The sequence below is a fragment of the Mycolicibacterium sp. TUM20985 genome, from assembly GCF_030295745.1.
In the GTDB taxonomy this organism is placed as follows: domain Bacteria; phylum Actinomycetota; class Actinomycetes; order Mycobacteriales; family Mycobacteriaceae; genus Mycobacterium.
In genome coordinates, this window is sequence record NZ_AP027291.1 from 3,637,000 (window position 1) to 3,694,670 (window position 57,671).

53 protein-coding genes (1 of these 53 running past the window's edge) are annotated in these 57,671 nt (G+C 67.9%); 15 read left to right on the plus strand and 38 right to left on the minus strand.

The genetic code is table 11. From position 1 onward, the window contains the following. Positions 1–10: 10 nt before the first annotated feature. A complete protein-coding gene (locus tag QUE68_RS17875; protein WP_284227457.1) occupies positions 11–577 on the plus strand; it encodes a DUF4334 domain-containing protein in 567 nt (188 codons plus the stop codon). Positions 578–586: 9 nt separating this feature from the next. Here the strand turns inward: QUE68_RS17875 and bla are convergent, their stop codons facing one another. The 6 genes from bla to QUE68_RS17905 form a co-directional block, all read right to left on the minus strand. Further along, positions 587–1,435: a class A beta-lactamase gene (gene bla, locus QUE68_RS17880; RefSeq protein WP_284231043.1), complete on the minus strand. Its 849-nt coding sequence runs from the start codon at positions 1,433–1,435 to the stop codon at positions 587–589. 53 nt (positions 1,436–1,488) lie between these two features. Beyond that, positions 1,489–2,790 (minus strand): M16 family metallopeptidase, encoded by a 1,302-nt coding sequence (locus tag QUE68_RS17885; protein ID WP_284231046.1) that lies wholly within the window; start codon positions 2,788–2,790, stop codon positions 1,489–1,491. Then, positions 2,768–5,089 (minus strand): polyribonucleotide nucleotidyltransferase, encoded by a 2,322-nt coding sequence (locus QUE68_RS17890; RefSeq protein WP_284227458.1) that lies wholly within the window; start codon positions 5,087–5,089, stop codon positions 2,768–2,770. Before QUE68_RS17890 ends, QUE68_RS17885 begins: the two co-directional genes overlap by 23 nt. A gap of 299 nt (positions 5,090–5,388) precedes the next feature. Beyond that, positions 5,389–5,841 (minus strand): LppU family putative lipoprotein, encoded by a 453-nt coding sequence (gene lppU, locus QUE68_RS17895; RefSeq protein ID WP_284227460.1) that lies wholly within the window; start codon positions 5,839–5,841, stop codon positions 5,389–5,391. A gap of 53 nt (positions 5,842–5,894) precedes the next feature. After that, on the minus strand, positions 5,895–6,164 hold the full coding sequence (rpsO, locus tag QUE68_RS17900; protein WP_284227461.1) for a 30S ribosomal protein S15: 270 nt from the start codon (positions 6,162–6,164) through the stop codon (positions 5,895–5,897). Between the two features lie 115 nt (positions 6,165–6,279). Continuing rightward, the gene (locus QUE68_RS17905) at positions 6,280–7,254 is read right to left on the minus strand and encodes a bifunctional riboflavin kinase/FAD synthetase (RefSeq protein ID WP_284227462.1); all 975 of its coding nucleotides are present in this window, start codon (positions 7,252–7,254) and stop codon (positions 6,280–6,282) included. A gap of 82 nt (positions 7,255–7,336) precedes the next feature. On the opposite strand from QUE68_RS17905, the gene mntR reads away from it, so the two are divergent. Further along, positions 7,337–8,035 (plus strand): manganese-binding transcriptional regulator MntR, encoded by a 699-nt coding sequence (gene mntR / locus QUE68_RS17910; RefSeq protein WP_284227463.1) that lies wholly within the window; start codon positions 7,337–7,339, stop codon positions 8,033–8,035. A 68-nt stretch (positions 8,036–8,103) separates the two neighbouring features. Here the strand turns inward: mntR and QUE68_RS17915 are convergent, their stop codons facing one another. After that, a complete protein-coding gene (locus QUE68_RS17915; RefSeq protein WP_284227466.1) occupies positions 8,104–8,961 on the minus strand; it encodes a bacteriorhodopsin-like in 858 nt (285 codons plus the stop codon). A 526-nt stretch (positions 8,962–9,487) separates the two neighbouring features. Here QUE68_RS17915 and QUE68_RS17920 point away from each other — a divergent pair. After that, complete coding sequence (locus QUE68_RS17920; protein WP_284235689.1) at positions 9,488–10,408, plus strand: Brp/Blh family beta-carotene 15,15'-dioxygenase; 921 nt, start codon at positions 9,488–9,490, stop codon at positions 10,406–10,408. On the opposite strand, the gene truB is transcribed toward QUE68_RS17920, so the two are convergent. Genes truB through QUE68_RS17935 form a run of 3 tightly spaced genes read right to left on the minus strand, consistent with a single transcriptional unit; the run spans position 10,389 to position 12,894 of the window. After that, complete coding sequence (truB, locus tag QUE68_RS17925) at positions 10,389–11,276, minus strand: tRNA pseudouridine(55) synthase TruB (RefSeq protein ID WP_284227469.1); 888 nt, start codon at positions 11,274–11,276, stop codon at positions 10,389–10,391. The two genes, QUE68_RS17920 and truB, sit on opposite strands and share 20 nt — an antisense overlap. Continuing rightward, positions 11,273–11,938, minus strand: coding sequence for a 4'-phosphopantetheinyl transferase PptT (pptT, locus tag QUE68_RS17930; protein WP_284227470.1), 666 nt, complete (start codon positions 11,936–11,938; stop codon positions 11,273–11,275). Before pptT ends, truB begins: the two co-directional genes overlap by 4 nt. Further along, a complete protein-coding gene (locus tag QUE68_RS17935) occupies positions 11,935–12,894 on the minus strand; it encodes a metallophosphoesterase family protein (protein ID WP_284227471.1) in 960 nt (319 codons plus the stop codon). Before QUE68_RS17935 ends, pptT begins: the two co-directional genes overlap by 4 nt. Before the next feature lie 132 nt (positions 12,895–13,026). Between QUE68_RS17935 and QUE68_RS17940 the strand changes: the two genes are divergently transcribed. Further along, positions 13,027–13,611: a DUF3558 domain-containing protein gene (locus QUE68_RS17940; protein WP_284231048.1), complete on the plus strand. Its 585-nt coding sequence runs from the start codon at positions 13,027–13,029 to the stop codon at positions 13,609–13,611. A 43-nt stretch (positions 13,612–13,654) separates the two neighbouring features. Then, complete coding sequence (locus QUE68_RS17945) at positions 13,655–15,295, plus strand: CocE/NonD family hydrolase (RefSeq protein WP_284231051.1); 1,641 nt, start codon at positions 13,655–13,657, stop codon at positions 15,293–15,295. Here the strand turns inward: QUE68_RS17945 and QUE68_RS17950 are convergent. Beyond that, complete coding sequence (locus QUE68_RS17950; protein WP_284227472.1) at positions 15,284–15,832, minus strand: DUF1802 family protein; 549 nt, start codon at positions 15,830–15,832, stop codon at positions 15,284–15,286. The two genes, QUE68_RS17945 and QUE68_RS17950, sit on opposite strands and share 12 nt — an antisense overlap. Beyond that, positions 15,829–16,095 (minus strand): DUF2277 domain-containing protein, encoded by a 267-nt coding sequence (locus QUE68_RS17955; protein ID WP_284227473.1) that lies wholly within the window; start codon positions 16,093–16,095, stop codon positions 15,829–15,831. The genes QUE68_RS17950 and QUE68_RS17955 overlap by 4 nt, the downstream gene beginning before the upstream one ends. A 30-nt stretch (positions 16,096–16,125) precedes the next feature. Here QUE68_RS17955 and QUE68_RS17960 point away from each other — a divergent pair, with 30 nt between their 5' ends. After that, positions 16,126–16,893, plus strand: a complete 768-nt coding sequence (locus QUE68_RS17960) for an enoyl-CoA hydratase (RefSeq protein WP_284227474.1) — start codon at positions 16,126–16,128, stop codon at positions 16,891–16,893. Between the two features lie 60 nt (positions 16,894–16,953). Further along, positions 16,954–17,664, plus strand: coding sequence for a hypothetical protein (locus QUE68_RS17965; protein ID WP_286274207.1), 711 nt, complete (start codon positions 16,954–16,956; stop codon positions 17,662–17,664). A 32-nt stretch (positions 17,665–17,696) separates the two neighbouring features. Here the strand turns inward: QUE68_RS17965 and QUE68_RS17970 are convergent, their stop codons facing one another. The 7 genes from QUE68_RS17970 to rimP all read right to left on the minus strand — a co-directional run bounded on the left by QUE68_RS17970 (position 17,697) and on the right by rimP (position 25,441). Continuing rightward, positions 17,697–19,022 carry an MATE family efflux transporter gene (locus tag QUE68_RS17970; protein WP_286274208.1) on the minus strand — a complete coding sequence of 442 codons (1,326 nt, stop codon included), beginning with the start codon at positions 19,020–19,022 and terminating at the stop codon, positions 17,697–17,699. A 17-nt stretch (positions 19,023–19,039) separates the two neighbouring features. Continuing rightward, positions 19,040–20,038 carry a DHH family phosphoesterase gene (locus tag QUE68_RS17975; RefSeq protein ID WP_284227478.1) on the minus strand — a complete coding sequence of 333 codons (999 nt, stop codon included), beginning with the start codon at positions 20,036–20,038 and terminating at the stop codon, positions 19,040–19,042. Further along, positions 20,013–20,528 carry a 30S ribosome-binding factor RbfA gene (rbfA, locus tag QUE68_RS17980; RefSeq protein ID WP_286274209.1) on the minus strand — a complete coding sequence of 172 codons (516 nt, stop codon included), beginning with the start codon at positions 20,526–20,528 and terminating at the stop codon, positions 20,013–20,015. The genes QUE68_RS17975 and rbfA overlap by 26 nt, the downstream gene beginning before the upstream one ends. A 30-nt stretch (positions 20,529–20,558) precedes the next feature. Further along, positions 20,559–23,357 carry a translation initiation factor IF-2 gene (infB, locus tag QUE68_RS17985; RefSeq protein WP_286274210.1) on the minus strand — a complete coding sequence of 933 codons (2,799 nt, stop codon included), beginning with the start codon at positions 23,355–23,357 and terminating at the stop codon, positions 20,559–20,561. A 74-nt stretch (positions 23,358–23,431) separates the two neighbouring features. Continuing rightward, positions 23,432–23,677 carry a YlxR family protein gene (locus tag QUE68_RS17990; RefSeq protein WP_286274211.1) on the minus strand — a complete coding sequence of 82 codons (246 nt, stop codon included), beginning with the start codon at positions 23,675–23,677 and terminating at the stop codon, positions 23,432–23,434. 169 nt (positions 23,678–23,846) lie between these two features. Further along, positions 23,847–24,890: a transcription termination factor NusA gene (gene nusA, locus QUE68_RS17995; RefSeq protein ID WP_284227484.1), complete on the minus strand. Its 1,044-nt coding sequence runs from the start codon at positions 24,888–24,890 to the stop codon at positions 23,847–23,849. Beyond that, positions 24,887–25,441: a ribosome maturation factor RimP gene (gene rimP / locus QUE68_RS18000; protein WP_286274212.1), complete on the minus strand. Its 555-nt coding sequence runs from the start codon at positions 25,439–25,441 to the stop codon at positions 24,887–24,889. The genes nusA and rimP overlap by 4 nt, the downstream gene beginning before the upstream one ends. A gap of 165 nt (positions 25,442–25,606) precedes the next feature. On the opposite strand from rimP, the gene QUE68_RS18005 reads away from it, so the two are divergent. Beyond that, a complete protein-coding gene (locus QUE68_RS18005) occupies positions 25,607–26,164 on the plus strand; it encodes a hypothetical protein (protein WP_286274213.1) in 558 nt (185 codons plus the stop codon). Then, positions 26,161–26,640, plus strand: coding sequence for a ferritin-like domain-containing protein (locus QUE68_RS18010; protein ID WP_284227488.1), 480 nt, complete (start codon positions 26,161–26,163; stop codon positions 26,638–26,640). Before QUE68_RS18005 ends, QUE68_RS18010 begins: the two co-directional genes overlap by 4 nt. Here the strand turns inward: QUE68_RS18010 and QUE68_RS18015 are convergent. The 10 genes from QUE68_RS18015 to mqo are packed head-to-tail and all read right to left on the minus strand — an operon-like array spanning position 26,637 to position 39,436. Continuing rightward, on the minus strand, positions 26,637–28,394 hold the full coding sequence (locus tag QUE68_RS18015) for a proline--tRNA ligase (RefSeq protein WP_284227489.1): 1,758 nt from the start codon (positions 28,392–28,394) through the stop codon (positions 26,637–26,639). The genes QUE68_RS18010 and QUE68_RS18015 overlap by 4 nt on opposite strands. A 27-nt stretch (positions 28,395–28,421) precedes the next feature. Continuing rightward, positions 28,422–29,123 (minus strand): VOC family protein, encoded by a 702-nt coding sequence (locus tag QUE68_RS18020; protein ID WP_286274214.1) that lies wholly within the window; start codon positions 29,121–29,123, stop codon positions 28,422–28,424. A gap of 38 nt (positions 29,124–29,161) precedes the next feature. After that, positions 29,162–30,667 carry an MFS transporter gene (locus tag QUE68_RS18025; protein WP_286274215.1) on the minus strand — a complete coding sequence of 502 codons (1,506 nt, stop codon included), beginning with the start codon at positions 30,665–30,667 and terminating at the stop codon, positions 29,162–29,164. A 45-nt stretch (positions 30,668–30,712) separates the two neighbouring features. Continuing rightward, positions 30,713–32,302, minus strand: a complete 1,590-nt coding sequence (locus tag QUE68_RS18030; RefSeq protein ID WP_284227492.1) for an MFS transporter — start codon at positions 32,300–32,302, stop codon at positions 30,713–30,715. A gap of 33 nt (positions 32,303–32,335) precedes the next feature. Next, positions 32,336–33,532 carry a uroporphyrinogen-III C-methyltransferase gene (gene cobA / locus QUE68_RS18035; RefSeq protein ID WP_284227494.1) on the minus strand — a complete coding sequence of 399 codons (1,197 nt, stop codon included), beginning with the start codon at positions 33,530–33,532 and terminating at the stop codon, positions 32,336–32,338. After that, entirely contained in the window at positions 33,529–34,926 is a 1,398-nt protein-coding gene (locus QUE68_RS18040; protein ID WP_286274216.1) for a cobyrinate a,c-diamide synthase, read from the minus strand. The genes cobA and QUE68_RS18040 overlap by 4 nt, the downstream gene beginning before the upstream one ends. Next, positions 34,923–35,537, minus strand: coding sequence for a cob(I)yrinic acid a,c-diamide adenosyltransferase (cobO, locus tag QUE68_RS18045; protein ID WP_284227496.1), 615 nt, complete (start codon positions 35,535–35,537; stop codon positions 34,923–34,925). Before cobO ends, QUE68_RS18040 begins: the two co-directional genes overlap by 4 nt. Positions 35,538–35,559: 22 nt before the next feature. Then, positions 35,560–37,446: a magnesium chelatase subunit D family protein gene (locus tag QUE68_RS18050; protein ID WP_286274217.1), complete on the minus strand. Its 1,887-nt coding sequence runs from the start codon at positions 37,444–37,446 to the stop codon at positions 35,560–35,562. Between the two features lie 6 nt (positions 37,447–37,452). Next, positions 37,453–37,920, minus strand: coding sequence for a GNAT family N-acetyltransferase (locus QUE68_RS18055; RefSeq protein ID WP_284227498.1), 468 nt, complete (start codon positions 37,918–37,920; stop codon positions 37,453–37,455). A 10-nt stretch (positions 37,921–37,930) separates the two neighbouring features. Further along, a complete protein-coding gene (gene mqo, locus QUE68_RS18060; RefSeq protein ID WP_284227500.1) occupies positions 37,931–39,436 on the minus strand; it encodes a malate dehydrogenase (quinone) in 1,506 nt (501 codons plus the stop codon). A gap of 125 nt (positions 39,437–39,561) precedes the next feature. Here mqo and QUE68_RS18065 point away from each other — a divergent pair, with 125 nt between their 5' ends. Both QUE68_RS18065 and mtr read left to right on the plus strand, forming a co-directional pair. Then, on the plus strand, positions 39,562–40,602 hold the full coding sequence (locus tag QUE68_RS18065) for an alpha/beta hydrolase (RefSeq protein WP_284227501.1): 1,041 nt from the start codon (positions 39,562–39,564) through the stop codon (positions 40,600–40,602). A 3-nt stretch (positions 40,603–40,605) separates the two neighbouring features. Beyond that, the gene (gene mtr, locus QUE68_RS18070; RefSeq protein ID WP_286274218.1) at positions 40,606–42,003 is read left to right on the plus strand and encodes a mycothione reductase; all 1,398 of its coding nucleotides are present in this window, start codon (positions 40,606–40,608) and stop codon (positions 42,001–42,003) included. A gap of 4 nt (positions 42,004–42,007) precedes the next feature. Here mtr and nicT read toward each other — a convergent pair whose 3' ends face one another. From nicT to QUE68_RS18085, 3 genes are all read right to left on the minus strand, one after another. Continuing rightward, positions 42,008–43,030, minus strand: a complete 1,023-nt coding sequence (gene nicT / locus QUE68_RS18075) for a Nickel transporter NicT (protein WP_349816670.1) — start codon at positions 43,028–43,030, stop codon at positions 42,008–42,010. A gap of 195 nt (positions 43,031–43,225) precedes the next feature. Further along, a complete protein-coding gene (locus QUE68_RS18080; RefSeq protein WP_284227504.1) occupies positions 43,226–43,567 on the minus strand; it encodes an ArsR/SmtB family transcription factor in 342 nt (113 codons plus the stop codon). A 52-nt stretch (positions 43,568–43,619) separates the two neighbouring features. Continuing rightward, positions 43,620–44,195: a hypothetical protein gene (locus tag QUE68_RS18085; RefSeq protein ID WP_286274219.1), complete on the minus strand. Its 576-nt coding sequence runs from the start codon at positions 44,193–44,195 to the stop codon at positions 43,620–43,622. A 164-nt stretch (positions 44,196–44,359) separates the two neighbouring features. Between QUE68_RS18085 and QUE68_RS18090 the strand changes: the two genes are divergently transcribed. From QUE68_RS18090 to QUE68_RS18100, 3 genes are all read left to right on the plus strand, one after another. Continuing rightward, positions 44,360–45,166 carry an adenylate/guanylate cyclase domain-containing protein gene (locus tag QUE68_RS18090; protein WP_286274220.1) on the plus strand — a complete coding sequence of 269 codons (807 nt, stop codon included), beginning with the start codon at positions 44,360–44,362 and terminating at the stop codon, positions 45,164–45,166. A gap of 64 nt (positions 45,167–45,230) precedes the next feature. After that, on the plus strand, positions 45,231–46,952 hold the full coding sequence (locus tag QUE68_RS18095) for an ABC transporter ATP-binding protein/permease (RefSeq protein ID WP_286274221.1): 1,722 nt from the start codon (positions 45,231–45,233) through the stop codon (positions 46,950–46,952). A 206-nt stretch (positions 46,953–47,158) separates the two neighbouring features. Then, entirely contained in the window at positions 47,159–48,646 is a 1,488-nt protein-coding gene (locus QUE68_RS18100; RefSeq protein WP_286275859.1) for an HD domain-containing phosphohydrolase, read from the plus strand. Positions 48,647–48,653: 7 nt separating this feature from the next. On the opposite strand, the gene QUE68_RS18105 is transcribed toward QUE68_RS18100, so the two are convergent. From QUE68_RS18105 to QUE68_RS18125, 5 genes are read right to left on the minus strand one after another with little or no spacing between them, the layout of a single operon-like run. Next, complete coding sequence (locus tag QUE68_RS18105) at positions 48,654–49,379, minus strand: FadR/GntR family transcriptional regulator (RefSeq protein WP_286274222.1); 726 nt, start codon at positions 49,377–49,379, stop codon at positions 48,654–48,656. 12 nt (positions 49,380–49,391) lie between these two features. Continuing rightward, entirely contained in the window at positions 49,392–50,165 is a 774-nt protein-coding gene (locus QUE68_RS18110) for a 3-oxoacyl-ACP reductase (RefSeq protein WP_284227506.1), read from the minus strand. After that, entirely contained in the window at positions 50,166–51,533 is a 1,368-nt protein-coding gene (locus QUE68_RS18115; RefSeq protein WP_284227507.1) for an aldehyde dehydrogenase family protein, read from the minus strand. It abuts the gene before it with no gap. Then, the gene (locus QUE68_RS18120; protein WP_284227509.1) at positions 51,530–52,315 is read right to left on the minus strand and encodes a gamma-glutamyl-gamma-aminobutyrate hydrolase family protein; all 786 of its coding nucleotides are present in this window, start codon (positions 52,313–52,315) and stop codon (positions 51,530–51,532) included. Before QUE68_RS18120 ends, QUE68_RS18115 begins: the two co-directional genes overlap by 4 nt. Further along, complete coding sequence (locus tag QUE68_RS18125) at positions 52,296–53,645, minus strand: glutamine synthetase family protein (protein ID WP_284231056.1); 1,350 nt, start codon at positions 53,643–53,645, stop codon at positions 52,296–52,298. Before QUE68_RS18125 ends, QUE68_RS18120 begins: the two co-directional genes overlap by 20 nt. A gap of 247 nt (positions 53,646–53,892) precedes the next feature. On the opposite strand from QUE68_RS18125, the gene QUE68_RS18130 reads away from it, so the two are divergent. Next, positions 53,893–55,455, plus strand: a complete 1,563-nt coding sequence (locus QUE68_RS18130; protein ID WP_284231058.1) for an amino acid permease — start codon at positions 53,893–53,895, stop codon at positions 55,453–55,455. 22 nt (positions 55,456–55,477) lie between these two features. Here the strand turns inward: QUE68_RS18130 and QUE68_RS18135 are convergent, their stop codons facing one another. Continuing rightward, a protein-coding gene (locus tag QUE68_RS18135) for a DEAD/DEAH box helicase (protein WP_284227512.1) crosses the window boundary here: on the minus strand, positions 55,478–57,671 show its 3' portion. The gene runs 1,151 nt beyond the window's last position; 2,194 of the gene's 3,345 nt are visible here — the last part of the coding sequence; its start codon lies beyond the right edge, outside the window — the gene reads right to left on this strand; it ends in the stop codon at positions 55,478–55,480.

Below are 57,671 nucleotides of genomic sequence, written 5' to 3' on the forward strand. Positions count from 1 at the left end.
TCGTGGACACATGCACCTGACCGACGTTCTCCCGGACGCCCCCTCGACCACCGACGACGCGCTGGCGTTGTTCGATGCCGCACCCGCCGTGACTCCCGATGAAATGCTGGGCACCTGGCGCGGCGCCGAGCTGCCCACCGGTCATCCGCTCGACGGACTGCTCGAGGCCAGCGGCTGGTGGGGCAAGCAGTTCCTGGGCGCGGAGACCGTCCACCCCCTGCTATTTCCGACGGCCGACGGCACCGCGCTGTGGGCGGTGAATCCCGCGCTGGTCTTCGGCGGGCTGGGCCTGGCGACCCGGCTGCCCGCGCTGCGTCGCGGCAACTACACCGGGCTGATCACGAAGCTGAAGCCGGTGCTACGGACCGCGGCGCCCAGGGCGCGGCTGCGGACCACCCGCTACCGCGGTGTCGACACCGCCACCATGGTGTACGACCAGCTTCCGGTGAACGACGTGTTCCGGCGGTTGGACGATGCCGCCGGATCCGATGCCGTCATCGGCGTCATGGATCTCCGCGGCTCCAAGCTGCCCTACTTCTTCGTGCTCCGGCGCGACGAGTCTCTGCCCGTTCGCTAGCCGGCCGTCCTACCCCTCGGCGGACAGGTACGGCAACACCAACGTCGTCACGTCACCGATGAGCGGGCGCAGAGTCTCGGCGTTCGGATCGGCGGCCTGGGACCTGGTCATGATCGCCAGCACGGCACGGCGACCGTCCGGGCCGTAGACCACTCCCACATCGTTGGTGCTGCCATAGTCACCGCCGCCCGTCTTGTCGGCACTGGTCCACCGTGGCGGCAGACCGGCCCGCAGGCTGGAGGTCTGGTTGCCCCGCATCCACTGTGCGAGCCGATCGCGCTGCGCTGGCGCAAGGGCGTCGCCGGTCAACAGCCGCTCGTACCCGGCCCCGAGGGCGCGGGGCGTGCTGGTGTCCCGCGGGTCACCGGGTATCGCCGAATTCAGTTCGGTCTCCCAACGGTCGAGCCGGGTGCGGTCGTCGCCGATCGTGCGGGCGAAGTCGGTCACCGCGGACGGCCCTCCGATGACGCGCAGCAGCCAGTTCCCCGCCGTGTTGTCACTGCGCTGGAGCGCCGCCTCGCAGAGCTCGGCCACCGTCATCGTCTGTCCCACCCGCGGCCCGGTGAGCGGCGAATTGGCCACGATGTCGACGGCCTCGATCGTCACCGCGTCGGTCAGCGCGATCTCCCCTAGCTGCGCCTTCTGCAGCACGCGGGCCGCCGCATACACCTTGAACGTCGAACACAGGGCGAACGGATCGTCGGCACGATGGGCGACGGAGCGGCGGGTGTCGACATCGGTGGCCGCCACTCCGATGAACGCGCCGTACCGCTTCTCGAGCGCCGCGAATCTCTCCGCGATCAGGGGCAGGGGCTCCGCCGGATCGGCCCGCGTGGGTTCGGCCGAACACGCCGCCATGACGAGCACCCCCGCGCCGACGACGAACCCGCGTCGCGAGAGGGCGTGGGACGTCACCCCGCGATGCTCCGAAGTGCTTGCGGCAGTGACTTCTTCGACCGATGCGGCCCCAGCACGGCAGCACCGTACGGACGGTTCAGCAGCCGCTTCGCCACCGCATTGACCTCGTCCAGGGTCACGGCATCGATCAGCGCAAGCGTCTCGTCGATGCTCCGGTGTTGACCAAAGTTCAGCTCGCTGCGCCCGATGCGGTGCATCCGCGAACCCGAGTCCTCCAGGCCGAGCACCAGCCCACCCCGCAACGAGCCCTTGGCGATTCGGCACTCCGCTTCGGTGATCCCGTCACGGGCCACCTCGGCCAACACATCCGCCGCAACCCGGCTGACTTCGTCGAACCGCTCCGGCAGGCACGCCGCATAGACCGACAGCGCGCCCGAGTCGGAGAAGGTGTCGACACTCGAGTAGACGGAGTAGGCGAGGCCACGCGTCTCGCGAATCTGTTGGAACAGACGCGAACTCAACCCGCCGCCAAGTGCGCCATTGAGCACCGACAGTGCCCACCGGTGATTCCAGTGCCTCCCCGGCGTCCGTACCCCGAGGAACACGTGCGTCTGCTCGCCGTCACGGTTGACGACCTCCACGCTGGGCCGACCGGGTACCCGACCGGTGCCCTTGCGGGGCGCGACGGGTTGGTTGCCCGCGACCAGTCGCGGCCCGAAGTGTTCCTTCACCAGGGCGACGACGTGATCGTGGTCGACGTTGCCCGCGACGGCGACCACCATGCGCTCGGGGGTGTACCGGCGGACGTGGAACGAATGCAGTTGCGTCCGAGTCATCGTGGAGATCGACTCGATGCTGCCGATCACCGGACGGCCCACCGGATGGTCACCAAACATCGCCGAGAGGAACACGTCGCCGAGGGTGTCCTCGGGGTCGTCGTCGCGCATGGCGATCTCCTCGAGCACGACGTCGCGTTCGACCTCCACGTCCTCGGTGGCACAGCGGCCCCGCAGCACGACGTCCGCGACGAGGTCGACGGCCAGTTCGAGATCGGTGTCGAGCACGTGCGCGTAGTAGCAGGTGTGCTCGCGGGCGGTGAACGCATTCAGTTCACCGCCCACCGCGTCGACCGCCTGAGCGATCTCCACCGCCGAGCGCGTCGGCGTCGACTTGAACAGGAGATGCTCGAGGAAGTGGGCGGCGCCGGCCACGCTCTGACCTTCGTCGCGTGACCCGACGCCCACCCACACTCCCACCGATGCCGAACGCACCGACGGGACGAACTCCGTGACGACGCGAAGCCCGCCGGGTAGCGAACTGCGTCGGACGTGCTTAGTTGCTGGCTGTCGCGGCATCGGCGGGTGCAGCACCCGACTCCGTCGAGACGTCCGAGGACTCCGTGGGGCTCGAAGGCGCCTCGGCTCCTTCGTCTTCGGCCACCAGGATCAGCGAGATCTTGCCGCGGTTGTCGATGTCGGCGATCTCGACGCGCAACTTGCTGCCGACCGACACCACGTCCTCGACCTTGTTGATGCGCTTGCCGCGCCCCAACTTGCTGATGTGCACCAGACCGTCACGGCCGGGCAGCAGCGAGACGAACGCGCCGAAGTCGGTGGTCTTGACCACGGTTCCGAGGAACCGCTCACCGATCTTGGGCAGCTGCGGGTTCGCGATGGCGTTGATCATGTCGATCGCCGCCTGCGCCGCGTCGCCATTACTGGCGCCCACGAACACCGTGCCGTCGTCCTCGATGGAGATCGAGGCGCCGGTCTGCTCGGTGATCGAGTTGATCATCTTGCCCTTGGGCCCGATGACCTCGCCGATCTTGTCGATCGGCACCTTGATCGTGGTGATCCGCGGTGCGTACGGGCTCATCTCGTCGGGCTCGTCGATGGCCTCGGCCATGACCTCCAGAATCGTGATGCGGGCGTCCTTGGCCTGCGCCAGGGCGCCGGCCAGCACCTGCGACGGAATGCCGTCGAGCTTGGTGTCCAACTGCAGTGCGGTGACGAAGTCCTTCGTGCCTGCGCACTTGAAGTCCATGTCGCCGAACGCATCCTCGGCGCCGAGGATGTCGGTCAGGGTGACGAAGCGGCGCTCCAAGGACTTAGTGCCATCTCCCGCCTCAACTTCAATGTCATCCGACACCAGCCCCATCGCGATACCGGCGACCGGAGCCTTCAGGGGCACACCGGCATTCAGTAGCGACAGCGTCGAGGCGCACACCGAGCCCATCGACGTCGAGCCGTTGGAGCTCAGCGCCTCCGACACCTGGCGGATGGCGTACGGGAACTCCTCGATGCTCGGCAGCACCGGCATCAGGGCACGCTCGGCGAGCGCTCCGTGGCCGATCTCGCGGCGCTTGGGCGATCCCACGCGGCCGGTCTCCCCGGTCGAGTACGGCGGGAAGTTGTAGTGGTGCATGTAGCGCTTGGACGTCTCCGGCCCCAGCGAGTCGATCTGCTGGGCCATCTTGACCATGTCGAGGGTGGTGACACCCATGATCTGGGTCTCGCCGCGTTCGAACAGGGCGCTGCCGTGGGCCCGCGGGATCACGGCGACCTCGGCGGACAGCGCACGGATGTCCGTGATGCCACGGCCGTCGATGCGGAAGTGGTCGGTCAGGATGCGCTGCCGGACGAGCTTCTTGGTCAGCGAGCGGTAGGCCGCGCCGAGCTCCTTCTCGCGACCGGCGTAGGTCTCGCCGAGACGGTCGAGCACCTCGCCCTTGATCTCGTTGGTGCGCTCGTCGCGCTCTTCCTTGCCCGCGATGGTCAGCGCCTTGGAGAGCTCGTCGGTGGCCACCGAGGACACCGCGTAGAAGACGTCGTCCTGGTAGTCGGGGAACACCGGGTAGTCGGCCGTCGGCTTGGCGGCGCTGTCCGCCAGCTCACGCTGGGCGTCGCACAGCGCGGCGATGAACGGCTTGGCGGCCTCGAGGCCCTCGGCCACGACGGACTCGGTCGGCGCACCCGCGCCGCCAGCGATGAGCTCGATGACGCGGTCGGTGGCCTCGGCCTCGACCATCATGATCGCGACATCATCGTCGGTCTTGCGGCCCGCGACGACCATGTCGAACACGGCGCCCTCGAGCTGCTCGACAGTGGGGAACGCGACCCACTGGCCTGCCTGGTTTTCAGGAGAGGGGATGAGGGCGACGCGCACGCCGCCGACGGGTCCGTTGAAGGGGATTCCGGAGATCTGCGTGGACGCGGACGCGGCGTTGATCGCCAGAACGTCGTACAGGTCCTTGGGATCGAGGCTCAGGATCGTGACGACGACCTGGATCTCGTTGCGCAGACCCGAGATGAAGGTCGGACGCAGCGGCCGGTCGATCAGGCGGCAGGTGAGGATCGCGTCGGTGGAGGGGCGGCCCTCGCGACGGAAGAACGAGCCGGGGATGCGGCCGGCGGCATACATCCGCTCTTCGACGTCGATCGTCAGCGGGAAGAAGTCGAAGTGGTCCTTGGGCGTCTTGCTGGCCGTGGTGGCCGACAGGAGCATGGTCTCGTCGTCGAGGTAGGCGACGACGGCGCCGGCGGCCTGCTTGGCCAGCCGTCCCGTTTCGAAGCGAATGGTGCGGGTGCCGAAGCTCCCGTTGTCGATCACGGCGGTCGATTCGAAGACGCCGTCTTCTATTTCAGTTGCAGACATACGTGTGTCAGGCCTCTTTGGTTCTCGTGTTCCTGCTGTTTCGCACGGCACACGCGACGGCCCGAGAGATACCGACGGCCGTCGATCGAAGCGGTCGGACGCCATCCCACTGTCGTGGAGGGTCCGGCAGCCACTACCGAAGACCGCCCATTGAAGACGGGCCTTCACGGTGACGCGCTGGAACGGTGGCACGCGGATGTGCGCGAACCGCACCGGATGTTCGAGCGCTCAGGCTCAAAACACGTTCATGTTACACCGCGGCGATCAGCGGTTACTCAGGGTGGTTCCGTCGGATGCCGTCACGACACGTCCTCGACGCACACCGTGAACTGGCGTTCGTCGTAGGCGTACCCGAGTCCGGTCGTGCACTGGTCGACGTTGGCCACCTTCTGAATGATCTGGGTGGCACGCTGCCGACCGGGCGCGGAGGGATCGTTGCATTCGACGCGAACGGGGTCTCGAGCGTTGTCCGGGTCGGTGCTCATGCAGCCGCCGACGACCCAGTCGACGTCCAGGCAGATGGTTTGCCCCGAGCCGTTGAAGGAGCTGCGCGTGGAGTAGTACGAATCGACGTCCGTGGGGCAATCGTCGGTGCTCTCGAGCGCGCCGACGACCTTGAAGTTCGATTCCGGGCTGCCACACGGCACCTCGGTGGTCTCGGGCCGATCCGTCGGGCCACCGACCTTCAGGCAGTCACCCACCCGAAGGTCCGCGGACGCCGCAGACGAACAACCCACCAGCGCCAGCGCCATGACGGCGAATACGGACGCGGCGACCGCGCTGGCGGGTGAGGTTCCCCGTCGGGTCAGCGGCGCAGGCCCAGGCGCTCGATCAACGAGCGGTAGCGCGCCACGTCGACCGCAGCGATGTACTTGAGCAGGCGGCGACGACGACCCACGAGCAGCAGCAGTCCGCGCCGCGAGTGGTGGTCGTGCTTGTGCATCTTGAGGTGTTCGGTCAGATCCGAGATGCGCTTCGTCAGCATCGCGATCTGGGCCTCGGGGGAACCAGTGTCGGTCTCGTGCAGACCGTACTGTCCGAGGATCTCTTTCTTCTGCTCGGTGGTGAGCGACATGAAACAACTCCATCGATGGGTTCGCGAAGAACAACTGAGGCACGGCCGCCGCGAACTGCAGCGCGCGCTGGGTCGCCGGAGAGTCTAACAGCGCCTCAGGGCGTGAACCGAATCGTCACTGTGCCGCGAGGATGACGCGCGCCCGCTCGGTGTCGCCATTCATCGCGACGACGAGGTCGTCGACCGAGGCGAACTTCTCCTGCCCGCGAACACGCGCGACGAAGTCGACCGCGACGTGTTGACCGTATAGATCGGCCTGCGTGTCCAGGACGAACGCCTCGACGGTACGGGTGCGGCCAGAGAAGGTGGGGTTGGTGCCGACCGACACGGCAGCCTGGTAACGCTCGCCGGGGACGACCGTGCCCATCACCGGGCCGTGGCCGAGGACGGTGAACCATGCCGCGTAGACACCGTCCGCGGGGATCGCGGAGTACATCGGTGGCGCGACGTTCGCGGTCGGGTAGCCAAGACCCCGACCCCGGCCGTCACCACGCACGACCACGCCCTCGACGCGGTGCGGCCTGCCGAGCGCCTCGGCGGCTGTGACGACGTCGCCAGCGTCGACGCACGATCGGATGTAGGTCGACGAGAAGGTCACCGTCTCGTCGCGGTGGTGCTCGGATACCAGCGACATGCTCTGCACCGCGAAGCCGAAGCGTTCACCGGCCTTGCTGAGCATGCCGACGTTGCCGCCTGCCTTCTTGCCGAACGTGAAGTTGTCCCCCACCACGACCTCCACCACGTGCAGCCGCTCGACGAGCAGTTCGTGGATGTACCGCTCGGGGGTCAGCTTCATGAAGTCCGAGGTGAACGGCATGACGAGGAAGACGTCGACGCCCATCTCCTCCACCAACTCTGCGCGGCGCGTCAGGGTGGTCAGCTGGGCGGGATGGCTACCGGGAAATACGACCTCCATCGGATGGGGATCGAACGTCATCAGCACCGTGGGCACGTCGCGGGACCGGCCCGCCTTGACCGCGTGGTTGATGAGTTCGGCGTGTCCGCGGTGGACACCGTCGAATACACCGATGGTGACGACGCACCTGCCCCAGTCCGTGGGGATCTCGTCTTGGCCCCGCCAGCGCTGCACGATCGCAAGCCTACGACGCGCCGCGGCGGGTGGTGCCGCCAGATGCCCACATGGGCGGACGAATGCCTAAACTTCTCTGGTTATGAGCCCCGATGAAGGCACTCCCGACTTGTCGGCGGTCGCCCAGGACTATCTGAAGGTCATCTGGACCGCTCAGGAATGGTCCGTCGACAAGGTCAGCACCAAGATGCTCGCCGAACGCATCGGAGTCTCCGCCAGCACCGCCTCGGAGTCCATTCGCAAGCTCGCCGACCAGGGCCTCGTCGACCACGAGAAGTACGGTGCCGTCTCGCTCACCGCTGCCGGGCGCACCGCCGCGCTGGCGATGGTGCGCCGCCACCGCTTGATGGAGACCTTTCTAGTGCGCGAACTCGGCTACGGGTGGGACGAGGTGCACGACGAGGCCGAGGTCCTCGAGCACGCCGTGTCCGACCGGATGCTGATGCGCATCGACGCGAAACTCGGCTACCCGACCCGCGACCCCCACGGCGATCCGATTCCGGCCGCGGACGGGCAGGTGCCCACGCCCGATGCCCGGCAGTTGTCGATGTGCCTAGACGGTGAGACCGGGACGGTGGCCCGCATCTCCGATGCCGACCCCGAGATGCTCCGCTACTTCGACAGCGTCGGGATCAGCCTGGACTCCCGGTTGCGGGTGCTGGCGCGCCGCGACTTCGCCGGCATGATCTCGGTGGGGGTCGAGAGCCCTGCCGATCCGCACGTCACCGAGAACACCGTCGATCTGGGACACCCTGCAGCAGAGGCGATCTGGGTGGTTTGATGCCGAACACGGCAGCGGCCGCAGAGCTGCTCCTGAGCAACTCTGCGGCCAACTGACGGGGTAAGACCCTAGCGACCGACCTTCGCCGGCTTCGACGGATCCTCGTCGATGCGCTCGTGACCAAGCTGCTGGTCGTGGCCGTCCTCGACCTCGGCGAACGCCGGGTCGTCGGCGAACGACTTCAGACGCGCGATCCGGTAGATCAACAGGCCGTAGAGAGCCTTGGCCAAGATGTCGGCGATCGAGTAGCCGGCCTGCTTGCCGACCCACGCGTCGGCTCCATCCAGACCGAGCAGCGGGAGCAGGTAGGCGATGGGATACACGCCCCACGTCGCGAACAACAGGATGCGCAACCGGCTGACGGTCTGGCGCACTGCCTGTGGCTGACGGTCCAGCGAGCGGGTCAGCTCGACGAACAATACGTAGAGGATGTAGAGGAACGGGATGGTCGACAGGAGCCCGAACACGTTGCGCGTCAAGTCGTCTCCGCTGATCTCCCCTGGGTAGCCCAGAGCGATCATCAGCGCCGAGGCGGGGATCAATCGCAGCAGCAGCGACGTCTGCAACTTCTTCGCCAAGGCCAGCACCACCACGAGCTCGACCAGAAGCAAGGGCACCGTCAACAACCAGTCGACGTAACGATAGCCCTCGTTGAATGCCGATCCAGCCGCTTGCGTATACGTTCCTTGGCCGCCGACCGCATCGGTGACGAACGCCTCACGGAACGAATCGAAGATCCGGAAGTAGTGGTAGGCGGCGATTCCACAGACGGTGGCCGCGACCACCAGTGCCTGACGGTACCGCGGCAACACTCGAGGCTGGACGACGAGTAGGTAGATCGCGGTGAAGAGTTGGGCCGCTATCACCAGCGACAGGAGGTTGTAGACCGTGTGGTACTGGCCATTGGTCAATTGGTCAGGAATCATTTCACTCTTTCTGTGGCACTTCGTCTTTCGCGACTCTTCGAGTGCACTCAGAACTCGACGATGCGCGCCAGGACGATTCACGTGGGGTGCGGTGAGTCGGCGATGAGCGGCCGCGGGCGTCAAGACACGTTATGCCCGAACGACCTCGTCCGACGTTGGGAACAGGCCCCGGCCAACTCCACTATTGCTCCGGATTCCGTTGTCGCCACTGGCTTGTGGCGGTGACAGAGGTGGCTGCGACCCAACATCGTGACCTTACACCCGCGTCAATGCGGAGTGTCATTACGCATTGGTGACGCGTGACGCCATCCGTCACATTTGCGCATTCATCCGTGAACTCGCGGCTAAAGAGCTGCGCGGCAGGATGTTTCATGGTGTTCATCAGAGGGGGTGAGGCGTACTCTCGCGATGTGCGTCCCTCACCGCTCACCGAGCTGATCCTCGGCACCCACCCGGGGCCGAGGTGACTGCAGCGGCGGGTGAGCGGACCCGCACATCACCACCATCACACACCCTCGATCGGTGGGTGTCGACAATCAGCCTGGGTGCCGTGGCCGCGGCCGTCGGATGGGCGGTGCTCGACCCCACCGGCCTGACAGCGGTGGCGCCGATCGTGGCCGCCGTCGGCATCGTCCTCGGCGTACCGCACGGCGCCATGGACCATCTGGTGCCGGGGCTTGCATCGCCACGCTGGCAGGCGCCCACCCAGCTGGCGCTGATCGCCGGTGTGTACGTCACCATCGCCGCAGCGGCATGTGTGGCGGTGTTGCGCGCACCCGACCTGGGCTTCGCCATCTTCCTCGTCGTGTCCGCATTGCACTTCGGTTGGGCTGAAACGACATACGCCGCAGAGCGAAGTGGCCACTCGGTGCCACGGCTGCGCGACGGCTGGTGGGACGCCGTCGCCCACGGCTCGGTGGTCGTGGTCCTGCCGCTATGGTCCGCAGAGGGCCGGTCCGCGATGCGGCCACTGCTGCCCCACCTGGTCGACTGGGTGAGTACGGTCCCGACCCAATGGGCCACGGGCGCAGTGGTCCTGATGTCCACCGTCTCGGCACTTCACCTCGCATCGCGGCGGCGCTTCCTCGAGGCGGTCGAGTCGATCGCCGTTCTGACCCTGTTCCTCACCGTGCCCGTGTTCGCGGCCTTCGGTGTGTACTTCGGCCTCTGGCACGCACTGCGGCATACCACCCGACTGATGGACACTCTCGCTTCCGGACAGCCAATTCGGTTGCAGGTCAGGGCATTCGTGCGGGCGGCCGCGCTACCGACGGCCGCGGCGCTCGCCGTGCTCGGGGTGTTGTTCGCCTACCGATCCGACGTCGGCGTGGTGATGACGGGGGTGTCGGTACTGCTCGCCCTCACCCTTCCGCACGTGGTCGTCGTCGCGTTGCTCGACCACCATCGCCGGATCGCCCCGCGGGGGTCTACAGCGTCGACGGCCTGACGACGACCACGGACTTCGTCCGCGGACCGTCGTCGACGAGTAGCGCCATCACCCGGCCGTCCGGCGCCGTTGCGGCGTAAACGCCGTGGAAGCCGCACGGCGCCAACGATCGTCCATGCGTCGTGGATTCGGCCTCCTCGTCGGTGAGCTCACGGCGGGGGAACCCCAGCAGGCACGCCTCGTCCAATGAGTAACTCAGTCGCGGTGATTCCGCCAGCTCGTCGAGGGTGTGCGCCTCCCCCAGCCCATATCGGCCAACCCGCGTGCGGCGCAGAGCGGTGAGGTGTCCGCCCACGCCGAGCGCATCGCCGACATCGCGGGCCAACGCCCGCACGTAGGTGCCCGACGAACAGACGACCTCCACGTCGACGTCCACGCACTCCGCAACGCGGCGGACGGCGACGACGTCGAACCGTTCGATGCGCACGGTGCGTGCCGCCAGCTCCACGTGCTTGCCCTCACGCGCCAACGTGTACGCCCGTTGGCCGTCGACCTTGATCGCGCTGACCGCCGAGGGGACCTGACTGATCTCGCCACGCTGGCCGGCGATCGCCTCCTCGATGTCGGAATCGGCGACGTGGGCGGCCGAGACACTCTGTAGGACAGCGCCTTCGGCGTCCTCGGTAGACGTGGTCTGCCCCAGTCGGATGGTGGCGGCGTAGGCCTTCTCGGTCGCGGTCAGCAGACCGAGGATCTTCGTCGCCCGCTCGATGCCCACCACCAGTACCCCGGTGGCCATCGGATCCAACGTTCCGGCGTGCCCCACCTTGCGGGTGCCGAACAGCCTGCGGCAGCGGCCCACCACGTCGTGGCTCGTCATCCCGGCGGGCTTGTCGACGACGACGAGGCCCGGAGGGGGTGGCGTCATAGGACGATCGCCGTCAGCACCAGACCCTGGTCTACCGACCAGCGGCCGGACAGCGTGGTCAGCGGCGGTCCCAACTCCGCCGACGGGTCGATCAGGATCCGCGACCTGAAGCCGCCCGACTGTCCCGAGCCGTCCACGGTGAACGTGATGTGGGCGTCCTCGAAGCCCAACCAGCGATGGGTCAGCGGGAACCACGCCTTGTACGTTGCTTCCTTGGCGCAAAACAGGATCCGGTCCCAGTGCGCACCGCCGAGGAGATTCGTCAGCTCGCGACGCTCCTCGGGCAGGCTGATCGCGTCGAGCACGCCCTTCGGCAGCACGTCGTGAGGTTCGGCGTCGATGCCCACCGACCGGACGTGCGCGTCGCGGCCGACGACCGCGCCGCGGAAGCCCTCGCAATGGGTCAGGCTGCCGACGACGCCGTCGGGCCAGCAGGGTTCGCCCTTGTCTCCCTTGAGGATCGGCACGGGTGGCAGGCCGAGCTCACCAAGGGCCTGGCGGGCGCAGTGGCGGACGGTGATGAACTCGTGGCGCCGCTTGGCCACTGAGCGCGCGATGAGGGGTTCCTCCTCGGGCAGCGGCGCCAGATCCGGCGGGTCCGCGTACAACTCGGCGGACGCCACCGGCGACGGCACCACACTCGACAACAGCCGGCCCGTCACGCGCGCCCGCTCCTGACCCGCTCCCGCATCTTCTCGGCACCGGCGCGCATGTCGGGCGTGATCTCGAAGTGACCGCCGAAGTCGTTGAGGTACCCGGGCGGATACTTGGGATCGGGCAGGATCTGGCGCATCCACCGGAAGGGCTTGCGGGGCCGCCACTCTCGCGGATAGCCCACCGACACCTCCTCGAACCGCACGCCGTCGTACCACGTGGTGCGCGGAATGTGGAGGTGGCCGTAGACCGAGCAGAGCGCGTTGTACCTGGTGTGCCAGTCCTTCGTGGCGGTGGTGCCACACCACATCGCGAACTCGGGGTAGAACATCGCCTCGCAGGGTTCGCGCACCAGCGGGAAGTGGTTGACCAGGATCGGCGGCGTCAGCCAGTCGAGGTTCTCGAGCTTCTCCCGCGTCTGCTTCACCCGATCGCGGCACCAAGCGTCACGCGAGGCGTACGGCTCGGCGGACAGCAGGAACTCGTCGGTTCCCACCACGTTGCGCTCACGGGCGACGGCGAGACCTTCGGCTTTCGTCGCGGTGCCCTCCGGCAGGAACGAGTAGTCGTACAACAGGAACATCGGCACGATGGTCGCCGGGCCGCCCTCGTCGGTCCACACCGGAAACGGGTGCTCCGGGGTGACGATGCCCATCTCGTCGCACATGGTGACGAGGTAGTCGTAACGCGCCCGGCCGAAGATCTGCATCGGATCCTTCGACGTGGTCCACAGCTCGTGGTTGCCCGGCACCCAGATGACCTTCGCGAAGCGCTTCCGCAGGAGGTCCAGTGACCACCGGATCTCGTCGGTCCGCTCGGCGACGTCTCCCGCGACGATCAGCCAGTCGTCCGGGGAGGACGGATACAGCGATTCGGTGACCGGCTTGTTGCCGGTATGGCCGACGTGAAGGTCGCTGATCGCCCAGAGCGTCGGCTTGCGCTGGTCTTGTGACGGCGGAGACACAACTCACCAGCCTACTTGCGTGGCGACGGCCCGCGAGCCCGGCAACTAGAACATGTTCTGCTTTACGGTCCGGAGGGGCATCGGGGACTTGTACACTTCCCCGCAATGGACAACGAGCGCGCGAGGGGTGCCATGGTGCGCAGGATGCGCCTGCTGTCGGCGATGTGTGCACTCATCGCAGCCGTGGTCGTGGTGTGGCAGGCCAACCCCGTCACGGTGCGCGATGCCGGATCCGTCGAGCTGAGGTCCACGTCAGCCCCCATGACCGGCGTCTCGAGCAGTATTAAGTGGCCCGTGATCGAGACCACGGACCCGCGGCCGTTCGATGCGTGCGAGGACATCCCGATCGACGTCGTCAATGGTCTGGGGCTGGGCTTCACGCCGCCGGAGCACGAGGACGGGCTGCGGTGCCACTATGACGCAGGCAACTATCAGATGGCGGTCGAGGCGTTCGTCTGGCGAACTTACGAGGAGACCCTGCCCGCGGATGCCGTCGAGATGGACATCGCCGGCCATCGCGCCGCGCAGTATTGGATCCTGAAGCCGTCGGACCGCAACAACCGGTTCTGGTTCAGCTGCATGATCGCGTTCGACACCAGCTACGGAGTGCTCCAGCAGTCACTGTTCTACGCGCCGGTGTACAGCGCCGACGACGTCGACTGCATGCAGACCAACCTGCAGCGGGCTCAACAACTGGTGCCGTTCTACAAGTTCTAGGTTCGACCGCGCGGTGGGTAACGTGCACGGCGTGGCTCCCCCAATGAGCGCCAAGCGCCTCGCGTCCCTCGCCCTCAGCCGCGTGCTACTGCTACCCCCGCCGTCGACGGGCTTCACCGTCCACCGCGGGTTGCGCGTTCCGATGCGGGACGGCGTCGACCTGATCGCAGACCACTACGCACCCAGCGCCGCCGCACCGGCGGGCACCCTGCTGGTCCGCGGTCCCTACGGCCGCGCGTTTCCGTTCTCGAGCCTGTTCGGCACCGTGTACGCGGCGCGCGGCTACCACGTGGTGATCCAAAGTGTGCGCGGCACGTTCGGCTCGGGTGGGGAGTTCACCCCGATGATCCACGAAGTGGCCGACGGCGCCGATACCGTGACCTGGTTGCGGGAGCAGTCCTGGTTCACCGGATCGTTCGCCACGATCGGGCTGTCCTACCTCGGGTTCACGCAGTGGGCCGTGCTGATGGACCCGCCACCCGAACTGGCTGCCGCGGTGATCATCGTCGGCCCGCATGACTTCAGCCAATCCGCCTGGGGCACGGGTTCGTTCACCGTCAACGACTTCCTCGGGTGGAGCGAGATGATGGCCCACCAGGAGGACGCGAATCGACTGGTCGGCGCCCTGACGCAGAGCCGTTCCCGGCGGCGGGTGGCACGCACCACCAACCAGGTGCCGATGGGCGCTTCAGGTCGGGCGCTGCTCGGCGCCGGTGCCCCGTGGTGGGAGTCCTGGGTCGAACACCCCGACCGCGAGGACCCGTTCTGGGGCCCCCTCCGCCTGACCGACGCCCTCGACCGGGTGGACGTGCCCGTGCTGCTGTTCAGCGGCTGGCAGGACCTCTTCCTCGATCAGACCCTCGCGCAGTTCGCCCACCTGCGCGACCGCAACGTCACGACAGCTCTCACCGTCGGGCCGTGGACGCATACGCAGTTGATGACCAAGGGGGCGCCGACCGTCATCCGCGAGTCGCTGCAATGGCTGGATGCGCATCTCGCCGGCAAGCCGCCCACCCCGCGCAGCCCGGTGCGTGCGTTCGTCGGCAAGCACGACTGGCTCGATCTGCCGACATGGCCGCCGACGATGCCCGAGCACGTCGTGTATCTGCAACCCGCACATCGACTTTCGAGCGAACCGCCCGACGGGTCAGCGCCGCCGTCGACGTTCACCTTCGACCCAGCCGACCCGACGCCCACCATCGGCGGCAGGCTCCTGTCCCCGGAGGGCGGCAGTCGCGACGACACGCGGCTCGCCCTGCGGCCCGACGTCTCGGACTTCACCGGCGATCCGCTCACCGCCGATCTGTACCTCGTCGGCAATCCGGTGATCGAACTGACTCACTCGTGCGACAACCCCCACAACGACGTGTTCGTCCGGCTCAGCGAGGTCGACGCCGAGGGCAGGTCGACCAACGTGAGCGAGGGTTTCCTCAGGCGGACAACGGATTCCGGCGTCGTCCGCCTCGAGCTCGACGCCGTCGCGCACCGGTTTCCCGCCGGCTCCCGACTGCGGATCATGGTCGCCGGCGGGTCGCACCCCCGGTTCGTCCGAAACCTGGGCACCGGCGAGCCGCCGATCTCGGGAACCGAGATGAAACCTGCGCGGCACACCATCCACCACGGCTCGGGCGGACTGTCGCGCCTGCTCCTCCCCGCAGGTTCCCGGCCGCCCTCAGCCGATTGACGCTCGCACCCGTTCGGCGACCGCCGCCAGCGTCGCGTCGTCGTGGACGGGACCGGCCCAATCCGTCGACACCGGTAGGTCGACCCAGCTCTTGCAGCCCGCGTAGGACGTCTCCCGGCGTAGCCGTACGGGCTCGATCAGCGGCCGCGCCTGCACCACGAGGACCGTCAACCGATGCTTGGGCCGGAAGTCCAGCCGGTCGGCCTGCACCGACGCGGCCGTCCAGATGTGGGTGTCCGCCAGGTCATCGAGCCCCTCGGGACGCATGACGGCAACGGCCGCAATCACTTTCGCGCCCGCCCGCACGACGATCTGATCCTGCGTGCTGTCGAGTGCAGCCGCCGCCAGCAGGTCGCGGTGCTCCGGCCGGACGCGCTCGGCGTGGCCGTGCGCGACGGTGGGAAAGAACACGAACTCACCCGCGGTGAGGTCGAACCGCTTCTCGTGGATGCCGCCCTTGCGCAGCAACACGGTCTGACGGCCGTCGAGCATCGCCTGCACGGCGGCGCTCCACTCCTTGAGTGCGGGCGCGCTCACTGCGCGGCGAGCCTGGCCCGCACCTCGGGACGACGCAGCGGGGGGATCGTCTTGGGTGGCTGCCGCCGCGGCGGCAAGGCGTTCAGCAGACGCGTGGTGGTCGCGGTGACCTCGGCAACCGCAGCGTCGAAGGCCTCGGCGTTGGCGGCCGTCGGGCGGGTGATCCCACTGACCTTGCGGACGTACTGGCGCGATGCGGCCTCGATTTCCTCGGCCGTCGCCGAAGGCTCGAGGCCACGCAACTCGGTGATGTTCCGGCACATGCGTCCACCATAGGTCGATACGGTGAGCGGATGCCGAGCACCGTTGCCGACCCCGTACTCGCGATCGACACCGCCGACCGCGTCCGCACGCTGACCTTGAACCGGCCACAGGCCAGAAACGCACTGTCGGCGGAGTTGCGGACCCGGTTCTACGCGGCGCTGCGCGAGGCGGAGGCCGACGACGGGGTCGACGTCGTCATCCTCACCGGCGCCGACCCCGTGTTCTGCGCCGGTCTGGACCTCAAGGAGCTCGGCGACACCGTCGACCTTCCCGACATCTCGCCCAAGTGGCCGGCGATGAACAAGCCGGTCATCGGTGCGATCAACGGGGCGGCGGTCACCGGCGGTCTCGAATTAGCGCTCTACTGCGACATTCTGATCGCGTCGGAGCACGCGCGCTTCGCCGACACCCATGCGCGCGTGGGCCTGCTGCCGACGTGGGGGTTGAGTGTGCGGCTGCCGCAGAAGGTCGGTGTGGGACTGGCCCGGCGCATGAGCTTGACCGGTGACTACCTGTCCGCCGACGACGCGTTGCGGGCCGGCCTCGTCACCGAGGTCGTCGCCCACGGCGAGCTATTGCCCGCGGCGCGCCGGATCGCGGCGTCGATCGTCGGCAACAACCAGCAGGCGGTCCGGGCGCTGCTCGGCTCCTATCACCGCATCGACGCCCTGCAGACGAGCGCAGGGTTGTGGACCGAGGCCGAGTCGGCACGACAGTGGATGGCCGTGACGACGGGTGACGACGTCGCCGCAAGCCGCTCAGCAGTGCTGGAACGCGGTCGCGCACAGGTGCGATAGGCACTCGTAGGGAAACGGGTGGCAGCAACGCTCGCCTTCGCAACCTTCTTCGGTACCGCCATGGCTGTGGGCAGCCTCGCGATCCCAGTGGCCAACGCCGACGTGCTGCCGAATGGATACGACGTGTCGTGCGCGCCAGCCAACGACACCCAGGTGGTCTGCGAGATTGCGGGCTGCCCTCGGGTGTACGAAAACTACGCCGGAGACGTGGTGCACACCAGGGTGAATGCCTTGCCCCAGAGAGAGATTGGAAAGGGCTGCAACGGCTCTATTACCGAGACCGTCAACCTCGCCTCAGCGTTCACGTACGCCGTTCAAGGCTGCCGCAAGCACAGGGCGAGTGGCGACGACTGCGGCGCCTGGTCGAACTACACCTTCACGCCCCCGGCCAAGGCCGCGCCACCCCCGCCGCCGCCCGTAGCCGCGCCGGCGCCCGTCATCCCGCCGCCGGTCGTCGTCCCGGATCCGCCAAAGAAGGTCGCACCGACCAATGCCGTAACGATGAACATCTCGGTGTCCGGCCTCACCGCGAACGTGGACATCGCGAGTAACGCGGACATCCCCGGCACATGCTCGTACAAAGCGACCGCGCCTCTGCTTCCGGCGGTCAACAAGTCATTCGACCTCGGGCCCAATGGGTCGATGAACTTCAGCACGCTGGCCCCACCGCTGTTCTCGACGTACCACGTGGTGCTGTCGTGCAAGGGCCAGTTCGAGGGCAAGTCGGTGGAGTTCGGGCACGTCGAAACCGACGTCACGGCGACCGGCTAGGAGTCGGCTGCGTACGCCATCGGGGGGGTGGCCTACCCCGTTCCGGCCACCAGCCAGCGGCCGGATGCCGTGCGCCAGCCGACGAATACCAGGCGCAGCAGCATGAACGTGGTCAAGCCCGACCAGATGCCGACGAGACCCCAGCCGTAGATCAACGACAGCCAGATCAGTGGCAGGAAGCCGACGAGCGCACTGGCCAGCGTCGCGTTCCGCATGAACTTCGCATCACCGGCGCCCAGCAACACCCCGTCGAGCGCAAACACCACACCGGCAATCGGCAACTGCGCCACGAGGAACCACCACGGGACACCGATCGCGTCCAGCACCGAACCATCCGAAGTGAACAGTCGCGGGAACGCCGATGCCCCTGCCGCAAAGACCGCGGCGAGCAGCGCCGCGGCGGCCGTCGAGAAGATGGTCACCCGCCACGCGATCGACTTGGCGTGGGCGAGCAGGCCGGCGCCAAGCGCCGCACCGACGAGTGACTGCGCTGCGATCGCGAGCGAATCGAGTACCAGCGCAAGGAAACTCCACAGTTGGAGCACGACCTGATGCGCGGCGACCGCGGCCGCCCCGAACCGCGCTGCCACCGCGGCGGCAGACACGAAGCACGCCTGGAACGCCAGGGTGCGCACCACCAGGTCGCGGCCCATGACCAGCTGGGCGCGCAGCACCGCGACGTCCACGCGCAGCGTCACCCGCTCGACCAACAACGCCCGGCAGAACAGCAGCGCCGCCAGCCACTGTCCCACCAGGTTGGCCACCGCCGACCCGGCCAGTCCCATCCGCGGCATCCCCACCCAGCCGTACACCAGCGTGGGGCACAGCACCGCGGACAGGGCGAACCCGGCAACGACGTAGCGCAGTGGCCGAGCCGTGTCCTGGACGCCGCGCATCCAGCCGTTGCCCGCCAGCGAGATCAGAATCGCGGGCGCACCGAAGATCGCAATCCGCAGCCAGGGCAAGGCGGTATCGGCAATCTCGCCACCATCGGCGATGACCGCCAGGATCGGCACCGCCAGCACTTGGACGATCGCGACGACGACGGTCCCGAGCGCGATGGCCAACCACGTGGCCTGCACCCCCTCGCCGACGGCCGACGCGCGGTCACCCGCCCCGAAGAAGCGTGAGGACCTCGCCGTCGTCCCATAGGACAGAAAGGTCAGCTGGGAGGACACCAGCGACAGGATTAGTCCACCGATGGCCAGACCGGCCAGGGCGACCGCGCCAAGACGCCCCACGACGGCGAGATCGAACAGTAGATAGATCGGTTCGGCCGCAAGCACCCCGAGAGCGGGGAACGCGAGCCCGGCGATGCGCCGACCGGTGGCTCTCGGCGGGTCGACCGGCTCAGCCAACGCGACGCCCGACGCCGTCAGGCAAGGGCCTGAGCCAGCGCCTTCACCACGTCGCCGGCCGGACCGGTCGCGGAGTATCCGGCCGCCAACCGGTGCCCACCGCCGCCGAAGCCGCTCGCGACGCCGGACAGGTCGAACGACTTGGCCCGCATCGACACGGTCCAGCGCTGCGGCGCGATCTCCTTGAAGACCGCGGCCACCTCCGCCTGTGCGGTGGTGCGGACGATGTCCACGATGCTCTCGACCTCCTCGGGCCGGGCGTCGCACCATTCATCGTGTCCCACAACGGCGTACACCAGCCCGCGACCGTTCACGGCATCGGGCAGGAGGCGGGCCGACGACAGCACGCGAGACAGCATCGGAAGCCAAGAGAACGGATGGGTGTCCATGAGCGTCCGGCTGATCGACGCGTTGTCGACGCCAAGCTCCAGCAGTCGGGCGGCCAGCCGGTGGGCCCGCGCACTGGCCCAGCGAAACGATCCGGTGTCGGTGGTGAGACCGGCGTACAGGCAGTGCGCGACGCGCTGATCGAGCGGCTTGCCCCAGGCGTCCAGCAACTCCGCGACGAGCATGGTCGTCGAATCGGCGGACGGATCGACGTAGTTGGCCGTACCGAACATCTGATTGGACGGGTGGTGATCGATCACCAGGACCTCGCTACCCGAATCGGCGAGGACCCGCAGCGCGCCGAGCCGGTTGATGCCGGGAATGTCGACGGTCACCACCAGGTCGCTGTCACCGTGCATGGCCTCCGGACCGACCAGCAGGTGCTGACCCGGCAGCGACCGCAGCGACTCGGGAAGGACCGAAGGCTCGGCGAACCCGACCTCGACGCGCTTGCCCAACCGCTCCAGCACGAGCGCTAGGGCGAGTCCCGCGCCGATGGTGTCCGCATCGGGATAGACGTGGCACACCACGCTGACGGAATCCGCAGAGTCGAGCAGCTCGGCAGCTCCGCGACCATCGACGCGCAGGGATGACCGAGAAATCTCAGCCTTCGGTTCGATCGCGGTCATAGGTGTCCTCAGGGTCACGCACGTCGGTGTCGGCCTCGGCTCCCCCGCCTACGTCCTCCGCCCCCGTGACACGGTACGGGTCCGCGTCGCCAGCCGGGGTGGCACCCTGCCGAATCCGGGCGAGATCCGCGTCGGCCTGTCTGGCCTTCGCCAGCAGGTCCTCCATGTCGCGGGCCGTATCCGGCAGCTTGTCGAGGACGAAGGTCAACGTCGGCGTGAACCGTACGCCGGTGCCCGCACCGACCCGGGTTCGCAGCGTCCCCTTGGCACGCTCCAGCGCTGCGGCCGCGCCCTCGTAGTCCGGCTCGTCCTGCAGCGTCTCACCACGCACCGTGTAGAACACCGTCGCGTCGTGCAGGTCGCCCGTGACCTTCGTGTCCGTGATGGTCACGAAGGCCAGGGGCGGATCCTTGATCTCGAACTCGATGGCCGAGGCGACGATGGTGCCGATGCGTTTGGACAACTTGCGCGCCCGTCCAACGTCAACCATCAATTCTCCTCGCGCGAGCGCTGGTCAGCATCAGGCCCGAGCTTTTTCGACGAGCTCGTACGCCTCGATGACGTCGCCTTCCTTGATGTCGTTGTACGTCAAGGTGAGACCACACTCGTAACCGTCGCGCACCTCGGTGGCGTCATCCTTCTCGCGCTTGAGCGACGAGATGGTGACCGTCTCGGCCACCACGACGTTGTCGCGGAGAAGGCGTGCCTTGGCGTTGCGTCGGATGATGCCCGAGGTGACGAGGCAGCCGGCGATGTTGCCGACCTTCGACGACCGGAAGATCGCCCGGATCTCGGCGCGGCCGAGTTCCTTCTCCTCGTAGATCGGCTTGAGCATGCCCTTCAGCGCGGCCTGAATCTCGTCGATCGCCTGGTAGATGACCGAGTAGTACCGGATGTCGACACCCTCGCGGGTGGCCAGCTCGGTGGCCTTGCCCTCCGCCCGGACGTTGAACCCGATGATGATCGCATTCGACGCCGACGCCAGGTTGACGTTGGTCTCGGTGACGCCACCGACGCCGCGGTCGATGACGCGCAGTTCGACCTCGTCGCCAATGTCGATGCCCAGCAGGGCCTCCTCCAGCGCCTCGACGGTGCCGGAGTTGTCGCCCTTGAGGATCAGGTTGAGCTGGCTGGTCTCCTTCAGCGCGGCATCGAGATCGTCCAGGCTGATGCGCTTGCGAGAGCGCGCGGCCAGGGCGTTGCGCTTGCGCGCGCTGCGCCGGTCGGCGATCTGGCGAGCGATGCGGTCTTCGTCGACGACGAGCAGGTTGTCACCGGCACCCGGCACCGACGTGAAGCCGATGACCTGGACCGGACGCGACGGGAACGCCTCCACGACATCCTCGCCGTGCTCGTCGACCATGCGCCGGACGCGGCCGTAGGCATCGCCGGCAACGATCGAGTCGCCGACCCGCAGCGTGCCGCGCGCAATGAGCACCGTCGCCACGGGGCCGCGGCCACGGTCCAGATGTGCCTCGATCGCGACGCCCTGGGCCTCCATGTCGGGGTTCGCCCGAAGATCCAACGACGCGTCTGCGGTCAGCAGCACGGCCTCGAGCAGCGCGTCGATGTTCGTACCCTGCTTGGCCGAGATGTCGACGAACATGGTGTCGCCGCCATACTCCTCGGCGACCAGGTTGTACTCAGTGAGCTGCGCCCGAATCTTGGCCGGGTCGGCGCCCTCCTTGTCGATCTTGTTGACCGCCACCACGATCGGCACGTCGGCCGCCTGGGCGTGGTTGATGGCTTCCACCGTCTGCGGCATGACGCCGTCGTCGGCGGCGACCACCAGAATGGCGATGTCAGTGGCCTTCGCACCACGGGCACGCATGGCGGTGAACGCCTCGTGACCCGGCGTGTCGATGAAGGTGACCAGTCGCTCGTTGCCGTCCAGTTCGGTGAGGACCTGGTAGGCGCCGATGTGCTGGGTGATGCCACCGGCCTCGCCCTCGCGCACGGTGGCGTTGCGGATCGTGTCCAGGAGTCGCGTCTTGCCGTGGTCGACGTGGCCCATGACGGTCACGACCGGCGGGCGGAACTCGAGATCGTCCTCGCCGCCCTCGTCCTCGCCGTAGGTGAGGTCGAAGGACTGCAGCAGTTCGCGGTCCTCGTCCTCCGGGGACACGACCTGCACGACGTAGTTCATCTCGCCGCCGAGCAGCTCGAGGGTCTCGTCGCCAACCGACTGCGTGGCCGTAACCATCTCACCGAGGTTGAACAGCGCCTGGACCAGTGCGGCCGGGTTGGCGTTGATCTTGTCGGCGAAGTCGACTAGCGACGCGCCGCGGGCGAGCCGGATGGTTTCGCCGTTGCCGTGCGGCAACCGCACGCCACCGACGACCGGTGCCTGCATGTTCTCGTACTCGGCGCGTTTTGCCCGCTTCGACTTGCGACCGCGCCGGACGGCGCCGCCGGGACGGCCGAACGCGCCTGCCGCGCCACCACGCTGGCCGGGACGGCCAGCGCCGCCACCGCCGCCACCTGGGCGTCCGCGGAATCCACCTGCTGCGGGGGCGCCACCGGGCGCACCGGCGCCGCCTGCGCCGCCACCGCGGTAGTTACCGCCGCCACCTGCACCGGGCGGACCGCCGGGACGTCCACCGGCACCGGGGCCTCGGGCACCGGGGGCAGGTCGCGGTCCACCGGGGCGACCCGCCGCTCCTGGACGGGCGCCTGGCGGACGCGGAGGCATGTTGCCGGGCGTGGCACCGGGGCGCGGTCCGCCGCCGGGACGTGGCGGGCCACCCGGACGGGGCGGTCCGGCAGCACCCTGCGGGGGCCGCGGAGCGGGACGCTCGACGGGCACCTGGGTGGAGAACGGGTTGTTGCCGACCCGCGGCGCGCGCGCTGCGGGCTTGGGCGCGCCGGGCCGAGGACCCGGTGTGGGGCCTCCCGGAGCGGCGGGATCAGCTGGTGCGGCCGGCTCTGCGGCAGCTGCCGGGGTCGCCTCGACCTGCGGCGGAGCCGACGGGGCGGCGGCCACCTCGGGAGTGGGGACCGGTGCCGGTGGCGGCTCGGGTGCGGCGGGCGGCCGCGGCGCGGCGGGCCTGGGTCCACCCGGCTTGGGCCCCGTGGCGACGACGCCGCCGTTGGTGGACGCACCACCGGTGGCTGCCTTGGGGGCCGCGGGCGCCGACTTGGCAGCGGCGGGCTTCGAGCCGCCGCCGAGGGCCTCACGGAGCCGTCGGGCGACGGGCGCCTCGACGGTCGACGATGCTGATTTGACGAATTCGCCCTGTTCGCTCAGCCGGGCGAGTACTTCCTTGCTGGTGACACCGAGTTCTTTGGCCAACTCGTGCACGCGGGCCTTGCCTGCCACTACATCTCCTGTCTAGGAGGCGACAGCAGTGGGCCGCGCCTCGGGTTTAGCTATGACGCATGGTCATCGGAACTTCACGGTGTGCTCATGTTCTTCGCTACCTGTTCTGTTGCCGGGCGGACCAAGGCTTCACCCTGTGTGAAGTATTCGACCACCGCGGAGGTGTCCGGCGAACCGGTGATGCGCAACGCGCGAACGAGGGCCCGCCGCCGGATTGCCACGTGTAGACATTCCTGGTCGGGATGCAACCACGCACCCCGCCCCGGAAGATTACCCGCTGCGTCGACGGTGATGGACGCGTTGCCATCTCCGTCGGCCACTGCGGCCACTCGAAGCAGTTCGACGGCCAGCACACGCTTCCGGCATCCGACACACGTTCGCACTGGTCCTTCGGGACTTCGATGCTTCCGTGCGCGGGTCACCGGACTCTCGCGCTGGATCACGGCTCAGTCTACCGTCACGATCACCGCAGAAAGAAACGCGTGTCTGCTATCCCTCGCGGGAGGCGCCGTGCGCTGCCTCCTGATCGGGCACGGCGTCGGGCGCCGGTTCCGCATCACTGCGTATGTCGATCCGCCAGCCGGTGAGGCGGGCGGCCAATCGTGCGTTCTGACCCTCCTTGCCGATCGCCAGCGACAGCTGGTAGTCCGGCACCACGACGCGGGCCGCTCTCGCGGCCTCGTCGATCACCGAGACGGACACCACCTTCGCCGGCGAGAGCGCATTGGCGACGAATCGCGCCGGACTCTCGTCGAAGTCGATGATGTCGATCTTCTCTCCGGACAACTCGCTCATCACGTTGCGCACGCGCTGACCCATCGGGCCGATGCAGGCGCCCTTGGCATTGAGACCCGAGACTCGGGAGGTCACGGCGATCTTGGAACGATGACCGGCCTCGCGGGCGACCGCGACGATCTCCACCGAGTTGTCGGCGATCTCGGGTACCTCCAGCGAGAACAGCTTGCGGACGAGGTTCGGGTGGGTGCGCGACAACTCGATCTTCGGCTCGCGTGCTCCGCGCGTGACGCCGATCACATAGCAGCGCAATCGATCTCCGTGTTCGTATGACTCGCCCGGGACCTGCTCGGCGGGCCGGATGACCCCTTCGGATCCCTTCGCCTCCGTGCCGAGGCGCACGATGACATTGCCGCGTGCATTCTCTCGGGCGTCGCGTTGGACCACGCCGCCGACGATGTCACCCTCGCGCGCGGAGAACTCGCCGTACATCCGCTCGTTCTCGGCGTCGCGGAAGCGCTGCAGCATCACCTGACGGGCGGTGGTGGCGGCGACCCGGCCGAAACCCTCTGGCGTGTCTTCCCATTCGTTGATCAGGTTGCCGTCGTCGTCGGTCTCCCTGGCGAGCACCCGGACCACGCCACTCTTACGGTCGATGTCGATGCGGGCCTCGGCTTGGTGACCCTCGGTGTGCCGGTATGCGGTCAGCAGCGCGGTTTTGATGGTCTCGAGGAGTTCGTCGACCGAGATCCCCCTGTCCACCTCGATCGCATGCAGCGCGCCCATGTCGATGTTCACTCTTCAACCTCCTTGCCAGACACCCCGGCCAACTCGAGCTCGAGCGGACTTGGGGGTGAGAACTCCACCTGGACAACGGCATTGGAGACGTCATCGAGGTGAAGCTCGCGAATGGTGAGCCCAGCCCGACGATCGGCGACCACCAGTCGCACGACGCCGTCGGCCGTCTCACCCAACCGACCCGTCACCTGCGAGCCGTCGGTGAGCGTGATGTCTACCTTGCGTCCCTGCGCCCGGCGGTAGTGACGCTCCGCGGTGAGCGGACGATCCACCCCGCGGGACGTGACCTCTAGCAGGTAGGGGGCCTCCTCGGCCGAGTCGTCGAGCTGATCGAGCAGATCGGCGGCCAGACGCGACAGCATCGCGACGGCATCGAGACTCAGGCCCTGCTCACCGTCGGCGATCACCACGATTCGCGGCGGACGAGTGGCCGCCGCGATGACGACGTCCTCGACTTCGTATCCCGCGCGGCCGAACTCGGCTTCGAGCAGCTCGATCACCTGCTGCGGGGACGGCAATCGCGCAGACCGTAGCGGTATCTCCGATGCCACGGTGAGCTCCTCGTCTTTAGTTGTACGGACCGGCACCACCGCTTTCCGCGCGGAACCGAGTGTTCACGATACGCCAGCCGGGCAGGACCCAGTGGCAAACGTTCGGCGCAACCGCGCAGATCGAGGTCCGGCGGGTCGCCGTGGTCGGGATGGCAGGATGTTGCTGTGTCGAGCGCCCTCCCCACCGTCAGCAGGCGGCGTGTCCTCGTGGGCGGCGCCGCGTTGGCCCTGCTGGGGGCCACCGCCACCACTGCCTGCGGGTCGAGTCCGCCCGTTGCGGAGGTGGATGCCTTGCTCGGGCAGCTCGACCGGGCGCACGACGACAGCGTGCTCGCCGGCAACGCCGCCGCCGCGGCGTCACCCACGGTCGCCGCCGCGCTGACGATCGTCGCCCAGCAGCGGGCGGCGCACGCTCGGGCCCTCACCGACGAGATCACCAGGTACTCCGGCGAGGCGCCGAAGACCACATCCTCCACGTCCTCCACGTCCTCCACGTCCTCCTCGTCCTCCACGTCGACGAGTGCCACGCCAACGACGTCCGGCCCGCCGCCCAAGCCGCCGACTGCCTCAGACGTCGTCGCAGCGCTCGGGCGGTCCGCGGACGGCGCCAGCCTGCTGGCGACCCAGCAGTCTGGTTACCGGGCGGGCCTGCTCGGCTCGATCGCGGCGGCATGCACTGCGGCCGTGACCGTGGCGTTGGTCGGCATCAGGCCGACGCCATGACGTCTCCGGACAGCACGCCCACCACCGCGGCCCGGCCGTCGGACGCGGCGGACGGTGCGCTGTTCGATGCGCTCGCGGCCGTGCACGGGGTCATCTACGGCTACGGCGTCGTCTCCGCGCACTCGTCACCCGACGCCAACGCCCTGGTGTCCGGGTCGCTGGCGGGCCACCGCGAACTGCGCGAAGAGGCGATCGCGCGCCTCACCGCCCGGAACGTGACGGCACCGGTGCCCGCGGTCGGCTACCGGTTGCCGTTCGCCGTCGCGGACCCCACCGCCGCCGCCAGGCTGGCCGTCCGGATGGAGGAGGACGCCGCGGTGGCGTGGCGGGCCGTCCTGGAGCAGGCGAAGGCCGGCGACGACCGCGAGCTCGCCGTCACCGCGCTGACCCGGTGCGCGGTCACGGCCGCCAAGTGGCGCCGCGTGCTCGGCGTCGTGCCGCCCACGGTCGCGTTCCCCGGCGGTACCGAGAGCTAGCTGGCGAGCGTGGCCGCGATGGCTGCCGCCGCGCCGTCGACGGCGACCTCCTGCGCCTCGCCGGTGAAACGGTTCCGTAGTTCGACGACACCGTTGGCCCAGCCTCGCCCGACCACGACGATCCATGGCACGCCGAGCAATTCGGCGTCCTTGAACTTCACGCCAGGCGACATCTTCCGGTCGTCGAGAAGCGGCTCCACCCCGAGCAGATCCAGCTGCCTCGCGAGTTCGGTTGCGCCAGAACGTGCTTCGGGATCATTGTTGGCGATGACGACGTGCACGTCGAACGGCGACACCGACGCCGGCCACCGCAGACCGATCTCGTCGTGACTCTGCTCGGCGATGACCGCCACCAGCCGGGACACCCCGACACCGTAGGAGCCCATGGTCAGCCGGACCGGTTTCCCGTTCTCGCCGAGCACGTCGACGGTGAACGCGTCGGCGTACTTGCGGCCGAGCTGGAAGATGTGGCCGATCTCGATCCCCCGCGCCGAGACCAGCGGGCCTGCGCCATCGGGTGAGGGGTCACCGTCGCGGACCTCCGCGGCCTCGATCGTGCCGTCCGCGACGAAGTCACGTCCGGCGACCAGGCCCACGACGTGCTTGCCGTCGGAGTCGGCGCCGGTGATCCAGGACGTCCCGTCGACGATGCGCGGGTCGATCAGATAGCGAACTTCGTTGGCCAGCAATGCCTTCGGCCCGATGTAGCCCTTGACCAGAAAGGGGTACTTCGGGAAGTCCTCGGGAGGCAGCATGACGTACTCCGCCGGGTCCAACGCCGCGCCCAACCGTTTGTCGTCGACCTCACGGTCCCCAGGCACGCCGATCGCCAGCAGCTCCCAGTCGCCGCCCGGTTGGCGGACCTTCAGCAGGACGTTCTTCAATGTGTCGGCGGCGACGACCTCCCGCCCCGCGAACTGAGGCAGATTCGCGCCGTTGGCCCAGTCGACCAGCGTCGCGATGGTCGGGGTGTCGGTGGTGTCGTAGACGACCGCTTCGGGCAGCCCGTCGATGGGCAGTGCCTCCGGGCGCGCGGTGATGACGGCCTCGACGTTCGCGGCGTACCCCGACTCCAGGCAGCGCACGAAGGTGTCCTCGCCGACCGGACTCTCGGCCAGGAACTCCTCCGAGGCGCTCCCGCCCATGGCGCCCGACACCGCCGAGACGATGACGTACTCGACGTTCAACCGCGCGAAGATCCGCTGGTAGGCCTCGCGGTGGGCGTGGTAGGCGGCCTTGAGCCCGTCATCGTCGACGTCGAACGAGTAGGAGTCCTTCATCACGAACTCCCGGCCGCGCAGGATGCCCGCGCGCGGGCGGGCCTCGTCGCGATACTTGGTCTGGATCTGATAGAGCCGCAGCGGGAAGTCCTTGTAGGAGCTGTACTCCCCCTTCACCGTGAGCGTGAAGATCTCCTCGTGGGTGGGCCCGAGCAGGTAGTCGCTGCCACGCCGATCCTTGAGGCGGAACACACCGTCGCCATATTCGGTCCAGCGGTTCGTCGTCTCATACGGCGCCCGAGGTAGCAGCGCGGGCAGCAGGATCTCTTGCCCGCCAATGGCATTCATCTCCTCGCGCACGATCTGCTCGATCTTGCGGAACACCCGCAGGCCCAGCGGCAGCCAGCTGTAGAGGCCGGGGCCGACCGGACGGACGTAACCCGCCCTGATGAGGAGCTTGTGGCTCGGCACCTCGGCATCGGCGGGGTCGTCGCGCAGAGTGCGGAGGAAGAGTTCGGACATGCGGGTGATCACAGCCGACAACCTTATCTACCGCGCCATCTAGTCCCGACCCTGCCACGTGCAGACGCACACCTCGTTGCCCTCGGGATCGGCCAACACCCAGAACGCGGGCGCGGCGGCGTCGGACAGCAGCGTCCCTCCCGCAGCGAGCGCCGCGTCGATGCGGGGCCCGGCCCGTTCGGGTGGAACGTCGACGTCGAGATGGATGCGATTGCGGATGACATTCCCCGGGGTGCCGCCGCGGGGCACGTCCATCTGCTGAAACCAGATGGCCGGCCCGCGTCGGAGCGGGTCGAGCAAGGCGCCGGCGGGTAGGTCCGGCGGGCCCGCCTCGTCGACGTACCCGGTGACGGCCCTCCAAAAGGGCCTGACCAGGGCAATATCGAGCGCATCGATGGCGATCTCGAGGTTCTGTGGCACCACGGTGTCTTCACCGGGCTCAGTGCGCAGCCCCCGTGCCGCGAGTGCCTCCGTCACGCGCCGGGCCAGTTCCAGGTCGGGTTCGGTGACGGAACCGGTGGCGATGGTGTGCAACCGCAGCACGACGCGGTGGGTGTCCAGGTCGGCGCTCAGGTGCCCGTCGCCGGCGGTTCCGACGGCGGTGACCGCGAGCGAGGCGGTCTCGGCGGCGGCGGTCAGCGACGGTACCGCGACGTGGGTGACGGCGGCGCCGAGGATCAGGCGCCAGCCCAGCGGGTCCACCGCATCGGAGATTCGTTGCCGGGTGAGATGGTCGGCCATGGCGCCACGCTAGCGCGCGGCTACGACACCCGCGGCCGTCACAGTTCGCCGGCCTCCACGGCCTCCTTGGTGTGCTGCGCCCTGGCGATGTCGCGGGCGGAGAAGCCGATCCAGAATGCCGCCACGCCCACCAGGATCGAGATGCCGGCGACCCACAGCAGTGAATAGGTGTAACCCTCGCCCAGGGCGTCGAGTTGGGCGGGCGTCATGTTCTTCACCGGGCCCGTGGTGCCGCCCAGGTACAGCGTGCGCGAGGTCTGCACGGCCATGATCACGACCAGCACCAACGGGCCGCCCAAGTTCTGCACCATCAGCGTGATCGCCGACACCGGGCCGATTTCGCGTGGCCCCACCCCAGCCACGGCGCACAACGGCAGCACCACAGAGATGATCCCGATGCCGAACCCGCCCAACACGATCGGGATGAACAGTTCGGGGAAGTACGGGATGCTGCGATCAAGCGTCGACCCGTAGAGCATCGCGGCGAGGACGTACAGCCCGCCGCCGATGATCAGCCATCGCGGAGCGAAGCGTGGCGCCAGTTTGGTGGCCAGCACGTTGCCGACGCCCACGGCCACCGCGAACGGGAGGAAGCAGATCCCCGCTCGCAGCGCCGAGTAGCCCAGCACATCCTGGGCCAACAGGCCGACCATCACGGTGACGGTGAGCAGGACGCCGCCGCCGAGGAACCATGCCACGAACGTTGCGACGCGATTGCGGTCACTGAAGACCGAGAACGGGACCAGAGGATTCTCGGCGGTGCGTTCGGCGAGGAAGAACGATGCGAAGAACACCACCGACGCGACGGCCGCACCGACCACCCACGGGTCGAGCCAGCCCCGGGGCGGGCCCTGGGTGAAGACCAGCACCGCCGACGTGCAACCGAGCGTGGCCAGCAGGGCGCCGGTGATGTCGAGTTTGAGGCGTTCGTGGTGCGTCTCGCCGATCCGCAGCCACGCGATGATCACGATGACGATGCCGATGGGAACGTTCATCAAGAACGCCAGCCGCCAGGAGATGACCGTCAACAGCCCGCCGAGCACGAGCCCCAGCACCGAGCCGATGGCCTGCATTCCCGCCGACACCGCCATGGCTTGATTCCGCGCATGCCCGACGGCATAGGTGGTGGCGATGAGCGCCAGGCCAGTGGGCGCGGCCACCGCCGCACCGATGCCCTGCAGCGCGCGGGCGGCGATCAGCGTGAACTCGTCGCCTGCCACCCCGCAGATCAACGATGCGATGGTGAAGATGCCGACGCCGGAGAGGAAGGCACGCTTCTGACCGATCGCGTCGCCGACCCGGCCGCCGAGCAGCAAGAGCCCACCGAACGTCAACACGTAGGCGGTGATGACCCAGCTCTTTCCGGCGTCGGAGAGATCGAGGTCGGCCTGCATCCGCGGCAGAGCCACGATGACGATGGTCCCGTCGAGGGTCGACATGAGCTGCATGCCGGTGATCGCCACGATCGCGATGCCGAGCACCGATGACGACAACGGCGCAGTGGAGTTGTCCGTCGAGCCTGAAGAACCACCCGAGGAAGACATTGCAAGACACCCTACCCAGACTGGGTGCCCGTCAATCTGGTCGAGCTACATCTCGCCTGCGTCGATCGCTTCCTTGACTTCCTGCGCCTGGGCAACCTGCTCGGCGGTGTAACCGATGAACAGCGCCACGAGTCCGACGATCACGGCCACGGCCGCGACCCACAGCAGCCCGTAGGTGTAGCCCTGGTCGAGTGCGTGCAGCTGAGCCTCGTTCATGTTCTTGACCGGGCCGGTCGTGCCGCCGAGGTACAGCGTCCGCGACGTGATGACGGCCTGGATGATCGCGAGGACGACGGGGCCGCCGAGACTCTGCAGCATGAGCGCGATCGCGGAGACCGGACCGATCTCGTCGAAGGCCACACCGGCGATCGCCGACACCGTCAGTGGTACGACGATCATGCCGATGCCGAAGCCGCCCACCGTGATTGGAATCACCAGATTGGGAAAGTACGGGATGTCGCCGTTCAGCGTGGACCCGTAGATCATGGCCGCCAGGACGAACACGCCGCCGGCGATCACCAGGAGGCGCGGCGGAAACATCGAGACGAAATACGACGACAACCCCAGGCCGATACCTAGCGCGACGACGAACGGGATGAAGCCAATACCGGCGCGGAGGGCGCTGTAGCCCATGATGTCCTGCACGTACAGGCCGATCAGGACGGTCAGCGTGAACATCACGCCGCCGGCGAGGAAGACCGCGGCGAAGGTCGCGACCCGGTTGCGGTCGCGGAAGAGGGTGAACGGGACGACGGGGTTGATCGCCGTGCGTTCGACGTAGATGAAGGCCGTGAAGAACACCAGCGCCGCCAGGCCGGAGCCCAGCGTGAGCGACGACTGCCACCCCTTCTCCGGGCCCATCGAGAAGCCGAAGACGGCGGCGGTGCAGGCAAGAGTCGCCAGGATGGCCCCGGCGGCGTCGAGCTTCATGCGCTCGCGATGCGTCTCGCGCAGGGTCCTGCGGGCCAGGTAGATCATGACCAGGCCGACCGGCACGTTCACCAGGAACGCCCAGCGCCAGGAGATCTCGGTGAGGGCGCCGCCGACGACGAGCCCCATCACCGACCCGATGCCGGTCATCGCGGCGAAGACGGCGGTGGCCGTGTTGCGGGCCGGGCCCTTCGGGAACGTGGTGGCGATGAGGGCCAGGCCGGTGGGTGACGCGATGGCCGCGCCGACACCTTGAGCGAGCCGCGCGACGACGAGGGTGGTCTCGTCCCACGCCACGCCGCACAGGATCGAGGCGATGGTGAACAGCGCGACGCCAACGATGAAGGTGCGCTTGCGGCCGATGGTGTCGCCGAGGCGTCCGCCCAGCAGCATCAGGCCACCGAAGGTCAGGACGTAGGCGGTGATGACCCAGCTGCGGCCGGCGTCGGAGAGGTTGAGCTCATCCTGGATCTTGGGCAGCGCGACGATCGCCACGGTGCTGTCCATCGTCGCCAGGAGCTGCATGCCGCCGATCGCGATGACCGCGGCGATGAAGCGGCGCGACGGAAGCCACGTCGGATACCAGCTGCTCTTCACGATCTGGGTCGGCGTGATCGGCATGGGCATCACGGGCTCAGCCCGCTCGCCGGCGTCCTCCGCATCGTGTTCGATGGCGGCGTGCTTCGCATTGTGGGGAGCCGTCATAACGGGTTACTTTACAGTAATCTTAGAAACCCTTTAATTGGCGAAGGCCGCCACGGCCCCGATCACGATGATCGCGGGAGGTCGAATGCCGTCTGCGCGGATGTGTTCCGGCGCGTCGCCGAGTGTGGTCTTCAGGGTCCGCTGCGCAGCCGTCGTCCCGTGCTGGACCACGAGCACCGGTGTTTCCGCAGGCCGGCCGCCATCCAGGAGCACCTTGGCGAAGAGTTCGATCCGTTCGACGGCCATTAGGAGGACGATCGTGCCGGACAGCGCCGCCAGCGCATCCCAATTCACTAACGATTCGGGGTGCCCCGGCGCGACATGACCGCTGACCACCACGAACTCGTGGGTCACGCCGCGGTGGGTGACCGGAACACCTGCCAACGCAGGAACGCCTATGGCGCTGGTCACACCGGGTACGACGGTCACCGGTATTCCGGCTTCGGCACACGCCAACAGCTCCTCGTGACCCCGCGCGAAGACGTACGGGTCACCGCCCTTGAGCCGGACGACGAACTTGCCTGCCCTTGCGCGGTCGATCAGCACGGCGTTGATCGCGTCCTGCGCCATGTATCTGCCATAGGGGATCTTCGCCGCGTCGATGACCTCGACGTGCGGGGGCAGCTCGGCCAGGAGTTCCGGTGGCGCGAGGCGGTCGGCGACCACGACGTCGGCGTGGGCGAGGAGTCGGCGACCCCGCACGGTGATGAGTTCGGGGTCACCGGGGCCGCCGCCCACCAACGCGACACCGGTGTGCTGCGAGTCGGGCGCATCCGCGACGATGACGCCCTGCTGGAGCGCTTCATGGATCGCCGAGCGGATCGCGGCCGAACGACGATGCTCACCGCCGGCCAGCACCCCGACGCTGAGCCCGTCGTACTCGAAGGAGGCCGGGGTGACCGCCGTGCCGTCGCGCGCGACGTCGGCCCGGACGCAGAAGATTCGCAGTCGCTCCGCCTCGGCGACGATGGCCTCGTTGACCGCGGGATCGTCGGTCGCAGCGATGGCGTACCAGGCGCCGTCGAGATCGCCTGCGCGGAAGTCGCGCACCACGAGCGTGATTCCCTCGAGCGACTCGACCGCAGGCGTGGCCGCGCGGGCGATGACGTGGACGTCGGCGCCGTTGGCCAGCAACAGCGGGATCCGCCGCTGCGCGACACTGCCCCCGCCGACCACGACGACCTTCTTGCCGCCCAGGCGCAGGCCGACGAGGTAGGCGTTCTCGGTCACCCGGCGAGTTTAGTGGTTGGCGCGGAGCCGCCCCGGCGGCGACCTTCCAACGCCGCGGTGACGAAGCGGGCCGCTGCCTCGGGATGGGCCGCGGCGTGTGCATGGAGATATGCGGCGTGCACGCCCCCGGACACCGCCCCGTCGGTGACCGGCGCCCCGGCGCCGTCGCGGAAACCCCAGGCCGGTTCGTGACCCTCGGCGAATGTGACTGCGGTGCGATGGAATTCGTGTCCTGTGACGCGGGCGCCCGCCTGGTGCAGCGACGAATCTCCGAGCGCGACGGCGTCGCGGTAGCCGAGCGTCAGCCGCGGCGTGAAGTGAGCGCTGCCGCGGAGCACGCCGCACATCGGCTGCCCGTCGAGGTCGTCGACCAGATAGGTCAGGCCGGCGCATTCCGCGTGGATCGGCGCACCGCGGCTGGCCAGCTCGTTGATCTGTTGGCGGACAACGTCGTTGGCCGACAGCTCTGCGGTGAACTGCTCGGGGAATCCGCCGGGTATCACCAGCGCGTTGGTACCGGGTGGCAACGGGTCCGTCAGCGGATCGAAGGCGACGACGTCCGCGCCTGCGGCGACGAGCAATTCCGCGTGCTCCGGATACCCGAACGTGAACGCCCGCCCGGCCGCGAGTGCCACGGTGACGCCGCCGGGCACGGCGTCGGCGTGGCGGGGTGTCCACGGTTCGGCATCGACATGGGAGGCCGCGGTGGCCGCGATGGCCGCGAGGTCGACGTGGCGGGCGACGAGGGTCGACATCGCGTCGACCGCCGCGAGGGCCCGCTCGCCGTGCTCGGCGGCGGTCACCAAGCCGAGATGGCGCGACGGCACCGACAGTTCGTCGGCCCGCGGAATCGCCCCGAGCACCGGCACCCCCGCGTGTTCACAGGCTTGTCGGAGGACCGCCTCGTGCCGCGGCGAACCGACGCGGTTGAGGATGACCCCCGCCATGCGGACGGAGCGGTCGAACGTCGAGAACCCATGCAGCAGAGCGGCGATGCTGTGACTTTGACCACGGGCATCGACGACGAGCACCACCGGCGCCCCGAGCAGACCCGCCACGTGGGCGGTGGAGCCGCGGGCCGGGCCCGGCGCACCCGCGTCGATGCGGCCGTCGAAGAGGCCCATCACGCCTTCGACGACGGCGACGTCGGTCCCCGCGCTGCCGTGCCGGTAGAGCGGTCCGATCAGGTGGTCGCCGACCAGGACGGGGTCGAGATTGCGACCCGGCCTGCCGGCGGCGAGCGCGTGGTAGCCGGGGTCGATGAAGTCCGGGCCGACCTTGAACGGCGCGACGGTGCGACCGGCCAGTCGCAGCGCGCCAATCAGACCGGTCGCCACCGTGGTCTTGCCGCTGCCGGAGGACGGTGCGGCGATCACGATGCCGGGGACACTCACCACTCGATCCCCCTCTGGCCCTTGCGACCGGTGTCCATGGGGTGCTTGACGCAGGCCATCTCGGTGACCAGGTCCGCGGCGTCCAGCAGTCGCGGCGGGGCGTCGCGGCCGGTGATGACGACGTGTTGCCTGCCGGGTCGGGAGACGAGGGCGTCCACGACCTCGTCGACGTCGATCCAGCCCCACTTCAGCGGGTACGTGAACTCGTCGAGGACGTAGAAGTCGTGACGCTGTTCGACCAACCGGCGCGCGATCTCCGTCCAGCCGTCCGCCGCGGCCGCCGCGTGGTCGACGTCCGACCCCGGCTTCCGTGTCCACGACCAGCCCGAGCCCATCTTGTGCCACTCCACGGGCCCGCCGACGCCGTGCTCGTCGTGCAGCTGGCCGAGTTGGCGAAATGCCGCTTCCTCCCCCACCTTCCACTTCGCGCTCTTGACGAACTGGAACACCGCGACGTCGAAACCCTGGTTCCAGGCCCGCAGCGCCATGCCGAAGGCGGCCGTCGACTTGCCCTTGCCGGGACCGGTGTGGACCGCCAGCACGGGGGCATTGCGCCGGGCCCGTGTGGTCAGGCCGTCGACGGGCACGGTCAGCGGTTGGCCCTGTGGCATCGAGGTCTCCTTCCGTCCCGAATCAAGCGGCCCGGCCGGCGGAGTGCGCTGTGACCAGCCGCGTCAGGCCATCCGCGCGAAGCTGCGCGAGCCGCACCGCGGGCGCACCGAGTTGAGTTGCCAGCACATCGGCCAATCCCAGTCGCACATAGGACGTTTCGCAGTCCACTACGACGGCGGTCGCACCTTCGGCCACTAGCATCGCCGCCGCCGTACGCGCCCGGCCGAGCGGATCGGGTCCTCCGGTCGCCCTGCCGTCGGTAAGGATCACCACGAGGCTGCGCCGCGCCCGGTCGCGCGCCTTCTCCCGCACCACCAGGTCCCTGGCCGCGAGGAGGCCCTGCGCCAGGGGCGTCTTGCCTCCGGTGTCGAAACGCGCCAGGCGCCTGCTGGCGATGTGTACCGATGACGTCGGCGGCAAGAGCACCTGCGCCGCTTGCCCACGGAAGGTGACGACAGCGACCTTGTCCCGACGTTGATAGGCGTCGCGCAACAGCGACAGGGTGGCACCGCCGACGGCCGACATGCGGTCGCGGGCCGCCATCGAACCCGACGCGTCGACCAGGAAGAGGACGAGGTTGCCCTCCCTGCCTTCGCGAATGGACCGCCGCAGATCGGTCGGCCCGAGCCGGGGTCGGCCCGGTCCCGTCTGCCGTTCGGCGGCGGCGAGCACGGTGCCGAAGACGTGCAAACCGTGGCCGGCCCGGGGGTCCTCGGTGGCCGACACCGGAGTGCCCGTCTGGTTACGGGCCCGCGACCGGCGTCCGGGAGCGCCCTCGCCGACGCCGGGCACCACCAGTGCCTTCGCCCGGAACGTCGCGGTGGGCGCGGCGTTGGGGCGCGGTGTCGACGACGGCGAATTCTGTTGCCGCGCCGCACCATTGGTCACCTCGCCGTCGGAGGCGTCCGTTGCACCGTCGCCACCGCCCGGCGGATCGGGTTCTGGTTCTGGTTCGGCTTCGGGTTGGTCGGCGGCCTCACCGGCCCGACTCATCGCCTCGTCCAGCTGATCGGGATCCAGGCCGGGGTCGTCGAAGGGGTCGCGACGGCGCCGGTGCGGGAGCGCGAGCTCCGCGGCGACGCGCACGTCTTCCTCCTCCACCCGCTGGGCGCCACGCCAGGCGGCGTGCGCGACCGCCGTGCGGGCCACCACCAGATCAGCCCGCATCCCGTCGACGTCGAACGCCGCGCACAGGGCGGCAATCCGGCGTAACTCGCTGTCCGGCAAGACGACTGCCGCGGCCATGGCGCGCGCCAGCACGATCCGGCGCGACAGATCGGCGTCCTCGGCGGTGTACTTCGCCGCGAACTCCTCGGGGTCGGCCTCGAAGTCCATCCGCCGCCGGATCACCTCGACGCGGGTGTCGACGTCGCGCGACGCGTACACGTCCACCGTCAGGCCGAACCGGTCCAGCAGCTGCGGCCGCAGTTCACCCTCTTCGGGATTCATGGTGCCCACCAACATGAATCGGGCCTCGTGACTGTGCGACACCCCGTCCCGCTCGACGTGCACGCGGCCCATCGCCGCCGCGTCGAGAAGGACGTCGACCAGATGGTCGTGCAGCAGGTTGACCTCGTCGACGTAGAGGACACCACCGTGGGCGCGGGCCAGAAGACCCGGCGAGAACGCATGTTCGCCGTCGCGCAGCACGCGTTGCAGATCCAGCGACCCCACGACCCTGTCCTCGGTGGCGCCGATCGGCAGCTCGACCAGGCGAGCACCCTCGTCGACCGCGGCGAGCACCTGGGCCAACGCGCGCACGGCCGTCGACTTCGCGGTGCCCTTCTCGCCGCGGATCAGCACGCCGCCGATCTCTGGCCGCACCGCGCAGAGGATGAGCGCGAGCCGCAGCCGATCCTGACCGACGAGAGCGGAGAAGGGATAGGGCGTGGGAGCGGGTGTCGTCACGGGCCGTCAGCCCGCGCCGTGAAGACCACTGCGGCGCAGCATCGGAATGTGCGGGATGCCGTCGTCGAGGAACTCCTCACCGTCGCGCACGAAGCCATGCTTGGCGTACATCTCCTCGAGATAGGTCTGGGCATCGATGCGGCACGGGTCGTCGCCGACCTCGGCGAGCGCCGCCTGCATCAACCGACTGGTATGGCCGTGACCCCGCGCACCGCGTTTGGTACACACCCGGCCGATGCGAAAGACCTTCTCGCCGCCGGGATGTTCCTCCATGAGACGCAGTGTCGAGATGACCTGACCATCGGCATCCTCGAGCCAGAAGTGTCTGGTCTCGGCGAGCAGGTCACGCCCGTCCAGCTCCGGATACGGTGTGGCCTGCTCGACGACGAAGACCTCCACCCTGAGCTTCAACAGCTCGTAGAGCGTGCCAGCATCGAGATCCTTGGCCCAGCTCCGACGTGGCGAAATCGTCACGGTGTCACCGTCATACGGTGACCGCAGGCATGTCCGTGGCCTTGGTGTCGAGCTTGAGCACCTTCGTGCCCCACGCCCACACCTCCTCGAACAGCCTGGGATCGTTCGAAAGTTCGGTGCCGAACGACGGCACCATCTCCTTGAGCTTGGGCTGCCACCCCGGGAAGCGGTCGGGGAAGCAGCGTTCCAGCACGTCGAGCATCGCGGGAACGGCCGTCGACGCGCCCGGCGACGCACCGAGCAGACCGGCAATACTGCCGTCGGCCGCGGCAAGCACCGTGGTGCCGAACTCCAGCACGCCACCCGCGCCCTTGCGGCGGATCACCTGGACACGCTGACCGGCGATGTCGAGCTCCCAGTCGGAATCGATTGCACTGGGCGCGAATTCACGCAATGAATCGACGCGGTCGGCCTCGCTGAGCAGCAGCTGGCTGACCAGGTACTTCACCAAGCTCATCTCGGTCAACCCGACACCGAGCATCGAGCCGAGGTTGTTCGGCTTCACCGAGAACGGCAGATCGGTGACCTTGCCCTGCTTGAGGAACTTCGGTGACCATCCGGCGAACGGGCCGAACAACAGGTAGGAGCGACCGTTGATGACCCGCGTGTCCAAGTGCGGCACGGACATCGGCGGAGCGCCAAGCGGCGGTGCGCCGTACACCTTGGCCTGATGCATGGCGGCCAGTTCGCGATTGCCGGTCCGCAGCCACTGCCCGCCGACGGGGAAGCCGCCAAAGCCCTTGGCCTCCTCGATACCCGACTTCTGCAACAGCGGCAGAGCCCCGCCGCCGGCGCCGACGAAGACGAACTTCGTGTTAATCTTGCGCTTCTGCCCGGTGCGTCGGTTGGTGACCTTGACCGTCCAGGTTCCGTCGGACTCCTTGCTCAGGTCGCGCACCTCGTGCCCGAACAGGGTCGTCATGCCGCGTTGCACGGCGTAACCCATGAGCTGCCGTGTCAGCGAACCGAAGTCGACGTCCGTGCCGTCCTGTGTCCAGTTCAGCGCCATGGGTTCGGAGAAGTCGCGCTTGGCGGCCATCAACGGCAGCCGGCGGGCGAACTCGTCCGCGTCGTCGATGTACTCCATCGTGGCGAACAGCGGGTTCTGCACCAGCGTCTCGCGACGGGTCTTGAGGTACTCGGTCTTACCGGCGCCGTGGACGAAGCTGACGTGCGGAATGGGATTGAGGAAGCTGCGGACGTCGGGCAGGACACCCGTTTCGACGGCGTGCGCCCAGAACTGCCGGGAGACCTGGAACTGCTCGTTGACGTGAACGGCCTTGGCGATCTCCACCGTGCCGTCGGCGCGCTGCGGGGTGTAGTTCAACTCACACAACGCGGAGTGGCCCGTGCCCGCGTTGTTCCACGGATCGCTGCTCTCGGCGGCCGCCCCGTCGAGTCGTTCGATCAGCGTGATGGACCAGTCGGGCTCCATCAGCTTCAACAACGTGGCCAGCGTCGCACTCATGATGCCCGCGCCCACCAGCACGACGTCGGTCTTGGCTACCTCAGACACCTGAATCCTTGACCCTTCGTGGTCGCGCACCCGCGCGCCGCGGGTGCAGAGCTCTCAGGTTATCCCGTCGAGCTCGAGAGCCCGAGGTCGGCCGACACCGAGTGATCCCGTCATAGAGTGAGTTCGTGACAGCGACAGAACCGGGCGCGGAGCTCACCTGGGAGCCCGACGTGTTGCCCGGCTACTGGCAGCAAACCCTTCCGCTGGGCCCCGACCCGCACGGCGAAGGCGATCTCGTCGCCACGCTGGTGCGACGGGGTGACCGAGGTGGCGGCGGACACGCCGTCCTGGCCCTGCATGGCTACACCGACTACTTCTTCAACACCGAGCTCGCAGATCAGTTCGCCGGACGCGGGTTCGACTTCTATGCGTTGGACCTCCACAAGTGCGGCCGATCGCACCGGCCGGGGCAGACACCGCACTTCACGACCGACCTGGCCGGGTACGACGCCGAACTGGACCGCGCTCTCGGCGTGATCACGGCGGCCTCGGGCGCCGACGGACCGGTCCGGGTGTGCCTGTACGGCCACTCCGCGGGTGGCTTGATCGCCACGCTCTGGCTGGATCGACTCCGCAGGCGTGGTGCGGCGTCGCACGTCGGCGGCCTGGTACTGAACAGCCCGTTCTTCGACCTGCACGGGCCCGCGATCCTTCGCACCGCGCCGACCTCGGCGGCGCTCGTCGCGCTTGCCCGCTTCCGGAAGCGGCAGGTGATCCGCCCACCGACCGCGGGCGGGTACGGCACCAGCCTGCACCGCGACTATTCCGGTGAATTCGACTACGACCTCGACCTGAAGCCACTCGGCGGGTTTCCGGTCACGTTCGGCTGGATCAACGCCATTCGACGCGGCCAGGCGAAGCTGCATCGCGGCCTGGACGTCGGCGTGCCCAACCTGCTCCTGCGGTCCGACCGCAGTGTGCCGGAGGCGCCCGATCCCGAGTCCATCCAACGCGGAGACGCCGTGCTCGACGTCAAGCAGATCGCCCGGTGGGCGGGCTGCGTCGGCGACCGCCAAACCGTCGTACCGATCACCGACGCCAAACACGACGTGTTCCTGTCCCTGGCCGCGCCGCGGGCAGCCGCCTACGCCGAGCTGAATCTTTGGCTCGACCGTTACCTCAGCTCTGAATCAGAGCCCACCTCAACAGAATCCGGACGGGACTAGCACGTGGAACACTTCGATCTGGCGATCATCGGAACGGGCTCGGGTAACAGCCTTCCGGACCCCCGCGTCGACGCCAGGTATGGCGACATGCGAATTGCGCTCTGCGAGCAGGGCACCTTCGGCGGCACCTGCCTCAACGTCGGTTGCATCCCGACGAAGATGTTCGTCTACGCGGCCGAGGTAGCTCAATCCATTAGGGAGAGCTCGCGTTTCGGCATCGACTCGACCCTGGACAAGGTGCGCTGGCCCGACATCGTGGACCGGGTGTTCGGACGCATCGACCCCATCGCGGCCGGCGGTGAGCAGTACAAGCGCAGCCTGTCGAACGTCCACGTCTATGGCAGCCATACGCGTTTCGGTCCTCGGCAACCCGACGGCCGGTACCTGCTGCGCACGGCCGACGGCGAGGGCTTCACCGCGGACAAGGTCGTCATCGCCGCGGGATCGCGCGTCCACGTCCCCACGGCCATCGACGAGTGCGGAGTTCGGTACTACACCAGCGACGACATCATGCGGATCGCCGCTCTGCCAGAACATCTGGTGATCGTCGGCGGCGGCTTCGTGGCCGCCGAGTTCGCGCACGTGTTCTCCGCGCTAGGGGTGCGCGTGACGATCGTGGTCCGTGGCGATGGCCTGCTGACCCACTGCGACGACTCCATCTGCTACCCGTTCACCGAGCTCGCGGCGGACAAGTGGGATCTACGTACCCACGTGAACGTCATCGGCTCGCACCAGGACGGCGAACGCAGCGTGCTGGAACTCGACGACGGCAAGACCCTCAGCGCCGACATGCTCCTGGTGGCCACGGGCCGCGTGCCCAACGGCGATCAGTTGGACGCCGAACTGGCGGGCGTGGAGGTCGACGCCAATGGGATGGTCAAGGTCGACGAGTACCAAAGAACCACGGCGCGTAACGTCTTCGCCCTCGGCGACGTGTCGAGCCCCTATCAACTCAAGCACGTCGCCAACCACGAGGCCCGCGTCGTGCAGCACAACGTCATGGTCGACTGGGACCACACCTCGTCCATGCACGTCACCGATCACCGGTTCGTGCCGTCGGCGGTGTTCACCGATCCGCAGATCGCGATGGTGGGGCTCACCGAGGCCGAGGCTCTGGAGGCCGGCCACGACGTGCTGACCAAGGTGCAGAAGTATGGCAGCGCCGCATACGGCTGGGCCATGGAGGACACCACCGGCATTGCGAAGGTGATCGCCGATCGAGGGACCGGGAAGATCCTTGGCGCTCACATCATGGGACATCAAGCGTCCTCGATCATTCAGCCGCTGATTCAGGCGATGACCTTCGGACAGACGGCGATGGACGTCGCGCGCGGTCAGTACTGGATCCACCCCGCGTTGCCCGAGGTAATCGAGCAGGCGTTACTCGGACTCTACGAGTAAGGCCTCAGCCGGCCGAGGCGTCCCAGCGTTCTTCGATGCGGCCGAAGCGCCACACCGCGAGCGCGACCAACCACACCACCACGAACAGCCCCACGATGGTGAAGCCCACGAACTCGAGGTCGGCCGAGCCGATGAACGCCAGCGGCCCCGACTCGATGCCGAGGCGGTCGACCAACAGCCCGATCAGCACGATCACGCCGATCACCAACGCGACGAATACCGACAACACGGTGATCGTCAGGTTGTAGTACACCTTGCGAATGGGCTTGAGGAAGGCCCAGCCGTAGGCGCGGGCCATGAAGATCCCGTCCGCGGCGTCGAACAGACTCATGCCCGCCGCGAACAACACGGGCAGCACCAGAATGGCGTACCAGGGCAGGGTGAAGGCGGCGGTTCCCGCAGCGAGCACCAGCAGGGCCACCTGCGTCGCGGTATCGAAGCCGAGCCCCATCAGCAGGCCCACCGGATACAGGTGCCACGGCTTGCTGACGCGTCGCATCACCCGTCCGAGTAGCCGGGCCAGGAAACCCCGGTTGTTCAACTGGCGTTCCAACTCGGCCTCGTCGTACTCGCCGGTCCGCATCTCGCGGAACACCTTTGCGATACCGACCACGGCGAACAGGTTCGTCAGCCCGATCAGGATGAGGAACGTTCCCGCCACCAGCGAGCCGATCAGTCCGAGCGTCTGCAGCATCGCCGAGTTCTCGTCCTGCACCGGACCGACCAGTGCCTTCACGCCAAGTGCCAGCAGGAACGCGAGTCCGAACACGACGCTCGAATGCCCCAGAGAGAACCAGAACCCCGCGGAGAGCGAGCGCTTTCCCTCACCCACCAGCTTGCGGGTGGTGTTGTCGATGACCGCGATGTGGTCGGCGTCGAACGCGTGCCGCACCCCGAGCAGGTAGGCCGTGACGCCGAGGCCGACGCCGAAGACGCCCGTGGCACCGAGCGTGATGTGCTTCGGGGCGACCCCGAGGACCAACACTCCCCACCCGAAGAGGTGCAGGAAGACGACGACCGCTCCCATGCCGACGATCGAGGTCCAATCGGTGCGATCGAGGGGTTTCGCGACTCGGGCCAAAGATCCGGATTCCGATGCCGTGCCAACGATCACATGCCCTCCAAGCGCGGGGATTCCGGGGTGTGACTCGACCCTAGGCGGCTGCCCATCATCTGTCTAGCTGTTCAGATGTTCAGTCGACGGCCCATCCAGACGGGCAGGTTAGGCGTGCGCCGCGCCTATCCAATGGAGTAGGTCGTGCACGGTCTCGTCCTCGAGTCGGTAGGCCACCGACCGGCCGACCCGGGTGCTGCTCACCCAGCCCTGTTGGCGGAGCACCCGAAGTGCTTGTGAGACAGAGTTCTCCGATCGGCCGACGACGGTGGCCAGGTCGCTGACGAAGATTCCCGGCACACGGTGCAGGCAGAGCAGGATCTCGAGTCGGTTCGGATCCGAGAGCAGGTCGAAGCGCAACGTCCAGCCGGTGATGTCGACGTCGGCGAGCGCGGAGGACGCGTGCCGCGCCACCGTCTCGTCCTCCACCCGCCCGCGACCGTCTGCCATCGCTCGAATCTAAGCCCTCTTGGGGTCCAGGCGGGCCATACGGCACGCCAATTCAGGCGTTGCACGTGTTGACACACGTCCCGGGCGCCTCGAAGTAGCGGACGATCTTCTGAGAGACCTGCCAGCTCTCCCCACCGTCGCCGTCCCGGAACGTGGCCACGGCGTAGATCTCGTCCTCTTCGTTGATGGGACCGGTGTCCTCATCGAGCACCTTCTTGGGCACCGAGATCTCACGGAGGTATTCGATGCCTGCGGGGGTCGCTCTGAGATAACCCTCGCCGTCGGTCTGAGTGCCCGGCAAGAACTCCGAGACCAGTGCGGAGTCTCCGGGCCAGCCGTTCCCGTCGTCGGCCTGCAGGTGATAGATCATCCCGCCCCGGCCGGGGCCGCCGGGATGGTCGCCGTCATTGATGTGGATGAGGTAACCCACCGCATCGGCCTGCTCCATGGGGAACACACCCTTGATCGCCAGGCGGTAGTTTGCCGGGTTGCCGCGGTCCTCGTTGACGAACAGCTGCGCGCCCGACTGCTTCGGCGAAGCGGCGGCGGGCGCCAGGCCAGCGGTCATCGCGACGACCGTGCCCAGCACGGCGGCGCCGGCGGCACGGGTGAGGATGGACGTGTTCATGTCGAGCTCCTTGATCATCGGGTCGACCGGGGTGGCCGACCATCGCAGAGAGCGTGACTCCTGCGCGCACCACGGTCATGGGGTGAATCCCCTGTTTTCACCGGGTGTCTCGGCCCGGCTGGCCGAAACGGCTATCGCCGCGTCACGCGGTGGGAGAATGCAGCATGCCAAACAGGCGCACGCCCCCGCGTCCGACGGGCGCGCAGACCAGTGCGGACGAGTGGGCGCAGTTCTACGACTACTTCGGTCACGCCAGGGTCCGGCGTGGGGTGCGGCTCGTTTCCCGGTTGCCGTCCGCCCCGCGCTGTGAGGCTTGTGGCAACCCCTTCGCCGGCATCGGCGGCTGGCTGATGCGACGGGTCGGCAAGAGCCCGTCGCGGAAGAATCCCCGCTGGTGCGAGGTGTGTTTCGAAACGGCGCCAAAGGGTGGCGCCACGCTGACCGTCGGCGTCTTGTTCGCCGACGTCCGCAATTCGACCGCGCTCGCCGAGACGCTCGCACCCCATGAGATGGCTGCCCGCCTCAATCGCTTCTACTCCGAGCTCACGCAGGTGATAGTGCAGCACGGGATCATCGACAAGTTGATCGGCGACTCCGTGATGGGTCTCTACTTCGCGCCGTTGACCTCCGACGGCAGGTACGTCGATGCCATGGTCAATGACGCCCTCACCATTCTTCGCACCCAGAACCGCCGGTCCCGCAGAGGTTCCCGGTTGGAGGTCGGCATCGGTCTCGATGTGGGCCCGGCATACGTCGGCATCGTCGGCGATGGCGAGATCCGTGACTTCACCGCAATCGGTGACGTCGTGAACACTGCGGCCCGGCTTCAGAGCCACGCGGCCGGCGGCGAGGTCGTCATGCCCGACGACGTTGCCCGCACGGCCGGCATAGACGACGGCGAGACCATCTCGCTGAGCCTCAAGGGCAAGGCCGAACCCGTGATTGCACGCCGAATCAGCGTCTCGCCCTAAGTGCCGCGCTAGTTGGGGTGAACGCCCCATGCGACGGTGGGCCGGGTCCGCCAATGATCGCCTCATGACGAAACCAATTCACCGAGCACTGCGAACACCGACCGTCGAACGGTCCGATCATGCGATCACGGGCGGCGGGCGACTCGACGCCGTCGACGTCGGCCGACGCGAAGGCGGGCGCCAGATCCTCCACGAGATGTCGTTGACGGTGCGTCCTGGCGAATTGGTCGCCATCGCCGGCGGGAGCGGCGCGGGCAAGAGCACCCTGCTGGAGATCCTCGCGGGGCTGCAATCCCCGAGCGCGGGAACGGTTCTGCACGACGGGGTGCCCTCCGGCACGCGGCCCAGCGGCGACACCCGCATCGGCTACGTCCCGCAGGACGACATCATCCACCTCGAGATGCCCCTGCGCCGCACCCTGCGCTACGCGGCACGCTTACGACTGCCCGCGGGCACCTCGGAAACCGCTGCGGACCGCATCGTCGAAACCACCATGTCGGACCTCGACCTGACCGCATCCGCGGAGGTGCCGATCCGGGCGCTGTCCGGTGGACAGCGGAAGCGGGCCAGTATCGCCGTGGAACTGCTGACGCACCCGAGGACGTTCTTCCTCGACGAGCCCACGTCCGGACTCGACCCGTCGACGGCGGCCGACGTGATGCGACTACTCCATACGCTCAGCCGCCGTGGCGTCACCATCGTCCTCACGACGCACGAGCCGGCCGGGATCGACCGGTGTGATCGGGTGGTCTTCTTGGCGCGCGACGGTCACCTGGCGTTCGTCGGTAGCCCGGCCGAGGCGCGTCGTCACTTCGGCGTGGACGATCTCGCCGAGGTGTATGGCCGGCTGGCCGGAGAGGACACACCCGCGATCTGGGCGCGGCGTTTCGCCGATGTCCGCGAGCCTTCCACGACCCGGCCCGCCGTGGCACCCGTCGCACCACCGAGGTCAACGACGAAGCGCATCAACGTGCTTCGGCAATGGTGGTTGCTCACCCGACGCAACGTCGACGTTCTGCTGCGCAACCGGCTCACCCTAGCGGTGCTGCTGGGCTCGCCCGTCCTCATCACCGCGATGATGGCGACGCTGTTCAAGCGCGGTGCGTTCGAGTCCCACGACGCTGCGGACGTCAGCCAGGCCCAGATCACCTTCTGGATCGCCTTCGCGGGTTTCTTCTTCGGTCTCACCTACGGCCTCCTCCAGATCGTCGGTGAGCTGGCCGTCTTCCGAAGGGAGCGGCTCGCCGGACTGAGCACCAGCGCCTACGTCGCCTCCAAGGTCGCCGCGCTGTTCCCGGTCCTCGCCGGCGTCAGCTCCGTCCTGCTCGGCGTGCTCCTGGCGCTCGGCCGCCTACCCGACCTCGGGTGGCACGTGTACGCGCTGCTGTTCACGACCATGCTGATCGAGGCCACGTCAGCGCTTGCGCTGGGCCTGCTGGCCTCGGCGGCGGTTTCCAACACCGCGCAAGCCGCTCTCGCCCTGCCGATGTTGTGCTTCCCCCAGGTTCTGTTCGGCGGCGCCATCGTCCCCGTGGGAGACATGGCCGCCCCCGGTCGTTGGATGAGCCTCGGCCTGTCCAACCGCCACGCGTTCCAGGCGCTCGGCCGGGCCCTCGACCTCGACCGCTACACGAACACCGCGGGGGCGATGTCGGCGTACGCCGACACCTTCGACGGCGGCAACGGCGCCAGCCTATCGGCCTTGTCGGCCTTGGCGGTGGGCCTCTTGGCGGCCACCGTCTGGGTGCTCGACCGGCGGACCCGCACGGGCGCAGTCCGACGATGACGGACCTGCTCACGGCGTCCCACGTAGCGGGTGCGCGCATCGCCGCCCGCCGTGCACCCGGACAAACGCGGTGCGATCCACTCCTTCGGGTACACAATGGCGTCGTGGCTGCGATCCCGACGCGGCGCCGTGCGGCGAGTGGGCCGCGCCGAGCCGAACTGTTGGCCGCGACGTCCCTGGCGATCGACCTCGGACTCGGCCAGCCGATGGAGCACATGCTGCGGTCATCGCTGATCGCCGCCAGGATCGCCGAGCGAATGGGCCTCGACGCCCGGGAACGCGCCACGGTCTACTACGCCAACCTGGTGGGCTGGATCGGATGTCATGCCGACTCCCACGAACTCGCGCATCTGTTCGGTGACGACATCGCCTTCCGCGCCGACACGTATTCGGTTGACATGACCGGTCTCTCGTTCCTGCGCTTGATGGCTAGTCACGTCGGCCGCGAATCGCCGTGGTGGGAGCGCGGCGTCCGGTCGATCGCCTTCCTGACGTCCGCCCGCCACGCGGTGGCCAATCTGATTCATTCGCACTGCAGTTCCGCCGGGGTTCTCTCCGATCGGATGGGATTGGACGAGGACGTCACCCGTGCGCTGGGGTTCGTGTTCGAGCGCTGGGATGGCCGGGGGCTGCCCAGTCGTGCTCGCGGCGAGGACATCCCGATCGGCATCCACATCGTCCACGTTGCCGACGTGGTGGAGGTGCACCTGCGCACCGGTGGGCTGGAGCGGGTATCCGAAGTACTGCGTTCGCGGCGAGGCACTCAGTTCAGTCCAGACGTCGTGGCCGTCGTCGAGGAAGACCTCGCCGCCATCGTCGACGGATTGCTGGAGGTCGACGTGTGGACCGCCGCGTTGGCCCAGGCACCCGATCGTGACGTGACCCTCAGTGACGGCGATGTCGACGACCTGCTTGCGGCAATGGGCGACTTCGTCGACTTGAAATGTCCTTTCTCGCTGGGTCATTCGCGCGGGGTCGCCTCCCTGGTCGTCGCGGCCGCCCGACACCTCGGCATGTCGGCAGCCGACACCACCGAGCTCAAGAGGGCCGCGCTCGTGCACGGCCTCGGCAGGATGGGCGTCTCGAATCGCATCTGGGAGAAGAAGGGGCCGCTCGGCGCGGCCGAATGGGAGCGGTTACGGATGTATTCGTACCTGACCGGCCGAGTGCTCAGCCGGGTCGGCGGATTGGAGTCGGTCGCAGCCATCGCCACCAAGCATCGAGAGCGGATCGACGGGTCGGGCTTTCCGCGCGGGCTCGCCGGCGCCGACCTCAACGTCAAGGACCGCTTGCTGGCGGCGGCCGAGGCCTATCAGGGAATGCTCGAGCCGCGCCCGCACCGACCGGCGGCCGACCCGGGCGGAGCGGCCGAGGAACTACGCAGGCACGCGCGGGAAGGGCGCCTCGACGCCGAGTCCGTACAGGCCGTGCTGGCCGTCGCCGGGCACCGGGTGTCGCGACGGACGCCGTGGCCGGCAGGTCTCACCGCCCGCGAAGTCGACGTCCTGCGGCTCGTCGCACGGGGCCGGTCCAACCGGGAGATCGCCGCCGAACTGTTCATCTCCCAGAAGACGGCGGGAAATCACGTCGAACACGTCTATACCAAGCTGGGCGTGAACAACCGCACGCAGGCCAGCCTGGCCGCCATAGACCTCGGGTTGGCTAGCCTGCCCGCGGGCGCGGGTGGGTCGTGACCGCCGATCAGTCCAGGAAGCCGTGCAGCAGCGCGGCCGAACCCCAGATGTGCGCGGTCATCTCCGCGGCGGCACCCTCGGCGTCCCCTGCCAGGATCGCCATCACGATCGCCTCGTGCTGTTCGTTGGAGTGGGCGATGTTGCGGGCGAGCAAGGGGATCTGGTCGAGCAGTTCGTTGAGCCGCATGCGGTTCTCCGCGACCAACGGCACCAGCGAGGGGCTGCCTGCGGCCTCGGCGATCGCCAGGTGCAGCCGGGAGTCAAGCCGGCGGTAGTCCTCCAGCGAGGCGGCCCGGACGTCCGCCAGCCTGGTCCACAACGTCTCGCGCTCGGCGGCGGTCAGCGTGCGACCCGCCGACATGCGCGCCGCGCCCACCTCCAGGATCTCGCGCAGCCGCAGCGCATCGTCGATGTCGTTGCGGCTGAACCTGATTCCGTCGGCGCTCGGGGCGGGCAGATCCTCGGCGAGGAAGGTGCCGCCGTACCGGCCCCGCCGCGATACCAGGTACCCCGCGTCGGACAACGACCTGATGGCCTCGCGGACGGTGTCGCGGCTGACACCGAGTCGAGCAGCCAGTTCGCGTTCCGGGGGCAGCGATTCGCCGGGTTCCAGCACGCCGAGCCGAATGGTCTCCAGCAGCCTGCCGACGGTGTCCTCGAACGCATTGCCCAGCCGAACCGGACGCAGCAGCGCCTCGCTGGCGGGCGGCGGATCCGGTGCGGAGGTGGTCATGTGGCGGCGCGGCTACAGCGGTGTCACGTAATGGCCGGTGATGCCCCCGTCGACCAGGAACGTGGACCCGGTGATGAAGGACGCGTCGTCACTGGCCAGGAACGCGACCGCGGCGGCGAGTTCGTCGGGCTCGGCGAACCGGCCCATCGGCACGTGAACCAACCGGCGCGCGGCGCGCTCGGGATCCTTGGCGAACAGCTCTTGGAGCAGCGGCGTGTTCACCGGGCCGGGGCACAGCGCGTTGACCCGAATGCCCTGCCGCGCATACTGAATGCCGAGCTCCCGGGATATCGCCAGCACGCCACCCTTGGAGGCGGTGTAGGAGATCTGCGACGTCGCCGATCCGTTCACGGCGACGAACGACGCCGTGTTGACGATCGATCCCTTCTGGGCGGGGACCATGTGGCGCAGCGCGGCCTTGCAACAGAAGAACACCGACTTCAGATTGATGTCCTGCACCCGGTCCCACGCGTCGATGCCGGTGACCTCGATCAGGTCGTCCTCCGGCGGGCTGATGCCGGCGTTGTTGAAGGCGATGTCGACCGAGCCGTGGACCTCGGCCGCGGTGTCGAACAGTGCGTCGACGGCGGCCTGGTCGGAGACGTCGACCTTGACGAAGGTGCCGTTGAGGTCATCGGCGACGGACTTGCCGGTGGTCGGGTCGATGTCGCCGATCACGATCGTCGCGCCCTCGGCCCTCATCCGCTTGGCCGTCGCGAGCCCGATCCCGCTGGCACCGCCGGTGATGACCGCGACCTTGCCCGCCAGCCGTTGGGTCAGATCCATCTAGTTTTCCTCCGTAATCGCAAAGAAGACGTTCTTGGTTTCAGTGAAGTGCAGCGGCGCGTCGGGACCGAGCTCACGCCCCAGCCCCGATTGCTTGAAACCGCCGAACGGCGTGCTGTAGCGGACCGACGAGTGCGAGTTGACCGACAGGTTGCCAGATTCCACGGCCCGCGACACCCGCATGGCCCGTGACAGGTTGTCAGTCCAGATCGACCCCGACAGGCCGTATGGGCTGTCGTTGGCGAGCTCGATCGCGTCGGCCTCGTCTTCGAAGGGCAGCACGGTGACCACCGGCCCGAAGATCTCCTCGGTGACCGATCGATCGGTGCGCTGCGGGGTGAGAACCGTTGGCGGGAACCAGTATCCGGGACCTGTCGGCGCGGAGCCCCGGAAGGCGACGGGCGCGTCGTCCGGCACGTACGACGACACGGTGTCGAAGTGCGGCTTGGACACCAAGGGCCCCATTTCGCTGTCCCGTGCCGAAGGATCGCCGACGACCATGCCCTTCACCGCGGGTTCGAGGAGCTCCATGAACCGGTCGTACACGTTGCGCTGGACCAGGATCCGACTGCGGGCACAACAGTCCTGCCCGGCGTTGTCGAAGACGCCGTACGGCGCGGTGGCGGCGGCTTTCTCCAGATCGCAATCGTCGAAGACGATGTTCGCGCTCTTGCCACCGAGTTCGAGTGTCACCCGCTTGACCTGCTGAGCGGCGCCCGCCATCACCTTCACGCCCACCTCGGTCGAACCCGTGAAGACGATCTTGCGGACGTCGGGGTGACTGATGAACCGCTCCCCCACCACCGACCCCTTGCCGGGCAGCACCTGGAACAGTCCGTCGGGCAGACCTGCCTCACGGCCGAGTTCGGCCAGCCGCATCGTGGTGAGCGGCGTGATCTCGGCGGGTTTGACCAGCACGGCGTTACCCGCCGCGAGCGCGGGGACGAAGCCCCATGACGCGATGGTCATCGGGAAGTTCCACGGCGCGATCACGGCGACCACGCCGAGCGGCTCGTTGAACGTGACGTCGAGCCCACCGGCGACGGGAATCTGCTTGCCCGACAGTCGCTCCGGGCTCGCCGAATAGAACTGCAGAACGTCGCGGACGTGTCCAGCCTCCCACTCGGCGTTGCCGATCACGTGCCCGGAGTTGGCGACCTCCAGCGCCGCGAGCTCGTCGACGTGCGCGTCGACCACTGCGGCGAAGGACCGCAGCGCAGCGGCGCGTTCGGCGGGCGCCGACCTGGCCCACTGCTTTTGGGCCGACTTGGCGCGCGCGACCGCATCGTCCACGGCGGGGACGTCGAGCTGCTCGACGGTGCGCAGCACCTCCTCCGTCGCCGGATTGATCAGTGTCGACGTGCTCACGCTGTTTCCCTTCCTCTCGTCGGTTCGGTGATTCTGGTGGAGTACGCCGCGGCAGCCTCGACCACACCGGCGAAGAGCCGCAGGTCGTCGAGCCGCTCCTCCGGATGCCACTGGACGGCGAGAACGAAGGCATCGCGTGATGTTCCGCCCGCCCCGGGAGCCATCTCGACGGCCTCCACCACCCCGTCCGGGTCCCATGCGCTGGCCATCAGCCCGGTGCCGAGCTCGGCGATGGCCTGGTGGTGATAGCACTGGGCCTCGGTGCCCGTGCCGATCAGCGCGGCGAGCCGGGTGCCGGGCACCGTCTGAATGGACGAGGTGCTGAAGACGGCGTTGCCCAGCTGATGCTGGTAGTGGCCGACGACGTCGGGCAGATGCTGATGCAGGGTGCCCCCCAGCGCGACGTTGAGCACCTGGGCGCCGCGGCAGATTCCCAGCAGCGGCAACTCGCGCGCCAAAGCCCCACGCACCAGGGCCAATTCCCACGCATCACGATCGCGGGCCGGCTCGTCGGTGCTCGGGTGCGGCTCCTGACCGTAGGTGGCGGGATCGACGTCGCGACCGCCGGTGATCACCAGGCCGTCGAGACCGTCGAGCACGCGCGCGACGACGGCGTCGTCCACCGGCTGCGGCGGAAGCAGCACGGCAGTGCCGCCTGCCGAGGTCACACCCTCGACATACACGGCGGGCAGGAAGCTCGCCCGCACGTCCCACACCCCGGTCTGCGCCTGCTGCAGATACGTCGTCAACCCCACGACGGGCCTAGAGGCGTTCGAAACCACGACGCCTCTCCCAGTCCGTGACCGTCGAGTTGAACGCCTTCAACTCGATGCGGGCGTTGTTCAGGTAATGCTCGACGACCTCGTCGCCGAAGGCCTCACGCGCCACCGTGGAGGCGGAGAACAACTCAGCTGCCTCGGCGAGCGTCGTCGGAAGCCGTTCCGCGCCGCTGGTATACGCGTTACCGCTACAGGCGTCGGGCAGCTCGAGCTGTTGGTCGATCCCGTACAGACCGCCGGCAATCAACGCGGAGACGGCCAGGTACTGGTTGACGTCGCCGCCCGGGGCGCGGCACTCCATCCGCATGCCGTGCCCGTGACCCACCACGCGCAGCGAGCAGGTGCGGTTGTCCATCCCCCATGCCACGGCGGTGGGCGCGAAGCTGCCATCGACGAAGCGCTTGTAGGAGTTGATGTTTGGCGCGTAGAACAGTGTGAACTCACGCAGGGTGGCCAGCTGGCCGGCGACGAAGCTGCGGAACATCGGCGACATGCCGAGCGGATCGTCGTCATCGGCGAAGACTGCCGACCCGTCCGTTCCACGGAACGAGAGGTGGATGTGACAGCTGTTCCCCTCGCGCTCGTCGAACTTCGCCATGAAGGTGAGGCTCTTGCCGTGCTGATCGGCGATTTCCTTGGCGCCGTTCTTGTAGATCGTGTGGTTGTCGCAGGTGACCAGCGCGTCGTCGTAACGGAACCCGATCTCCTGCTGACCGAGGTTGCACTCGCCCTTCACGCCCTCGCAGTACAGCCCCGCACCCTCCATTCCGTTCCGGATGTCGCGCAGCAGCGGTTCCATCCTGGTCGACGCCAGCATCGCGTAGTCGATGTTGTAGTCGGTGGCGGCGGTCAAGCCCTTGTACCCCTTCGACCACGCGTCCCGGTACGAGTCGTCGAAGACGATGAACTCCAACTCGGTCGCCGCGACGGCCGCCATGCCCCGCTGCGCCAACCGGTCGAGTTGGGCGCGCAGGATTCCCCGCGGCGCGGGGCCGACGGGCTTGCCGTCATGCCAGCCGAGATCGGCCATCACCAGCGCGGTAGCCGGCAGCCAGGGCAGCTTGCGCAACGTGGCGAAGTCCGGCGTCATCACCATGTCGCCGTAGCCGGCTTCCCAGCTCGACATGGCGTATCCGTCGACGGTGTTCATGTCGACGTCGACGGACAGCAGATAGTTGCAGCACTCGGCACCGTGGGCGGCGACGTCATCGATGAACAGCCGAGCCGAGATCCGTTTGCCGGTCAGCCGGCCCTGCATGTCGGTGAAGGCGACGATGACGGTGTCGACGTCGCCGTCGGCCACCAGCGTCTCCAACTCGGACAGCTGAAGCATCCCCGGTCGATCGGATCCCTTGGTCACGTTCCCTGCCTCTCGAAGCGGACGAGCATGACGTGAAGTCAACCATTGGATTCGCGTCACCGGGCATTCCGCTCACAGATTTACACGGTCGTCACGTCCAAAGGTAGGACACAAGTCCATTGCCGTTCTATTGTGCCTACTCAGTGAGCGTGGACACCCCCCGGTGGCTGCGCTTCTGCCCGCCGATCGCATCGAGCGCTGCCCCGAGAAGGAGAACGTCGTGCCAGAGGGTCAAGATCTGTCGGAACTGTCCGACGACGAGAAACACCTTGCATCACTCGGCTACACCCAGGAGCTGAACCGCACCTGGTCCAGCTTCAGTAACTTCGCGATCTCGTTCTCGATCATCTCGATCCTGGCGGGCTGCTTCACGTCCTTCGGGCTCGGCTGGAACAACGGCGGACCCGCAGCCATCGCCTGGGGCTGGCCCATCGTGGCGGCCTTCATCCTCGTCATCGGGCTCTGCATGTCCGAGTTGGTGTCTGCGTATCCCACCTCCGGTGGCATCTACTGGTGGGCCAGCAAGCTCGGCGGTGCGAAGGCGGGCTACTACACCGGCTGGCTGAACCTCATCGGCCTGATCGCGATCCTGGCGTCGGTGGCCTACGGTGCCGCCACGTTCCTCGACCTCACGCTCGGCACCTTCAGCGAGGACTGGCTCGCCGGCTACAGCCTGACCAGGACGTTCATCATCTTCCTGATCATCCTGGTCGCGGTTGCCGTGATCAACATCTTCTCCAGCCATCTGCTCGCCGTGATAAACAACGTGTCGGTGTGGTGGCACGTGGCGGGTGCCACGATCGTCATCGCGATCCTGTTCCTCATTCCCGAGCAGCACGCAAGCTTGAGCACGGTCTTCGGGACCACGGTCAACAACACCGGCTTCTTCGGCGGTGAGACGTCCAGCGTCGGCTTCCTGTTCTTCGTGTTGCCGATCTCGGCGATCCTCACCCAGTACACGATCACCGGTTATGACGCGTCCGCTCATCTCTCCGAGGAGACCCTCAGCGCGGCCAACGGTGCGGCGAAGGGCATCTGGCGGTCGATCTTCTACTCCGCCATCGGTGGCTACATCCTGCTGCTGTCGTTCCTCTTCGCCGTTCAGGACGTCGACGAGGTGACGTCGGGCGGCGGCGCGGTCGCGGTGATCTTCGCCCAGGCCATGGACTCCAAGTGGGTCGGCATCGTGCTGCTGATCTCCACCGCGGGCCAGCTGTTCTGCACCACGGCCTGCCAAACCAGCGCGTCGCGGATGCTGTTCGCCTTCAGCCGCGATCGGGCGGTGCCCGGGCACCAGCTGTGGTCCAAGGTGAGCAAGAACAAGATCCCCGCCAACGGTGTGATGATCACCGCGGCGCTGGCAGCGATCATCACGCTGCCTGCCCTCGTCGAGGTGGACATCAATGGCGCACCGGTTCCGGTCGCGTTCTTCGCGGTGGTGTCGATCGGCGTCGTCGGGCTCTATCTCTGCTTCGCCGTGCCGATCTACTACCGCTGGAAGGCGGGCGACTCGTTCCCCGTCGGCAAGTGGAATCTGCGCGGACACCACAAGTGGATGGCGCCGGTCGCGCTCGTCGAGATCATCGTCACCTCGATCATCGCGCTGTTCCCCACGTCCAACCTGGGGACTCCGTGGGATCCCGGGTTCGAGTGGAAGTACGTCAACTACACCCCCATTCTGGTCGGGACCGTGCTGGTACTGCTGTTCATCTACTGGCACGTGTCGGTGAAGAAGTGGTTCACCGGTCCGATCAAGCAGGTCGAGGTCGCCGACCCCGTCTGACGCGGGACCAACGAGAACCGTTCTACCCGAATAGTTCTCGCACATCGGATGCGCTGATAACCGATCCGAAGACGTCACCCTCGTCGATGACCGCTGCGAACAGCGCACGCTTGCGGGCCTGCAGTGCGACCACCTTCTCCTCGATGGTGCCCGCCGAGACCAACCGGTAGACGGTGACCGGACGCGTCTGCCCGATGCGATGCGTCCGGTCGACGGCCTGCGCCTCGGCGGCCGGGTTCCACCACGGGTCGCAGACGAAGCAGTAGTCCGCTTCGGTGAGGTTGAGCCCGAAGCCACCGGCCTTGAGGCTGATCAGGAACACCGGATGGGTACCTGCCTTGAAGGCTTGGATCGCCGCATCGCGCTGACGCGACGTCGAGGAACCGTCGAGATAGGCGTAGCTCAATCCGATCGCGTCGAGATGGGTCCGCACGATGTCGAGGAACCCGGTGAACTGACTGAACACCAGCGCGCTGTGCCCTTCGGCCACCAGGCTTGGCAACTGCTCGACCAGGAAGTCGACCTTGGCGGCGCCCACGTCGACGTTCGCCTCGTCGACCAACGCGGGATGGAGGCTGAGCTGCCGCAGCAGCGTCAACGACCGGAAGATCTGGAATCGGTTCTTCTCCCATTCGCCGAGGAGCCCCAGCACCTTCTGGCGTTCGCGGGCCATGTGGGTGTCGTAGACCTTCCGGTGCTTGGGACCGAGATCGAGGGTGAGCACCTGTTCCTGCTTCGGCGGCAGTTCACCGGCGACCTGACTCTTGGTGCGGCGCAACATCACCGGCTTGATCCGGCGACGGAGCACGGGCAACCGGTCCTTGTTGGTTCCGGATTCAATCGGCTTGCGGAAGTGCTCGGTGAACACCTTGGGCGACGGGAACAGACCCGGTGCGGTGATCGACAGCAGCGACCAGAGCTCCATCAGGTTGTTCTCCATCGGCGTACCGGTGATGGCCAACTTGAACTGGACGTCGAGCCGGCGCACGCACTGATGTGTCTTGCTGGTGTGGTTCTTCACGAATTGCGCTTCGTCGAGGATGACTCCCGCCCAGTCGATCCCGGCGTAGGCCTCGAAGTCGATGCGGAGCAGCGCGTACGAGGTGACCACGATGTCGGCGGCCGCTACCCGATCCGCGAGCGGGGTCCCGGACCGGCCCTCGCTACTGGTGACGGCCACCGCCGTCAGCCCGGGCGTGAACTTGCGGCACTCGGCGACCCAGTTGGTGACCACGCTCGTCGGCGCGACGACCAGGAACCTTCGGACCCCCCCTTCGGCCACGCGGGCGATCAACGCCAGGGTCTGCACCGTCTTGCCCAGCCCCATGTCGTCGGCGAGTACACCGCCGAGTTCGTTGTCCCATAGGAATGACAGCCAGTTCAGCCCGTCTCGCTGGTAGTCGCGCAGGGTGGCATCGAGCCCGTCGGGTACGTCGACGGGCTCAGGAGGCCGCGCGCTCGCGAGCCGGGCAATCCGCTCCCGCCAGCTGGCCAGTTGGTCGTCGACGACGCCAAGGGCGAGGAGTTCCTCCCACAGGGTGACGTTGCGTGACCCGGCGTTGACCGCGTCGCCCGTCAGCTCGCCGAGCGCGCGGGCCTCGTCGAGCAGCTCCCGCAGCTTGAGCAGCTCGGGCGTGTTCAACCGGAAGTAGACCCCGTTGGGGAGCAACATGTGCGTTGCGCCCGAGGCTAATTCGGCGATGACCGTGGCGATGGGAACCAGCTGGCCGTCGATCTGCAGCGTGATGCTGAGGTCGAACCAGTCGTTGGGTGCCGGGTCGGTGGCACCGCTGCCGAACTCGAGCCGTGGCACACTCTCGGCGGCACGGAAGTCGGGCGCGCCTTCGTCCACGTCGATGGTGAAGGCGTCGCGGCAGTCCAGTCGCGGCAACAGCTCGCCAAGGAGTACTGCGGTCTCGGTCAGGGTGAGCTCGACACCCGCGAGGAGGGTCGCCGGTGCGGCCACCTCGGCGGCGGAGGCCGCGTCGTGGCAGCCGATGAGGGCCGTCAACTCGTTGCCCAGCGCGGCGGCGTTGGGGTCCCGGGTGATGCGCAGCATGAGACGTGCGAGGGCCTGCGACTTGAAGCTGCGCGACGCGGCCGCAACGGTTCTCAGTGCCGGGGTGACGGCCTCCCAGGCAGTGGCTTCGGCGTCCGGGTCGCGGTAGCCGGTCCTCTCGGCGGGAACTTCGGACTCGAAGTCCTGGCCCCGGTCG

Excerpts from the sequence above, each read along its gene's own strand:
- truB (WP_284227469.1), bottom strand. The coding sequence starts at position 11,276 with ATGACGCCACCCCCTCCGGGCCTCGTCGTCGTCGACAAGCCCGCCGGG.
- QUE68_RS17915 (WP_284227466.1), bottom strand. The coding sequence starts at position 8,961 with ATGATTCCTGACCAATTGACCAATGGCCAGTACCACACGGTCTACAAC.
- QUE68_RS18100 (WP_286275859.1), top strand. The coding sequence starts at position 47,159 with ATGGAGCACATGCTGCGGTCATCGCTGATCGCCGCCAGGATCGCCGAG.
- rbfA (WP_286274209.1), bottom strand. The coding sequence starts at position 20,528 with ATGGTTGACGTTGGACGGGCGCGCAAGTTGTCCAAACGCATCGGCACC.
- QUE68_RS18110 (WP_284227506.1), bottom strand. The coding sequence starts at position 50,165 with ATGGATCTGACCCAACGGCTGGCGGGCAAGGTCGCGGTCATCACCGGC.
- cobO (WP_284227496.1), bottom strand. The coding sequence starts at position 35,537 with ATGCCACAGGGCCAACCGCTGACCGTGCCCGTCGACGGCCTGACCACA.
- QUE68_RS18125 (WP_284231056.1), bottom strand. The coding sequence starts at position 53,645 with ATGCTTCAGCTGTCCGAGTTGGAGACGCTGGTGGCCGACGGCGACGTC.
- QUE68_RS18105 (WP_286274222.1), bottom strand. The coding sequence starts at position 49,379 with ATGACCACCTCCGCACCGGATCCGCCGCCCGCCAGCGAGGCGCTGCTG.
- QUE68_RS17875 (WP_284227457.1), top strand. The coding sequence starts at position 11 with ATGCACCTGACCGACGTTCTCCCGGACGCCCCCTCGACCACCGACGAC.
- QUE68_RS17940 (WP_284231048.1), top strand. The coding sequence starts at position 13,027 with ATGGTGCGCAGGATGCGCCTGCTGTCGGCGATGTGTGCACTCATCGCA.
- QUE68_RS18030 (WP_284227492.1), bottom strand. The coding sequence starts at position 32,302 with ATGACGGCTCCCCACAATGCGAAGCACGCCGCCATCGAACACGATGCG.
- QUE68_RS17955 (WP_284227473.1), bottom strand. The coding sequence starts at position 16,095 with ATGTGCCGGAACATCACCGAGTTGCGTGGCCTCGAGCCTTCGGCGACG.
- QUE68_RS18010 (WP_284227488.1), top strand. The coding sequence starts at position 26,161 with ATGACGTCTCCGGACAGCACGCCCACCACCGCGGCCCGGCCGTCGGAC.
- mntR (WP_284227463.1), top strand. The coding sequence starts at position 7,337 with ATGAGCCCCGATGAAGGCACTCCCGACTTGTCGGCGGTCGCCCAGGAC.
- nicT (WP_349816670.1), bottom strand. The coding sequence starts at position 43,030 with ATGGGAGCGGTCGTCGTCTTCCTGCACCTCTTCGGGTGGGGAGTGTTG.
- QUE68_RS18085 (WP_286274219.1), bottom strand. The coding sequence starts at position 44,195 with ATGAACACGTCCATCCTCACCCGTGCCGCCGGCGCCGCCGTGCTGGGC.
- QUE68_RS18025 (WP_286274215.1), bottom strand. The coding sequence starts at position 30,667 with ATGTCTTCCTCGGGTGGTTCTTCAGGCTCGACGGACAACTCCACTGCG.
- rpsO (WP_284227461.1), bottom strand. The coding sequence starts at position 6,164 with ATGTCGCTCACCACCGAGCAGAAGAAAGAGATCCTCGGACAGTACGGT.
- lppU (WP_284227460.1), bottom strand. The coding sequence starts at position 5,841 with ATGGCGCTGGCGCTGGTGGGTTGTTCGTCTGCGGCGTCCGCGGACCTT.
- QUE68_RS17945 (WP_284231051.1), top strand. The coding sequence starts at position 13,655 with ATGAGCGCCAAGCGCCTCGCGTCCCTCGCCCTCAGCCGCGTGCTACTG.
- QUE68_RS18095 (WP_286274221.1), top strand. The coding sequence starts at position 45,231 with ATGACGAAACCAATTCACCGAGCACTGCGAACACCGACCGTCGAACGG.
- QUE68_RS18080 (WP_284227504.1), bottom strand. The coding sequence starts at position 43,567 with ATGGCAGACGGTCGCGGGCGGGTGGAGGACGAGACGGTGGCGCGGCAC.
- QUE68_RS17885 (WP_284231046.1), bottom strand. The coding sequence starts at position 2,790 with ATGCCGCGACAGCCAGCAACTAAGCACGTCCGACGCAGTTCGCTACCC.
- QUE68_RS18020 (WP_286274214.1), bottom strand. The coding sequence starts at position 29,123 with ATGGCCGACCATCTCACCCGGCAACGAATCTCCGATGCGGTGGACCCG.
- bla (WP_284231043.1), bottom strand. The coding sequence starts at position 1,435 with ATGGCGGCGTGTTCGGCCGAACCCACGCGGGCCGATCCGGCGGAGCCC.
- QUE68_RS17965 (WP_286274207.1), top strand. The coding sequence starts at position 16,954 with ATGGCTGTGGGCAGCCTCGCGATCCCAGTGGCCAACGCCGACGTGCTG.
- QUE68_RS17975 (WP_284227478.1), bottom strand. The coding sequence starts at position 20,038 with ATGACCGCGATCGAACCGAAGGCTGAGATTTCTCGGTCATCCCTGCGC.
- QUE68_RS17960 (WP_284227474.1), top strand. The coding sequence starts at position 16,126 with ATGCCGAGCACCGTTGCCGACCCCGTACTCGCGATCGACACCGCCGAC.
- QUE68_RS17890 (WP_284227458.1), bottom strand. The coding sequence starts at position 5,089 with ATGTCTGCAACTGAAATAGAAGACGGCGTCTTCGAATCGACCGCCGTG.
- QUE68_RS18090 (WP_286274220.1), top strand. The coding sequence starts at position 44,360 with ATGCCAAACAGGCGCACGCCCCCGCGTCCGACGGGCGCGCAGACCAGT.